The sequence below is a fragment of the Pseudoalteromonas piscicida genome (assembly GCF_002744175.1).
GTDB lineage: Bacteria > Pseudomonadota > Gammaproteobacteria > Enterobacterales > Alteromonadaceae > Pseudoalteromonas > Pseudoalteromonas piscicida_B.
The window spans coordinates 1-57,671 of record NZ_NKHF01000037.1 but is presented as its reverse complement, the minus strand read 5'-3'; the positions used below and the strand labels follow the sequence as shown (position 1 = coordinate 57,671).

At 42.9% G+C, this 57,671-nt stretch carries 46 protein-coding genes and 1 pseudogene (1 of these 47 running past the window's edge); 36 read left to right on the top strand and 11 right to left on the bottom strand.

The window, feature by feature from the left end; translation table 11 throughout:
* Positions 1–608 carry the final stretch of a glycoside hydrolase family 15 protein gene (locus CEX98_RS08440; protein ID WP_099641644.1) on the top strand. The gene continues 1,789 nt to the left of window position 1, outside the view, so the window shows 608 of its 2,397 coding nt (coding positions 1,790–2,397); its start codon lies beyond the left edge, outside the window; it ends in the stop codon at positions 606–608.
* Positions 609–663: 55 nt separating this feature from the next.
* Here the strand turns inward: CEX98_RS08440 and CEX98_RS08435 are convergent, their stop codons facing one another.
* Positions 664–1,683: a LacI family DNA-binding transcriptional regulator gene (locus tag CEX98_RS08435; RefSeq protein WP_099641643.1), complete on the bottom strand. Its 1,020-nt coding sequence runs from the start codon at positions 1,681–1,683 to the stop codon at positions 664–666.
* 318 nt (positions 1,684–2,001) lie between these two features.
* Here CEX98_RS08435 and glk point away from each other — a divergent pair, with 318 nt between their 5' ends.
* From glk to adk, 6 genes are all read left to right on the top strand, one after another.
* A complete protein-coding gene (gene glk, locus CEX98_RS08430; RefSeq protein WP_099641642.1) occupies positions 2,002–3,003 on the top strand; it encodes a glucokinase in 1,002 nt (333 codons plus the stop codon).
* A gap of 10 nt (positions 3,004–3,013) precedes the next feature.
* Positions 3,014–4,033 (top strand): LacI family DNA-binding transcriptional regulator, encoded by a 1,020-nt coding sequence (locus CEX98_RS08425; protein WP_099641641.1) that lies wholly within the window; start codon positions 3,014–3,016, stop codon positions 4,031–4,033.
* Positions 4,034–4,431: 398 nt separating this feature from the next.
* The gene (edd, locus tag CEX98_RS08420) at positions 4,432–6,285 is read left to right on the top strand and encodes a phosphogluconate dehydratase (protein ID WP_099641640.1); all 1,854 of its coding nucleotides are present in this window, start codon (positions 4,432–4,434) and stop codon (positions 6,283–6,285) included.
* Between the two features lie 23 nt (positions 6,286–6,308).
* The gene (locus CEX98_RS08415; RefSeq protein ID WP_099641639.1) at positions 6,309–6,929 is read left to right on the top strand and encodes a bifunctional 4-hydroxy-2-oxoglutarate aldolase/2-dehydro-3-deoxy-phosphogluconate aldolase; all 621 of its coding nucleotides are present in this window, start codon (positions 6,309–6,311) and stop codon (positions 6,927–6,929) included.
* A gap of 17 nt (positions 6,930–6,946) precedes the next feature.
* The gene (gap, locus tag CEX98_RS08410) at positions 6,947–7,951 is read left to right on the top strand and encodes a type I glyceraldehyde-3-phosphate dehydrogenase (protein WP_099641638.1); all 1,005 of its coding nucleotides are present in this window, start codon (positions 6,947–6,949) and stop codon (positions 7,949–7,951) included.
* 168 nt (positions 7,952–8,119) lie between these two features.
* Entirely contained in the window at positions 8,120–8,764 is a 645-nt protein-coding gene (gene adk / locus CEX98_RS08405) for an adenylate kinase (RefSeq protein ID WP_099641637.1), read from the top strand.
* Between the two features lie 1,029 nt (positions 8,765–9,793).
* Here adk and CEX98_RS08395 read toward each other — a convergent pair.
* Positions 9,794–12,148 carry a hypothetical protein gene (locus tag CEX98_RS08395; protein ID WP_242441665.1) on the bottom strand — a complete coding sequence of 785 codons (2,355 nt, stop codon included), beginning with the start codon at positions 12,146–12,148 and terminating at the stop codon, positions 9,794–9,796.
* Positions 12,149–12,288: 140 nt separating this feature from the next.
* Between CEX98_RS08395 and CEX98_RS08390 the strand changes: the two genes are divergently transcribed.
* Together CEX98_RS08390 and CEX98_RS08385 are read left to right on the top strand one after the other, a co-directional pair.
* On the top strand, positions 12,289–14,034 hold the full coding sequence (locus tag CEX98_RS08390; protein ID WP_099641635.1) for an MFS transporter: 1,746 nt from the start codon (positions 12,289–12,291) through the stop codon (positions 14,032–14,034).
* A 90-nt stretch (positions 14,035–14,124) separates the two neighbouring features.
* Positions 14,125–15,390, top strand: a complete 1,266-nt coding sequence (locus CEX98_RS08385; protein WP_099641634.1) for a metal-dependent hydrolase family protein — start codon at positions 14,125–14,127, stop codon at positions 15,388–15,390.
* An 89-nt stretch (positions 15,391–15,479) separates the two neighbouring features.
* On the opposite strand, the gene CEX98_RS08380 is transcribed toward CEX98_RS08385, so the two are convergent.
* Positions 15,480–15,743: a RebB family R body protein gene (locus CEX98_RS08380; RefSeq protein ID WP_099641633.1), complete on the bottom strand. Its 264-nt coding sequence runs from the start codon at positions 15,741–15,743 to the stop codon at positions 15,480–15,482.
* 353 nt (positions 15,744–16,096) lie between these two features.
* Between CEX98_RS08380 and CEX98_RS08375 the strand changes: the two genes are divergently transcribed.
* The 7 genes and pseudogenes from CEX98_RS08375 (at position 16,097) to CEX98_RS08345 (ending at position 22,270) form a co-directional block, all read left to right on the top strand.
* A complete protein-coding gene (locus CEX98_RS08375) occupies positions 16,097–17,401 on the top strand; it encodes an NAD(P)/FAD-dependent oxidoreductase (RefSeq protein ID WP_099641632.1) in 1,305 nt (434 codons plus the stop codon).
* Positions 17,402–17,637: 236 nt separating this feature from the next.
* Positions 17,638–18,285, top strand: a complete 648-nt coding sequence (locus CEX98_RS08370; protein ID WP_099641631.1) for a TetR/AcrR family transcriptional regulator — start codon at positions 17,638–17,640, stop codon at positions 18,283–18,285.
* Positions 18,282–19,229, top strand: coding sequence for an HlyD family secretion protein (locus tag CEX98_RS08365; protein WP_099641630.1), 948 nt, complete (start codon positions 18,282–18,284; stop codon positions 19,227–19,229). Before CEX98_RS08370 ends, CEX98_RS08365 begins: the two co-directional genes overlap by 4 nt.
* Positions 19,226–20,157: pseudogene (locus CEX98_RS08360) on the top strand (ABC transporter ATP-binding protein). Before CEX98_RS08365 ends, CEX98_RS08360 begins: the two are co-directional and overlap by 4 nt.
* Entirely contained in the window at positions 20,141–21,283 is a 1,143-nt protein-coding gene (locus tag CEX98_RS08355) for an ABC transporter permease (RefSeq protein WP_099641629.1), read from the top strand. Before CEX98_RS08360 ends, CEX98_RS08355 begins: the two are co-directional and overlap by 17 nt.
* Positions 21,284–21,345: 62 nt before the next feature.
* Entirely contained in the window at positions 21,346–21,972 is a 627-nt protein-coding gene (locus CEX98_RS08350; RefSeq protein ID WP_099641628.1) for a LysE family translocator, read from the top strand.
* Between the two features lie 49 nt (positions 21,973–22,021).
* A complete protein-coding gene (locus tag CEX98_RS08345) occupies positions 22,022–22,270 on the top strand; it encodes an AraC family ligand binding domain-containing protein (protein ID WP_242441664.1) in 249 nt (82 codons plus the stop codon).
* A gap of 231 nt (positions 22,271–22,501) precedes the next feature.
* Here CEX98_RS08345 and metG read toward each other — a convergent pair whose 3' ends face one another.
* Entirely contained in the window at positions 22,502–24,538 is a 2,037-nt protein-coding gene (metG, locus tag CEX98_RS08335) for a methionine--tRNA ligase (RefSeq protein WP_099641627.1), read from the bottom strand.
* Positions 24,539–24,740: 202 nt separating this feature from the next.
* On the opposite strand from metG, the gene CEX98_RS08330 reads away from it, so the two are divergent.
* From CEX98_RS08330 to CEX98_RS08320, 3 genes are all read left to right on the top strand, one after another.
* On the top strand, positions 24,741–25,844 hold the full coding sequence (locus CEX98_RS08330) for an Mrp/NBP35 family ATP-binding protein (protein ID WP_099641626.1): 1,104 nt from the start codon (positions 24,741–24,743) through the stop codon (positions 25,842–25,844).
* Between the two features lie 2 nt (positions 25,845–25,846).
* A complete protein-coding gene (dcd, locus tag CEX98_RS08325) occupies positions 25,847–26,431 on the top strand; it encodes a dCTP deaminase (protein ID WP_099641625.1) in 585 nt (194 codons plus the stop codon).
* A gap of 583 nt (positions 26,432–27,014) precedes the next feature.
* The gene (locus CEX98_RS08320) at positions 27,015–29,477 is read left to right on the top strand and encodes an EAL domain-containing protein (RefSeq protein WP_099641624.1); all 2,463 of its coding nucleotides are present in this window, start codon (positions 27,015–27,017) and stop codon (positions 29,475–29,477) included.
* Here the strand turns inward: CEX98_RS08320 and CEX98_RS08315 are convergent.
* Together CEX98_RS08315 and CEX98_RS08310 are read right to left on the bottom strand one after the other, a co-directional pair.
* Entirely contained in the window at positions 29,437–30,225 is a 789-nt protein-coding gene (locus CEX98_RS08315) for a CLCA_X family protein (protein WP_099641623.1), read from the bottom strand. The genes CEX98_RS08320 and CEX98_RS08315 overlap by 41 nt on opposite strands.
* Before the next feature lie 30 nt (positions 30,226–30,255).
* Positions 30,256–30,846 carry a tRNA-uridine aminocarboxypropyltransferase gene (locus CEX98_RS08310; protein ID WP_099641622.1) on the bottom strand — a complete coding sequence of 197 codons (591 nt, stop codon included), beginning with the start codon at positions 30,844–30,846 and terminating at the stop codon, positions 30,256–30,258.
* Positions 30,847–30,965: 119 nt separating this feature from the next.
* Between CEX98_RS08310 and CEX98_RS08305 the strand changes: the two genes are divergently transcribed.
* Positions 30,966–31,310, top strand: a complete 345-nt coding sequence (locus tag CEX98_RS08305; RefSeq protein WP_099641621.1) for an Hpt domain-containing protein — start codon at positions 30,966–30,968, stop codon at positions 31,308–31,310.
* Between the two features lie 522 nt (positions 31,311–31,832).
* Positions 31,833–33,047, top strand: coding sequence for a pyridoxal phosphate-dependent aminotransferase (locus CEX98_RS08300; protein ID WP_099641620.1), 1,215 nt, complete (start codon positions 31,833–31,835; stop codon positions 33,045–33,047).
* A gap of 117 nt (positions 33,048–33,164) precedes the next feature.
* On the opposite strand, the gene CEX98_RS08295 is transcribed toward CEX98_RS08300, so the two are convergent.
* Both CEX98_RS08295 and CEX98_RS08290 read right to left on the bottom strand, forming a co-directional pair.
* The gene (locus tag CEX98_RS08295) at positions 33,165–36,326 is read right to left on the bottom strand and encodes an efflux RND transporter permease subunit (protein ID WP_172439738.1); all 3,162 of its coding nucleotides are present in this window, start codon (positions 36,324–36,326) and stop codon (positions 33,165–33,167) included.
* 5 nt (positions 36,327–36,331) lie between these two features.
* On the bottom strand, positions 36,332–37,507 hold the full coding sequence (locus CEX98_RS08290) for an efflux RND transporter periplasmic adaptor subunit (protein ID WP_099641618.1): 1,176 nt from the start codon (positions 37,505–37,507) through the stop codon (positions 36,332–36,334).
* Between the two features lie 236 nt (positions 37,508–37,743).
* Here CEX98_RS08290 and CEX98_RS08285 point away from each other — a divergent pair, with 236 nt between their 5' ends.
* Complete coding sequence (locus tag CEX98_RS08285; protein WP_099641617.1) at positions 37,744–37,992, top strand: YkgJ family cysteine cluster protein; 249 nt, start codon at positions 37,744–37,746, stop codon at positions 37,990–37,992.
* A 255-nt stretch (positions 37,993–38,247) separates the two neighbouring features.
* On the opposite strand, the gene rsmF is transcribed toward CEX98_RS08285, so the two are convergent.
* Positions 38,248–39,687 carry a 16S rRNA (cytosine(1407)-C(5))-methyltransferase RsmF gene (gene rsmF / locus CEX98_RS08280; protein ID WP_099641672.1) on the bottom strand — a complete coding sequence of 480 codons (1,440 nt, stop codon included), beginning with the start codon at positions 39,685–39,687 and terminating at the stop codon, positions 38,248–38,250.
* Positions 39,688–39,829: 142 nt separating this feature from the next.
* On the opposite strand from rsmF, the gene CEX98_RS08275 reads away from it, so the two are divergent.
* From CEX98_RS08275 to CEX98_RS08260, 4 genes are all read left to right on the top strand, one after another.
* A complete protein-coding gene (locus CEX98_RS08275) occupies positions 39,830–41,257 on the top strand; it encodes a sigma-54 interaction domain-containing protein (protein ID WP_099641616.1) in 1,428 nt (475 codons plus the stop codon).
* Between the two features lie 141 nt (positions 41,258–41,398).
* Positions 41,399–42,781: a cytochrome c oxidase accessory protein CcoG gene (ccoG, locus tag CEX98_RS08270; protein ID WP_099641615.1), complete on the top strand. Its 1,383-nt coding sequence runs from the start codon at positions 41,399–41,401 to the stop codon at positions 42,779–42,781.
* Positions 42,782–42,933: 152 nt separating this feature from the next.
* Positions 42,934–43,509, top strand: a complete 576-nt coding sequence (locus CEX98_RS08265; RefSeq protein WP_099641614.1) for a cytochrome b — start codon at positions 42,934–42,936, stop codon at positions 43,507–43,509.
* Between the two features lie 3 nt (positions 43,510–43,512).
* The gene (locus CEX98_RS08260) at positions 43,513–44,085 is read left to right on the top strand and encodes a YceI family protein (RefSeq protein WP_099641613.1); all 573 of its coding nucleotides are present in this window, start codon (positions 43,513–43,515) and stop codon (positions 44,083–44,085) included.
* Positions 44,086–44,124: 39 nt separating this feature from the next.
* On the opposite strand, the gene CEX98_RS08255 is transcribed toward CEX98_RS08260, so the two are convergent.
* On the bottom strand, positions 44,125–44,955 hold the full coding sequence (locus CEX98_RS08255) for a TIGR02285 family protein (RefSeq protein ID WP_099641671.1): 831 nt from the start codon (positions 44,953–44,955) through the stop codon (positions 44,125–44,127).
* Positions 44,956–45,260: 305 nt separating this feature from the next.
* Here CEX98_RS08255 and CEX98_RS08250 point away from each other — a divergent pair, with 305 nt between their 5' ends.
* The 6 genes from CEX98_RS08250 (at position 45,261) to CEX98_RS08230 (ending at position 54,654) form a co-directional block, all read left to right on the top strand.
* A complete protein-coding gene (locus tag CEX98_RS08250; RefSeq protein ID WP_099641612.1) occupies positions 45,261–45,848 on the top strand; it encodes a hypothetical protein in 588 nt (195 codons plus the stop codon).
* 66 nt (positions 45,849–45,914) lie between these two features.
* The gene (locus CEX98_RS08245; RefSeq protein ID WP_340071006.1) at positions 45,915–46,895 is read left to right on the top strand and encodes an acetoacetate decarboxylase; all 981 of its coding nucleotides are present in this window, start codon (positions 45,915–45,917) and stop codon (positions 46,893–46,895) included.
* Between the two features lie 123 nt (positions 46,896–47,018).
* Positions 47,019–48,869, top strand: a complete 1,851-nt coding sequence (locus tag CEX98_RS08240) for an NAD(P)-binding protein (RefSeq protein ID WP_347337900.1) — start codon at positions 47,019–47,021, stop codon at positions 48,867–48,869.
* 8 nt (positions 48,870–48,877) lie between these two features.
* Complete coding sequence (locus tag CEX98_RS23555) at positions 48,878–49,261, top strand: hypothetical protein (RefSeq protein ID WP_347337899.1); 384 nt, start codon at positions 48,878–48,880, stop codon at positions 49,259–49,261.
* 367 nt (positions 49,262–49,628) lie between these two features.
* Positions 49,629–51,866 carry a TonB-dependent receptor gene (locus CEX98_RS08235; RefSeq protein ID WP_099641610.1) on the top strand — a complete coding sequence of 746 codons (2,238 nt, stop codon included), beginning with the start codon at positions 49,629–49,631 and terminating at the stop codon, positions 51,864–51,866.
* Positions 51,867–51,972: 106 nt separating this feature from the next.
* Positions 51,973–54,654, top strand: a complete 2,682-nt coding sequence (locus CEX98_RS08230; protein WP_099641609.1) for an ATP-binding protein — start codon at positions 51,973–51,975, stop codon at positions 54,652–54,654.
* Between the two features lie 18 nt (positions 54,655–54,672).
* On the opposite strand, the gene CEX98_RS08225 is transcribed toward CEX98_RS08230, so the two are convergent.
* Positions 54,673–55,509, bottom strand: a complete 837-nt coding sequence (locus CEX98_RS08225; protein ID WP_099641608.1) for a hypothetical protein — start codon at positions 55,507–55,509, stop codon at positions 54,673–54,675.
* 222 nt (positions 55,510–55,731) lie between these two features.
* Here CEX98_RS08225 and CEX98_RS08220 point away from each other — a divergent pair, with 222 nt between their 5' ends.
* From CEX98_RS08220 to CEX98_RS23550, 4 genes are read left to right on the top strand one after another with little or no spacing between them, the layout of a single operon-like run.
* Positions 55,732–56,121, top strand: coding sequence for a hypothetical protein (locus CEX98_RS08220; protein ID WP_172439737.1), 390 nt, complete (start codon positions 55,732–55,734; stop codon positions 56,119–56,121).
* Entirely contained in the window at positions 56,103–57,095 is a 993-nt protein-coding gene (locus tag CEX98_RS08215) for an NAD(P)H-quinone oxidoreductase (RefSeq protein WP_099641607.1), read from the top strand. The genes CEX98_RS08220 and CEX98_RS08215 overlap by 19 nt, the downstream gene beginning before the upstream one ends.
* A gap of 55 nt (positions 57,096–57,150) precedes the next feature.
* Positions 57,151–57,420: a GNAT family N-acetyltransferase gene (locus CEX98_RS08210; RefSeq protein ID WP_347337898.1), complete on the top strand. Its 270-nt coding sequence runs from the start codon at positions 57,151–57,153 to the stop codon at positions 57,418–57,420.
* Positions 57,407–57,562, top strand: coding sequence for a hypothetical protein (locus CEX98_RS23550; RefSeq protein WP_347337897.1), 156 nt, complete (start codon positions 57,407–57,409; stop codon positions 57,560–57,562). The genes CEX98_RS08210 and CEX98_RS23550 overlap by 14 nt, the downstream gene beginning before the upstream one ends.
* The last annotated feature ends 109 nt before the right edge of the window (positions 57,563–57,671 follow it).

Here is a 57,671-nt window from a genome sequence, read left to right as displayed (position 1 = left end):
GACAGGGTATGGATAAGAAGCAGATTATTGATGGTGGCTTCTTAGAGCTTGTACGCTATGGCGTAAGAGCAGCAGATGCCCCGAGTATTGTAGCCACAATGCCTGAATATGATGATGAGACACTTGCTGAAAACCTAAGAGTAAAATATAGCTTTAAGTTTGATGGTGATGTTAATAGCTATCCGGGTTATCGCCGTTATGGTAATGATGGTTATGGTGAAGACGAAAAGCGCGGCACTAATTACGCTGAAGGTGGACAGAATACCGATGGTCAACGTGGACGTGTTTGGCCATTCTTTACCGGTGAGCGTGGCCATTATGATATTGCGCTGGCATTGTTAGACGGTGAGTTAAGTGCTAATGAACAGAGCAAAATAAAAAATACGTATGTCAAAGCAATGGAGCACTTTGCGAACGAGGGCATGATGCTACCAGAGCAAGTATGGGATGGCGTGGGTAAAAATACCTTTGACTATACGCTCGGTGAAGGCACTAACTCAGCGACACCGCTGGCTTGGACGCACGCAGAATACGTTAAGCTGGTTCGTTCATTAAATGAAAAACAAGTATGGGATCACTATCCAATTGTAGATAATAAGTTGCAATAACGATTTCAAGCTTGAAAAAATGCCGAAGTATACTTCGGCATTTTTATCGCTATTGCTACCGTGAAGACTGCCTAACAATCAATTTCGGTGGTAAGAGCGTAGAAGCCACTTCTTCTCCTCGGATCAGCCGAAGTAAGTTATCGACCAGCATTTGACCGGCCAGTGTGGTGTTTTGTTGTACCGTCGTCAAAGAGGGGGAGACATAGCCTGCCGCAGCAATGTTGTCGAAGCCAACCACATGTACGTCATGGGGCACGCGGATCCCAGCTTCTTGTAAGGCCTTAATCGCACCTATTGCAATAAGGTCACTGGCGGCAAACAAGGCATTGAATTTAACGTTATTGGCGATAAGTGAGCGGGTGGCATGGTATCCTGAGTCTTCGGTGGAAATAGCATTGGCTATTTTACGGTCGCTGACTTCGATCCCTTTTTGGCTGAGCGTATCTCTAAATCCTTTAAAACGGGCAAAAAATTCAGGGCTATGATCAGAAGCGTCGCCTATAAAAGCGCAATCTGTCCTCACCATTTCAATTAAATGTTTGGCGGCCAATACTCCACCACCGTAGTTGTCGCAACTCACTGTTAGATCGGGACGGTCATCCACTGTTGCACCCCAACACACAAACTTAGTGTGGTTGTCGAGGAGGGTTTGTAGTTTCGATTGGTAATCGATGTAATCACCATACCCTAGCAAAATAAGACCATCTGCACGGTGACTATCCTCATAGTCGGCATGCCAATCACTACTGGTAGATTGAAACGAGACTAAGAGGTCATAACCTTCTTTTGCACATGCTCGAGTGATGCTACCTAACATGCTTAAAAAGAAAGGGTTTATTTGTGACTCATCTTCAGTTGGGTCTTCAAATAACAAAAGTGCCAGCGTACTACTTTGCTGAGTGCGCAAATTGCTCGCGTTCTTATCGACTTTATAATTCAGCTTTTTAGCAATCTCGTGAACACGACGACGCGTTTCTTCGTTAACCAACGGGCTATTTCTTAGGGCGCGCGATACTGTAGATTGCGATACACCAGCATAGTGGGCGATATCAAATGAAGTTGCTTTACCTTTCATGTTCTTCTCAACGCTTTAGACTTTGACATTGTCAGTCATTCAATTTTTTTTTCAACCAATTTCAGAGAATTTGCAAATTTTTTATTGATACAGTCTGACACCGGTGTCATAATGTCGATGTTTTATCATTTTGTTGTCAAAACGTATTTGGCTGCCCTATGCCAAGGGCAGCACTTTTTTACCAATAAATTCAATAAAGGTAAGAGCAAAAGCCAAGGCGTGCAAAATTTTGGCGAGCTGAGACAATAAATTGCAGGACATGTGCTGGCAGCCCAGATGTTAGCCCAAGCATAATCGCAGTGATAAAGAGATAATAATATGAGCCAGACAACAAGCCATTCATCCGTGCCGTTTGAACCGATTGTCGTTGCCGACATCGGGGGGACAAACGCCAGATTTGCGATCGTGTCAGATTTTGACTCGCGAACCAATCACTTTTTAATTACCCATCAAGCCACTTTTCCTAGTGCTGAATTCCAATCTTTTGAAGCCGCTATCCAAAAATATTTAACTGAGCTACCTGTTGCGCAACCTACTCGAGCATGCCTCGCAGTTGCCGGGCCAATTAAGTCTCAGCAAGTTCATTTAACTAATTTAGGGTGGCATTTTAATTCTGAAGATATTAAGTCTCAGTTTGATTTTCAACAACTGGCAGTCATCAACGACTTTGCTGCGTTCGCATACGCCGCTCCATACTTGGCGCTAGAGAAAAACCTTGTGATTAAGCAAGGTCAACCAGAGCTCGGGGCAAATATTGGTGTTATGGGCCCAGGTACGGGATTTGGCGCCGCATGTCTTGCCAGAGATATTAACGGCAGTGCCGTCATGAGCTGTGAGGCTGGGCATATCACCCTAGCACCGGTGACAGCTCTTGATAAAGAACTTCTAAAAGTACTTAGGGCTAATATTCAACATGTATCGGTAGAAACGGTGTTTTCTGGCCCTGGTATCGCACGGCTTTACAAGGCAATGGCAGAAGTGCGCGGTGAACAAGCCAAAGACTTGAATGCAGCACAGATCAGTGCGCTTGCCAAAGAGTGTAAGGTATGTGATGCCACCTTGAGTCACTTTTGTGATTGGATGGGGAGCGTTGCAGGTGACTTAGCACTTACATTTGGTGCATTAGGTGGCGTTTATATTGGTGGTGGCATACTGCCACGCATGCAGACTCGCTTGCAAGCGAGTAGCTTTGTTGAGCGCTTTACCGAAAAAGGCATGATGTCGCAATATACTAGCCAAATTCCAGTTACTTTAGTTGTACAAGATAATATCCCGCTTATCGGCGCGGCTGCATGTATTCATGAGCGACGGGGAGCTTGAGGGTAACGTAATGAAAAAAGTAACCATTAATAGTGTCGCTGAGTATGCTGGGGTGTCTAAAAAGACCGTCTCTAGGGTGTTGAATAACGAGCCCAATGTTAGTCCTGCAACGCGAGAAAAAGTGCTTAAGGTTTTTGAAGAGCTCAACTATAAGCCAAACCCAATTGCGCGAGGCCTCGCACAAAATCGTAGCTTTATTATTGGTTGTCTGTACGATAATCCATCGAAAAGTTATATTACACGGGTGCAAAGTGGTGCGCTAGAGGCGTGTCAAAAGCATAGTTACAATTTATTGATCCATCCGTGTGAGCTACGTGGTCAAGATCTAATCGATAATGTAGAACAGTTACTTACCACCTCTAGGCTTGATGGCATCGTGCTTACTCCACCATTTTCGGATTCTAAAGAGCTGATAGCCTTTTTAAAACAGCGCAAAATACCTTATGCCCGTGTTGCCTCGGCAATTGAAGGGGATGACTCTATCTCGATCCGAAGCAATGATGAGCAAGGTGCGTTTGAACTAACGGAGCATTTGATTAAGTTAGGCCATACCGAGATAGCCTTTATCAAAGGTCACCCAGATCACAGTGCAACAGAAAATCGCTTTTCAGGTTACCAACAGGCATTAGCAAAACACGGAATAGCATATCGAGAGCGCTTGGTAGCAGAAGGTAACTTCAGTTATCACTCTGGTGCAGACAGTGCAAAAGCGATTTTAGATTTGGACCCGAGACCGACAGCAGTTTTTGCCTCCAATGATTACATGGCAGCGGCGGTATTGAAGCTGGCTACCCAACGAGAGATAAAAGTACCAGAACAACTGTCTATTGCTGGGTTTGATAACGCACCAATCGCAAGGCATATTTGGCCTGGATTGACGACCATCGCACAACCGGTGGAAGAAATGACGCGTATTGCCGTCGAAGAGCTAATTAAGCATATTTCACAACCACAAGAGATACCATTTCAACAGGTACTCGAAGCCAAACTAATCACTAGAGAGTCAACTCAGGCGCGCTCGAGTTCGTAACAATTTCAATTTTTATACTTGCCCCAAAGCCCAATGCTCTGTCATTGGGCTTTTTATTTTCCGAATTCCCCCTTTTCTCGGTAAGTCAGAATTAACCCATTAACGGCATAATTTTTAATAAAATCATGTTAGTAATGAGTTTTGGTAAGTAAGTGGCCAAGAAATTTTAGATGGTTATAATTTGGTCATTTTAAAAAGTTAGACTAAATTTATAAGAAAGGTTGACACCGGTGTCAGCTTTATGCGTAAATATAGTGACACCGGTGTCAGGTTGGGGTGAGAGACAACCTGATAGCGTACCTTTGAACGGGTAAATCAAAGCAGCTCTGTACAAGGATTGCCACGAATGCTGGCAATCGTGCAGAGCCTTTTTCCTCTAACACTAGAGAGTCAGTAATATGTTGCATCCACGAATTCAGGAAGTCACCGAACGCGTCATTGAGCGAAGCAAAGCAACACGTCAAGCCTATTTAGCTCGAATCCAACAAGCAAAAAAACAAACGCGCGTACGAGCGGGACTGGGCTGTGGAAACCTAGCACACGTCATGGCTGCATGTTCAAGCAGTGACAAGGCTCGTCTAAAAGAAGACGAGCAACCAAATCTAGCAATTATCAATTCATACAACGACATGTTGTCGGCGCATGAACCATATAAAGAATATCCAGATTTAATCAAAGCAGTGGCAAATAAATTTGATGCGACTGCGCAAGTAGCAGGTGGTGTACCTGCGATGTGTGATGGTGTCACACAAGGTCGTGACGGGATGGAACTGTCTTTGTTCTCTCGTGATGTGATTGCTATGTCAACTGCCGTTGCACTTTCACACGACGTATTTGACGGGGTTTTCTGTCTTGGCGTATGTGACAAAATTGTCCCGGGATTATTAATTGGTGCGCTGTCGTTTGGCCACCTACCAATTTACTTCTTGCCAGCCGGTCCAATGCAGTCGGGCATTCCGAACAAAGAGAAGGCGCGCGTACGTCAAAAGTTTGCGCAAGGCCTAGTGAGTCGTGAAGAGCTACTTGAAGCAGAAAGCGCCTCTTACCACAGTGCTGGCACCTGTACTTTCTATGGAACAGCAAACTCGAATCAAATGTTAATGGAGATCATGGGTCTACATTTACCGGGTAGCTCGTTCATTAATCCTTATACAGAATTGCGTGATGGCTTAACAGCGAGTGCGGTTGAAACGATGCTAACACAGCTACTTGACGGTAAAAGTGGTAATGCCCTAGCGGATATCGTGAGTGAAAAAACCGTGATCAACGGATTAGTTGGTTTATTGTCTACTGGTGGTTCTACCAACCATGCTATTCACTTAGTGGCGATGGCAAAAGCAGCTGGTGTTCAAATTACGTGGAAAGACATGGCTGACTTGTCTGAAGTAGTACCATTACTAACGCGTATCTATCCAAATGGCCACGCCGATGTCAATCACTTCCAAGCCGCGGGTGGTATGGGCTTCTTGATGCGTGAGTTACGAGACGGTGGTTTCTTGCATAACGACGTAAAGACTATCGTAGGTGAGGGGCTTGATGCTTACACCATGGAGCCATTACTGGATATCAACAGTAATGTGATTGTTAGCGATAACCAAGGCCCTGCCAAAGTAAAGTGGGTGCCTGTACCTGAAAACTCACTTGATGAAGAAGTATTGCGTCCCGTTGCGAACCCATTCAATAAGCAAGGTGGTCTGCAGCTATTGAACGGCAACTTAGGTAAAGCGGTGATCAAAGTATCCGCAGTACAAGAACAACATCAAACGGTGACAGCACCTGCGAAAGTGTTTAGTTCTCAAGGGGAGCTACAAGAGGCTTTTGCAGCTGGCAAATTGAACCAAGACTTTATTGCTGTGATCAAAGAGCAAGGGCCGAAGGCCAAAGGGATGCCTGAGCTGCACAAATTGACGCCGGTGATGGCAACGCTACAGGATCAAGGTTTTAAAGTAGCCATCGTCACCGATGGTCGTATGTCTGGTGCTTCAGGTAAAGTTCCTGCGGCAATCCACCTAGCACCGGAAGCAGTTGAAGGTGGCGCAATTGCAAAAGTACATGAAGGCGATTTAATTACCTTAAATGCACCTAAAGGTGAACTAGTGCTACACGTATCAGATGAAGAGATGGCACAGCGAGAATTGCAGCTGTCGCCACAGTCACAAACATTTGGCACCGGTAGGGAACTATTTTCAGGATTTAGACACGTAGTGAGCAGTGCAGATCAAGGCGCATGCTCATTTGGCATCGAAGAATAAAAACAATGGGAATGAGGGTGAGCATGAGTATTAAAGAAATATTGTCAGCAGCACCAGTGGTTCCGGTTATCGTCATTGATAACCTAGAAGATGCAGTGCCACTTGCTACGGCGCTGTTTAATGGTGGCTTAAGAGCACTTGAAGTTACACTTCGTACACCGGTGGCAGCACAAGCGGTAAAAGACATTAAAGCGGCTTTACCAGACGCCTATGTGGGTACTGGTACGGTAGTGGATAAGGCAACTTTTAATGCCTCTGTAGAAGCCGGTGCTGACTTCATGGTAAGTCCAGGTGTTAATGACGAATTATTGGAACTGGCAAAATCGTCAAGCATTCCATTTCTTCCAGGTGCTGCAACGCCAAGCGAAGTGATGAAGCTTGCAAGTCATGGTTTTGAATTCTTAAAGTTTTTCCCAGCAGAAGCTGCTGGTGGTGCGCCAATGCTTAAATCCATTGGTGGACCAATTCCACAGGTAAAATTCTGTCCAACGGGCGGTATTTCGTTGGCAACTGCACCTAAGTATTTAGCACTCGACAATGTGGTATGTGTGGGCGGTACTTGGATGCTTGATAAAGCACTTATCGCAAGCAAAGACTGGCAAGCCATTGAAGCGCTTGCAAAACAAGCAAGTGAAGTAAAATAGATTAGGGGACAGTTATCATGATTAATATCGCAATTAATGGCTATGGACGTATCGGTCGTAACGTACTTCGCGCATTGTACGAGTCAGGCCAAAACAAAGAAATCAAAGTTGTTGCAATCAATGACCTTGCACCAGCGAATGTAAACGCCCACCTGACTCAGTTTGACTCTGTACATGGTCGCTTTCAAGAGCAGGTAGTGTTGAACGATAATACACTCGTTGTTGGCGGTGATGAAATTACGTTAACGCAAGAGCGTGATCCTGCGAATTTACCTTGGAAAGCACTAAACGTTGATATAGTACTTGAATGTACTGGTCTATTCACATCTCGTGAAGCTGCGGCTAAGCACATTGAAGCGGGTGCTAAGAAAGTGATTGTATCAGCGCCTGGTACAGATATGGATGCAACAGTTGTACATGGTGTAAACAGTGATGTACTTAATGCGGAATCGACGATTATTTCTAACGCATCATGTACTACAAACTGCTTAGCTCCTATCGCAAAAGTGTTAAACGACACGATTGGGATTGAGCAAGGTAGTATGACAACTATCCATGCATACACTAACGACCAGAATCTATCTGACGTATATCACAAAGACCTGTATCGTGCTCGCAGTGCAACTCAGTCAATGATCCCGACAAAAACAGGTGCGGCAAAAGCGGTTGGTTTAGTACTACCTGAACTTGCAGGTAAGCTAGATGGCATGGCTGTGCGTGTACCAACGATTAACGTGTCGCTTGTTGACCTAACGTTTGTTGCTAAGCGTGAGACTTCAAAAGAAGAAGTTAATGCTGCAATTAAAGCAGCTGCTGAGGGCGCGATGAGCGAAATCCTTGAGTATAATGAATTGCCATTGGTCTCTATCGATTTCAATCACAACCCAGCGTCGTCTGTTTTTGATTCTACTCAAACCAAGGTAGACGGAAAGCTTGTAAAAGTGATGGCTTGGTATGATAACGAATGGGGCTTCTCTTGCCGTATGTTAGACCAAGTTAAAGCACTTGGTGCATTCTTATAATCAGGATTAAATTCTGACCAAAAGCTCTGCTATGCGCAGAGCTTTTTTGTTTTTGACGGAAAAATTGCCATTCTTCCTTATCAATTAGTATAAGTTCCTTGAGGATCGGCACCGTATATGGAAAAATTCACCACACACATACCAATAACTCCAAACGAGGATTTAATTATGCGCATCATCTTGCTAGGCGCGCCGGGTGCAGGTAAAGGCACTCAAGCTCAGTTTCTAATGGACAAATATGGGATCCCACAGATCTCTACAGGCGACATGTTACGTGCTGCTATTAAAGAAGGTACACCGCTAGGTCTTGAAGCTAAGAAAGTCATGGACGCAGGTCAACTGGTATCTGATGAAATTATTATTGGCTTAGTAAAAGAGCGTATCGCAAAAGAAGATTGTGCCAATGGTTTCTTGCTTGACGGCTTCCCGCGCACTATCCCTCAAGCAGATGCAATGAAAGAAAATGGCATCAAGGTTGATCATGTGATTGAATTTGATGTAGCAGACGAAATCATCGTTGAGCGTATGAGTGGTCGTCGTGTACACCCAGGTTCTGGCCGTGTTTATCACATCGTTTACAACCCACCTAAGGTTGAAGGCAAAGATGACGTAACGGGTGAAGACCTTATCATTCGTGATGACGACACAGAAGAAACGGTACGTAAGCGTCTGGCTATCTACCACGAGCAAACTAAGCCACTTGTAGATTATTACAGTGCTGAAGCTGATGCAGGTAACACCCAGTATCACAAACTTGATGGTACTCAAGCTGTAGATGCAGTTAGCAAACAGTTAGGTGATCTACTGGGTTAAATTCTAGGAAGTTAGGAGCCATATATGAGTCATATGGCTCCTTGATTTTCCTACAATTGACCTCTTTTCTGTGTATTAACCCTTTTTAAAATACACCTCCACCCTCGAATTCTTTTTGCCTTTATCCAATCAAATCATAAAACTATTGTTTGAAGAACAACCCTTATCGAACACTACGTATATTAGACTAAACTTAGCTAAAGTTGCTTTGTTTGAAACTGATACTTTAACCTGAAGCCGTATTACACTCTATAAAAGCGCTCTGACAGGTAAACTGAGCTGTTTCTCTACATCATTGTGTTTGGTCGCTGAAAAGACTTGATGAAGATAAAAAAATCAGAACCGGACTATACGCATGTAAAACAATTACTTCGTAAGATGGACCCCGAAATAGTCGCTAGCTTTAGCTATAAACACTCGAGGATGGAACAATCATAAGATCGATTTTAGGCCGACATTAGCACTACCGTTTTTACCTTGGAGCTTTTATTTTGTTTTTCTTGGAGGATTAAACAAGCGCAGGCTGAGCCCCACTGAAAGAGTTACCGCCACTGTGATGTTTATACTTGCTTTGTTATTCTGCGGGTTAGTTTAACTTGGGATTATCTTTGTGCTGCTTTACTTGCTTAAATCTTGGCTTGGTATAGATATTTTTCCCAATGACTCTTTGGGGTTATGGGACCAATTTAATGCGTTATTTTGATAGCTTCAAATACGGTACAGCAAACATGCAGTAGTATGTTTTTTACATATTAAACACACAGCTATCAATTTAAGTCTCAGCCGTTTTCCTATTACTTAAAAAAGGAGCAACACTGTGCTCCTTTTTCTGTATAAACAGACACTAGGCTCCTAGTTAGCAGTCATTATCTATTCTTCCCCTTAATTTGTGCTCATTTATTTTTTGTCAATAGATTTCAAATACACATATAGCTGAAATAGTCAAAGCCAAGTATACAAGCGTTTTTAGCTCGGGGAAGCTAGCAACCCATTTTTCAATTAAGTGTGACAGGTTGCTATTGTACTTGCTTATAAATCGACTAGTTGAACCAGCTTTAGTGGTTCACCGTCTACATCAAATTCACCGATAACTTCTAGTAATCCATTACTGAGGTGGGGGACGTTATCCAACTCATATCTTTTGTGTTCATACGGAGCAAAGGAGATTGCTTTGTTCCAGATAGTATTGATACTTTCAAAGCGGTTGCTTGGGGTAAATTTGACCGTTATTGTTCCATGTGACTTTCCTGAATACGGGCCGGTTATCGTAACCACTAACTTGTTGTCTGTTTTTACAGTCATTTTAACGCCATCGAATACTTGTGTTGGGGTTAACAAAGTCTTCCTTTGGGTTAATCCACTCCAAGTAAAGGTCAAGAGCTGCTTTGCTTGGCTAGGCAGGGGAATATGGTATTCACCTGGAGAAAATTCCTTCGTGTGATTATTTGGGCCAAATGAAATTTTAACATTATGTTCGCTAGGATTATTGACGTAAAGGTAGTGTTTCTCTTCAAAATAGTAATTTTGTACATTGATACCACTCAGTGTGAAAAGGGCTTCATTTCCTAGCGTTGCTTGCCAGCTATGCATTAATCGGTTTAGGTTATCTTGATCAGCTTTGGTGACTGTCCTTGTAGTTTGTTTTTTGAAAATTTTGTCAAGTGACATCATGCAGTCAGGCAACTGTTCTTGATATTCGACACAGGTGTTAAAGGCATGAGCAAGCTGCTGAGCACCTTCAAAATGCCAAGGGTTAGGAGTTTCTTGTTTGGTGATTAAATACTGATGTTGGGGAAAGTAAGGCGTTATTTTGTGATTGTTGTTTCGTCCGAGCAAACTCACTTTATGAATATCTACGCTTGCGATATCTATCTCATTTGACCTGAAGTCGGCTAACTGAACATGATTTTTCGTGCTCAACTTGAGCGCTAGGACTCCAGCATGTTTGGTGAATGAAATAGCTAGTTGATGATGGGCTTGAATGTCTTCACGTAATGCCGGTAAGAGTGCAATAGACTGAGATGTGAACTGATCTCGATTACTCGAAATAGTGAGTTTAACTCCGTCTTGAAGAATAACTTGTAGCAGGTGATCTGCATCAAAGTCGACATCAGATCTGGGTATGAGTCCAAGCTTTGTATTTTTGCTCGACTCTTCTAATTCAGCTAACAGCGCAAAGCCTATCTCTCCACGTTGATATTGCTCCGACTCAAAATCGATCAGTAGCGCCATGCTGTTTTCCTCCTGGGGGCCAATTAAGGGAGTATTATCTGGCCTAGGAAAGTCCATAACCGGGTGGTTTGAAGCAAAATTTGGATGAATATCAAGGCGATTAAGCGCCTTACTCTCGCTATTTCTTAGCCAATATGCCGCACCACTTTGTTCCCATGGGCCGTTGACGATATAAAAGCTTGGAGTCGCAGAGTGTACAAATGCAGCAAACTGTTTTTCAAGCTGCGGCCAGTTAGAGAAGGTTTGCTTTAAAAGCGCATTAGCGGTTGGCAATGTTTGTTCTGAGTGTGGGTTTGCTTCCATCAGTGTGGCGATAAAGCGCTTAAAGTATTGGTAGCGTAAAGGGTCGCTCAACAGAAAGTGTACGATAAAAAAGTTGAGTCCACGCTTGAGCGTTGGGTCATCGTTAATTGTCTCAAAGGATGGCTGTCCACCTAGATGATACTGCTGTAAACCCAAGTGTAGATAGTTCATTGGAGCGCGGTCGAACACCATCACAGTTAATTGCTTTTTATCTGGATCGTACACGTGGCTTGCAATCGCATCAGCCATCCCTTCGGTGATCCAATTTGGTGCCCAAGTTGAGTGGCCATTAAGTGCCATATGAAACGCATGCATGGTCTCATGGATCACTATATAGCGCTGATGATGTTGGCGGTGACTCGGAAAATTGTATCCAGCACGGTTATAAAACATGGTTTCGCCGCCGGCATTTTTATGTACGCCGCGCAAAAAACCGTCGTCCAACATTGCCTCTTTGGTGCGCTGGCGGGAACTTCCGTAGACTACTGCAATTCTTTTTTTATCAATTGCAGCTGGTGCCATACCAAACAACTCAACGTAATGTGGGTAAGACATTTCCAGTAGTTCTAAATAAAGTCTTACTTTGTCTTCAGGCAAGTCACTTTTAAGCGCAAAGTGTTTACTGACCCACCAGTCATATCCCCGAGAGTTACCTATTTTTCCATCGCTATAGGTTATCGGAACTCGTTTTCCAACATACTGGATATCGATGTGCTTCAACGTGCTTACTCGGCCATTGACGCTCACTTCTGAGCGCATATCAGAAGGACTAGGAATGGCGACATCATTGTGTTGTGTGGCTTTACATCCACCGAGTAAAAAGAGTATCGCAATTAAGAGGGGATGCATCAGCACGCTACTTCGCACCGAAGTTATTCGATGATAAGGGGTATAAAACAGATAAAATAAAGACATGGCACTTTTCTCTCGTTATTATTTGTGTATATTGTATGCAATATAAAATAACAAAGATAACAGGTATTGTCATTATGCAAAATCAGCAGCGGTGGTGTGAGCCAGATATTAATGAGGTCAATCGGCCTGAGTCGCCTTCTGGGTTTGGTCAAACTTTTTACATCGCGAATATCATGGAGATATTTGAGAGGCTCGCTTGGTATGGTTTTTTTGCAGTGTCATCTATTTATATGACAACTCCAAAGTCACAAGGTGGTATTGGGTTTAATGATATTGAGCGAGGTGCCGTACAGGGGATTATTCCTTTTTTCTTATATCTTTTGCCTGTTGTAACTGGTGCGCTGGGCGACCGCGTTGGCTATAAAAAGATGTTCTTTTTCGCATTTTTGGTGATGACGCCAAGCTATTATTTAATGGGACAGGCACAAAGCTTTTGGCCATTTTTTATTGCACTGAGCTTTGTTGCACTGGGAGCCGCTTGTTTTAAACCTGTAGTTGTTGGCACAGTAAGCCATAGCACAACCGATGCGAATCGTGGTCTTGGCTTTGGGATTTTTTACACTATGGTGAATATTGGAGGCTTTTTAGGCCCGTTGGTTGCGGGGTATATGCGAGCTATCAGTTGGGATGCTGTGTTTATAATGTCTGCGGTTTGGATAGCAATCAATTTCATTCCTCTGATGCTATTTTATAAAGACCCTAAAACATTACCTAAAACCAAGCAGTCCCTCGCTCAAGTATTAACAACGGCACAGTCGGTGCTGGGTAATACGCGTTTAGCACTTACACTGTTTGTGGCATTGGCATTATTGATGTCAGCGGGAGTTGGGTTTTCTAACTACAGTCAAGCGTTTACTTGGATCGTAATTTGGTTCTTAGCCAACTGGGTGTGGGACCGAATGCTAATAAACCGAGCCGCAAATAAAACATGGTGGCTTCAGCCAATGAAGGTCAGCAACTTGCCATTTGCGTTATATTTGTTGATCCTCGCAGGCTTTTGGACCGTTTATAATCAGCTTTTTTATACCTTACCTTTGTATATTCGTGATTATGCAGACACACGAGATATATTGGCTTGGTTTGGCGACTCTGGCGTTTCGTTTTTAGCGCATGTTGATATTGATAAGTTAACGGCTGCCATTTTGACGCTGTTCAACGAGCTTAAGGAAAGCGGTGCAGTATCTGTTGAAACCATAAGGCTTGAATGGGTTCACCTTAAAGTGAATGTCCCCCATGAGCAAATACAGTTGATATTGCAAACGCTAAGTGCACTCCAAGATAATGGACAGGCACTTTCTCAGCAGCATGCGCGCACGCTTGCAGAGCAATTAGTGCAATATCGTCAAATCAATCCTGAATATCTCATTAATTTAGATTTTGCAGCCATTGTAATCGCACAAATTTTGGTGAGCTTCCTCTGTCAGCGGTTTAGACCATTTTATGTACTAATCTCAGGCCTACTGGTGATAGCAGTTGCATTTATCGCATTGCTTGGTGATAGCGGGTGGCTAAGTGGTCAGCTCATTGTTACGGTAATATTGCTGATCGCGCTTGGCGAAATGCTTGCCTCTCCTAAAAGCCAAGAGTATGTGGCGAGCATAGCACCGCAATCTCAAGCTGCGCTTTATATGGGGTACTACTTTGTTTCGATGGCACTGGGTTTCTTATTTGCAGGATTCTTATCAGGTTGGAGTTATAAAGTGTTAGTGCAAGAAATGGCGGCACCAGAGTTAATGTGGGGGCTATTTGCTGCTATTGCATTGATAACTGCCGCTGCCTTATTTTGGTTTAATAAAGTGATGATCAACAGAAAAACATAGCTTTATGAAATGGGAACAGTTATTGGTCGCGATCAGTTTGTTTGCAAGCCATAATCTTTCTACACTCAAGCAAAAAGAAGAGGAAGTAATATGAATAGTAAACTATGGATCAGCACCGCGCTCTTTGTTTCAAGCAATGTTTACGCGCAAACCTATGTTCTAAATGCAGACTCTGCGATTGATGTGGTGTCCGGTAAACTTATTTCACCAGTCACAGTGGTTGTTGAAGACAATAAAATCACCTCGATGGGAAAATCAAACCGTAAAGCCTACCCAAAAGGCGCAGAAGTGATAGATCTAAGTGGTCATACATTGTTACCGGGTTTGTACGATATGCATGTCCATCTTACTTCTGATGCACATGTTCATGGCTACAAAAGGTTACAACGCACTGCCCCTCGTGCGGCAATTACTGGCGTTAGAAACGCCAAGCGCACACTAGATGCGGGTTTTACGTCTGTTCGTAACCTCGGTGCTGCCGGTTATGCAGACATCGCGTTGAGAGATGCTATTTATGACGGTGACGTACCAGGCCCGCGTGTCAATGCTGCTGGGCCTTCGCTTGGGATCACAGGCGGCCATTGTGACAATAATTTGTTAACCCATGAACATAAAGTTTTTTCGGAAGGGGTTGCGGATGGTCCGTGGGCAGTCAGAAAAAAAGTACGTGAAAATATTAAATATGGTGCAAACTTAATTAAGTTCTGTGCGACGGGTGGTGTGCTTTCTAAAGGCACTAAGGTGGGAGCCCAGCAATACTCCCAAGAGGAAATGACGGCGATTGTAACTGAAGCACACTTACGCGGTTTAACGGTTGCTGCCCACGCCCATGGCACGGATGGTATCAAGTCTGCAATTAAAGCAGGTGTGAATTCAGTAGAGCATGTAAGTTTTGTGGATGACGAAGCCATTCAGCTGGCCAAGGACAAAGGCACATACTTTTCCATGGATATCTACAACACCGAATATATTCTTGGCGAGGGTGAGAAGGCAGGCATTTTACCTGAAAGCCTAGATAAAGAGCGTAAAGTTGGAGCTACCCAGCGTGCCAGCTTTACAAAAGCGGTAAAAGCGGGCGTGAATATGGTGTTTGGCTCTGACGCTGGGGTTTATCCTCATGGTGACAATGGTAAACAATTTAGCCGCATGGTGAAGTTTGGCATGACAGAGTTACAGGCCTTGCAGGCCGCTACTATTAACTCTGCGACGTTACTTAAGCAGCACACCCAGCTAGGCTCATTAGAGGCGGGCAAGCTCGCTGATATTATTGCTGTCAAAGGCAACCCACTGAAAGACATCAGCGTTATGGAAAATGTCACTTTTGTAATGAAGGACGGCAAAATAGAGAAGCAATAACTATTTCTAACTACGCGCAGTTTTAGATTCAAAAAACTGCGCGGACGCCTATACAGCCTCTAATTAGTCTCAAACTTATGGTACTGCTATTAGCTGTAGGCTTTTATAACTGCAACGGATGATGCGGTATTTACACTTTGCAGCGTATTTACCCCCTGCACTAAAGCTGCCTGAGCTGTAATGTTGTTACTTTCTTGCCCTGAGGCTGCGTTATGTGCAGCGTTTGACAAAGCTTGACTCACAGCAACCATGAGTTTACTGGTTGCCAGTGCGGGTGAGTCATTAAGGGTTCCAGTATTTGCTTGGGATATGGAATCTGTAATTTGATTATTTACAGCTGTTGGAAATGCCATAATTATCTCCTTTAATTTTCAGGCTCCGAGTGTGAACCGTCTTGCTCGATGTTCACCGTATTTGCTCTTTCAGTTTAGCCTGTAATTTTAAAACTGCACCTAATCCTTGAGATAAATCACCTAGATCTATGATAGGTAATTTTGGCTCACCTCCATTGTTTTGAATTTGCTATAACCTTTAAGCTTGTTAAATACTGCTGATTAATTTTAGTGCTATCCGCTGACAAACAACTCAAAAAAGCGCACAATAGTAGGTGTTGCCAGACAAGGTATTTCATGATGGATTTGAAATACCTAAGTGCTTTTTTAAGACCTTGAGAGTGCTTAAGTATTATACTTTTAAGGGCAACATGATGAATATGCAACTTCCTAAAATAGTAATAGTCGGTGGTGGTGCTGGTGGTTTAGAATTGGCAACGCAACTGGGACATAAACTCGGAAAAAAACACCAAGCAGAAATCTTATTAATTGATAAAAATCGCAGCCACATTTGGAAGCCGCTGCTTCATGAAGTCGCGACTGGGTCTATTGACGCCGACTTAGATGGTGTGGTTTATTCTGCTCATGCGGCAAAGCATTATTATCAGTTTCAACTCGGCAGTTTTAGCCATCTAGACTCAACCAATAAAACCATTACGCTGAGCGAGCTAAAAGACGAGCTCGGTCATTGCATTCTCCCAACGCGTCAAGTTAGTTATGACTATTTAGTGCTTGCTATTGGTAGCATTAGCAATGACTTTAACACACCAGGGGTAAAGGAACATTGCTTCTTTCTCGACTCTAACCAGCAAGCCGAGCGGTTCCAGCATGCACTCCTAGACAACTTTACGCGGTTACATCAAGACGATGATCCTAAGCACTCGTTAACCATTGGCATCGTTGGTGGTGGTGCCACGGGCGTTGAGCTTTCTGCAGAGCTATATCATGTGTCTGACATGCTGAAAATGTATGGGCTGAACAAAATGACAGCTAAGCGCCTACGTATTGACCTAATAGAAGCGGGCCCAAGAATATTACCAGCACTGCCTGAGCGAATAGCCAATTCAGCCAAAAGAGAACTTGTAAAACTAGGGGTCACAGTGAGAGAAAGCACCCAAGTAAAACAAGCGACCGAAAGCAGTTTTATCACCAGCGACGGAAACCAGTTAACAGCAGACATCAAAGTCTGGGCTGCTGGGGTAAAAGCACCTGACTTCATTAGAGATATAGAGGTGTTTGAGCTTACTCGCAATAACCAGATTAAGGTAAATCAATACCTTCAAAGTAGCGTTGATGAGCACATTTACGTTATTGGTGATCGCTGTGCCTTCACCCAAGAGGATGGTACGCAAGTGCCACCACGTGCGCAGTCGGCGCATCAAATGGCGCAATGTGTAGAGCAAAACTTAATTGCAACACTAAAAAACCAACCTCTAAGCGGGTTTACCTATAACGATCACGGTTCCTTAGTGAATTTATCTCGCTATAGCACCGTCGGCAGTTTAATGGGAAATCTAACCAGTAACAGCTTTTTTATTGAAGGCAAGATCGCGCGTTTTATGTATATCTCATTGTATAGAATGCATCAGCGTGCCATTCATGGCTTGGCAAAAACCTTTGCACTTTGGATAAGCGAAAAGGTGCTGCGAGTTGTGCGGCCAAAAATGAAACTACACTAAACTAACCTGAACTATTTTTGCATTTCTACAGCCGATGAAAGTCGGCTTTTTGCCTTGTTTGGTCCAAGGTTTATATCCCAACTTTGAAGTGCCTGTCCTTGAAAAAGTCAGATAACTAATGAAAGCTTGATTTAGATTGGTGATTAATCATTTCCTGTTTTTTGATTAACAAAAGCAGTCGTGAATACTGCGCTTTTGACCTAGTATATTAATCAAGTGATTAATGGAGTTGGAACATGGTCAAGAAGCAGGTGAAAGTGATGATTACAGCGAGGGAAAAGCTAATTACCGCTGGTAAAAATTTGTTTATTAAAAGAGGTTATAACCGAGTTACAACCCGGGCGATTGCGGACCATGCTGAGGTAAACATTGCCTTGATTAACTATTACTTTGGCGATAAAGCTGGGCTGTTTGAAGCGGTGTTTCGCGAAGTTGCAGCTCCTTTACTGAGTTTGCTTGAAGGAGCTCAAAGGTCACAACAGCGGGAATTATCACCGCTCATTTTAACTCAGTTTATAGAGCGCTACTTTCAAGTCATGAGCCAGCATCCAACATTACCTAAGATCATTTTTATGGCACTACATGATACGCACTCTATAGAGCATGAAATTATAAAAAAGATTTTCTTTGAGCACGTAGAAATAGGGAGCAGTGCATTACACTCGACCTTTCAAAAGCTTTCTCCAGCAGCGCCCATTCGTGTTGAGTGGTTGTTGTTAACCTGTCTTAGTTTGTCGGCATTTCCTTTTCTAGTACCACCTTTGATGCAGCCGTTACTTGGTTTAGAAAACTCAGATATTGAGCAATGGCAGGCCCTTGGCAAACATCAGCAAGCTATTTTTAACGTTTTTCTATCTCAGATCATCGAACGGGACGCATCATGAAAACACTATTTTATATCCTTAGTTTTATCTTACTGACGCTGTTGGCTGGCTGCTCTGAGCCTAATAGCAAAATCTTCGGTATTATTGAGCGCCCTCAAGTACAGATCAGCAGCCCATCAGGAGAGATGTTAATTGAGTTGATGGTAAAGCGCGGTGATAAAGTGGTTAAGGGACAGGCACTGGCAAAAATAGACGACATAGTTCAGCAACAACAGGTTCATGCCATTGAGCAGCAAATTATACGCCTACAAGCTCAATATCAATTGCTGCTCTCAGGTGCTCGAATAGAGCAAGTCAAACAAGCAAAAGCAAGGGTGCATGCAGCGCAGGCCGTATGGCGCGAAGCTCAGCGGCAACTTGCTCGCCAGCGACAGTTAATTAAAGACGAGTTGACCTCTCAAGATAAAGTTGATGCAGCCTCAGCTTATGTTGAGTCGACGCTCGGAGCGTTGCAAGAGGCTCAAGAGCGTTTGAAAGAGCTTGAAAATGGCACGAGAGAGGAGACAATTGAGCAAGCAAAAATTGCAATATCAGAAGCGCAAACACAGCTTGTTATCGCCAAAAAGCAGCTTGCCGATCTCACCCTAAAAGCGCCCAGATCCGGGGTCGTCGAAGATTTACCTTGGCTTGTTGGTGAGCGTCCCGTTAAAGGCGCTCCGATTATTCTGCTAGCGGCCGATGATCAAACACTCGCACGGCTTTACCTACCGCAAACACAGCTAGCTAAAGTCTCTTTGGGAAGTGTTCTAAATGTGCATGTAGATGGTAGTGATAAAAGTCTAAAGGGCACCGTCAGCTACATTAGCCAAAGCGCAAGTTTCACGCCTTACTTTGCCTTGTCACAAGAGGAGAGAGCACGTTTGATGTATGTGGTGGAAGTTGAACTCACTGATAAAGTGACTGCCCCTTCAGGCACGCCTGTATGGATGGAGCTGCCACTATGACCAAGGAGGTAGTGATCCAAAGTTCAGGTTTGGGTAAACGGTTTAACGATTACTGGGCTGTGTCTGATTTAGAACTCACCGTAAAACAAGGTGAAATTTACGGCTTTCTTGGGCCGAATGGCTGCGGAAAATCAACCACAATCCGTATGCTGACTGGGCTGTTAACCCCAACCACAGGCCAGGTCAGTATCATGGGCAAAAATGTGCAGGAACATGGTGAAAGCTTGCGAAATCGACTTGGCTATATGACGCAAAAATTTTCCTTATACGAGTCGTTAAGTGTGCTTGAGAATCTTGAATTTGTAGCAAAAATTTATGGTCTGTCACGCAGAGATGTTAAACGTAGAGTGGCGGAACTGCTACAAGAATATCAATTAGAGGATAAAAAGTCTGTGCTGTCTGGGGCCTTAAGTGGTGGACAAAAGCAACGTCTTGCCCTTGCAGCTGCGGTTATTCATAAACCAGAATTACTATTTTTAGATGAGCCAACGTCAGCGGTTGACCCTGAAAACCGTCGTGCATTTTGGGAGCAGCTATTTAGTTTAAGCGCGCAAGGCAGACGATTTTGGTGTCCACCCATTATATGGACGAGGCAGAGCGTTGTCACCGCCTTGCTATCTTAGAGCAAGGTATAAAGCGGGCTGATGATAGCCCCATCGCATTGATGGAGCAGCTTAAGGTCTCTGTCTGTGAAGTGATGGGTGACGACGTGGCGGAATTAAAAGCTCGTCTAGCTTCATTGCCAAGTGTGATTTCCGTCTCCCAGATAGGAGCTCGTCTTAGGGTGTTGATAAACAAAAAAGAATCACAGCCTCTGGCGTTATTACACCGTTATGCTGGAAGCGGTTACGAAGTGGCTTTTGTTCGCCCTAATCTAGAGGATGTGTTTGTGACGAGCACGGGGAGGGGTTATGCTGAGCTTGCGTAGATTAAACGCCATTGTCAGTAAAGAGTTTATGCAGCTGGCACGCGACCGCATTACCTTCGCGATGATCGTGATGTTGCCATTGGCGCAGCTATTGCTATTCGGCTATGCAATTAATACCGATGTGAGGCATGTTTCTGCGGGTATTGTCGATTTTAGCCAGACTTACCAATCTAGACAATTGATCCAAACTGCAGCCAACACTCAAGTTGTTGACTTTAAGGGCCATTATGATTCAGTTTTAGCGGCTGAACAGGCAATTACATCAGGCAAAGTAAATACTATATTAGTTATTCCTGCTGACTTTGTCCGTCGACAACTCAATCGTGATTATCACCTAAAGGGCCATAAGGTGGGCAATAGTACGGCTCAAAATAGTGTGGCGCAGTGGTTAATTGATGGCTCCGACCCGTTATTAAGTGGTGCAGTAGCTGGACTCAGTAATCTACCAATAAGTATCAAAAGGTTACCTATACCTGCATTACCAGACCCTGCTTTTTCTCTGCAAAATTACTTCAATCCAGAGAAGCGTTCGTCAGTTAATATTATTCCAGGCTTAATTGCGATCATACTAACTATGACGATGATCTTATTCACCTCCTCAGCACTGGTTAGAGAGCGTGAACAAGGTAATATGGAGTTTCTAATTACTACACCAGTTCGGCCAACAGAGCTGATGTTAGGTAAAATCTTACCTTATATCTTTGTTGGTTTTATTCAAATGGCGATAATACTATTTTTAGGACATTGGTTATTTGATGTACCGCTAAACTTTGATATGCCAAGTTTACTTATCGTGACCCTGTTGTTTATCACCGCAAGCCTTACATTAGGACTGTTGATCTCAACCAAAGCCAAAAACCAGTTACAAGCGATGCAAATGACGGTTTTTGTGTTACTACCGGCAATATTGCTATCTGGATTTATGTTCCCATTTGCAGCGATGCCTAGGGCGGCGCAATACCTTGCAGAGATTTTACCTGCCACTCATTACGTTCGTGCAATTCGAGCAGTGGTACTTCGAGGCGCCCACTTTAGCGATTTGTATTTTGATTTACTCTGTTTGGTCGTCTTTAGTGTGATTGGCTTTATGATTGCGACGATGCGCTTTAAAAAGCGGTTAGATTAGTTGTACAAGATAGCAGGTACTTATAATTTACAACTAAGTTTTATTTTAAAAGGAAAATTTTGATGGACTTGCAATCTCTCGCCGTGTTTGCGGTGGCGTGTCTCGCGATTAACCTCATTCCCGGTCCAGATGTGATCTATATTGTGTCCAACACAATGAAAGGCAAAATGTCAGCAGGGCTAAAGGCTGCGCTGGGTTTAGGCACAGGCTATTTCGTTCATACTATTGCCGCTTGTTTAGGATTGTCAGCGATTATTTTGAGCTCAGCTTTCGCGTTTAGTGTGGTGAAATGGCTCGGCGCTGTTTACCTAGTTTATTTGGGTGTTCAGTCGTTATTATCAATGTGGCGTGGCGATAGCCAACTGCAGTTAAAGCAAACCGAGGTTGCAGCAGGCAACGTCTTTATGCAGGGGGTATTAGTGAGTGTTTTAAACCCTAAAGTGGCGCTGTTTTTCCTATCTTTTTTACCACAATTTGTTGACCTTTCAGCACAGTCCACCTCGCTGCAAATTTTAATGCTCGGCATGTTGTTTAGTGCCTTGGCGACACTTTGTAACTTGATCTACGCGGTAGCCGGAAGCTGGCTATTCAATCGTCCTAATGCTAAGCGGTACTCTCGTGCACTTGAAGGTGTCTCGGGCATATTGCTGCTGGGGTTGGCTGGAAAAGTTATCGCGAGCGAGAAGTAGAGTAGTCAAGGGTGACCAAACAAGGTAAACCAATGTAGTAGAGTTACACGTGGAAAAGTCTAAAATCTGGAAAGACAAGTCTGTTGAGGGTGTCGAGCTTTTATCAGCACAATATACTAAGTTTGAGTTTGCCAAACATTGGCATGATGAATTGGCCATCGGTGTGATAGAAGAAGGTGCTGAAGGTATTCTCTATGGCGGGCAAAAGTTAATTGTGCCTAAACATCACGTTGTTGCTATCAACCCTGCCGAGATGCATACCGGATTCCCTGGTGTACCAAGTGGATGGCGCTATTGAATCTTTTATTTTTATATCGCATCTTTTATGGATTAAAGCAGGCGATTTGTTGGCGCGAGTGTCGAATGACCCAAATTATAATAAATGGTTGAATCGGTTTTACGGCGGCTGTTTGTATCTGGTCGCGGCTTGGTTAATTTTCGATAATGAAATTTGGCTCGAAGGTTTGATCTGAGCAAAAATAAAGGCTTCTAAATAGAAGCCTTTATTTGTATACAAGTAATAGGGTGATTACATCACTCGCATGCCAGGCTGTGAGCCCTCGTCTGGATTCAAAATGTAAATTTCTTTACCACCTGGACCTGCTGCTAAAACCATACCTTCTGACATACCAAAGCGCATCTTACGAGGCTTTAGGTTTGCAACCATTACAGTCAGCTTGCCGATAAGATCTTCAGGTGCGTAAGCAGACTTAATACCAGCAAACACTTGGCGTGTTTCGCCACCTAAATCAAGGGTCAATTTAAGTAGCTTGTCAGCTCCTTCAACATGCTCTGCGTTAGCAATTTTTGCAACACGAAGGTCAACTTTGGCGAAGTCATCAAACTCAATTTCTGCTGCAATTGGCTCTTTGGCAAGCGGACTATTTGGGTCTGCTTCCACTGACTGGCCACCCACTTTCTTTTCAAGGCTTTCTTTAGAAGACTCGATCATCGCATTGACTTTGTCTAGTTCAACACGTTGCATTAGGGCCTTGAACTTATTGATTTCATGGCTTACAAGTGGCGCATCAATCGCTTCCCAAGTAAGTTCAGTGTTTAAGAAAGCTTCTACATTTTTTGCCATACCTGGAAGGATAGGCTTCAAGTAAGTGAGTAATACGCGGAAAAGGTTAAGACCCATAGAGCAAACATGATGCGCACGCTCAAGCGTTTCTTCATTTTTCGCAAGCACCCAAGGTGCTTCGGCATCAATAAATTGGTTTGCTTTATCTGCAAGGGTCATGATCTCGCGTACCGCACGGCTGTATTCGCGGTTTTCAAAATGTGTCGCGATTGAACCCTTTGCAGCAACGAAGCTGTTTAGTAACGCTTCATCCATAACTGAGCTGCTTAGCTTGCCATCAAACTTTTTAGTAATAAATCCAGCACAGCGGCTAGCGATGTTTACCACCTTACCTACTAAATCTGAGTTTACGCGTGCTGCGAAATCTTCTAGATTGAGATCTAAATCTGTAACGCCGCTATTTAGCTTTGCAGCGTAGTAATATCTTAAATACTCAGGATCTAAATGCTCAAGATAGGTGCGAGCTTTTACAAAGGTGCCTTTTGATTTAGACATTTTTGCGCCATTCACGGTCACAAAGCCGTGAGCAAATACGTTATTTGGCTTACGGAAATTAGCGCCATCTAGCATTGCAGGCCAAAATAAGCTGTGGAAATAGATGATATCTTTACCGATAAAGTGATAAAGCTCTGCGTCAGAGCCTTCGCCCCAAAACTCATCAAAGTTTAAGCCCTGCTTATCACAAAGGTTTTTAAAGCTTGCCATGTAACCGATTGGTGCATCCAACCAAACATAGAAATACTTGCCAGGTGCGCCTGGGATTTCAAAACCAAAGTAAGGGGCATCACGGCTGATATCCCATTGCTGTAAGCCATCGGCAAACCATTCGTCAAGCTTGTTTGCCATTTCAGATTGCAAACTACCTGAGCGTAGCCAGGTTTTCAGCATGTCTTCAAACGCAGGTAAGTCAAAGAAATAATGTTCCGAGTCTTTTAAGATTGGCGTTGCACCAGACATCACAGACTTTGGCTCAATCAATTCTGTTGGGCTGTAGGTTGCACCACAAGCATCACAGCTGTCGCCATTTTGATCTTCAGACTTACAAGTTGGGCAAGTACCAGTTACAAAACGGTCTGGTAGGAAAATGCTTTTCTCAGGGTCAAATAGCTGTGAAATTGTACGCTTTTTAATATAACCTTTTTCGTCTAAACGAGTGTAAATAAGCTCGCTTAGCTCACGGTTTTCGTCACTGTGTGTACTGTGATAATTATCGAACTCAATATTAAAGTCAGCAAAGTCACGTTGACGCTCAATGCTCACCTGCTTAACCATTTCTTCAGGTGTAATACCTTGTTTCTGGGCATTTAGCATGATTGGCGTGCCATGAGCATCATCTGCACAGACATAGTAGGCCTCATGACCTTGTAACTTCTGGAAGCGAGCCCAAATATCGGTTTGAATATATTCTAGCAAGTGACCTAAATGCGTTGGGCCATTTGCATACGGTAATGCACTGGTAATGAGAATTTTTCTCTTCGTCATAACGATTCCATGAATTTAGCGCGATCTTTCTAAATGATGGTGTTGAATTGGTTGATTATTCACCGAATTGGCACTCGAAAGCACAAGTGCGAGAGGTGACTTACCCTTGTTCAGACCATGAACCGCGAATTGACTGGTTTTAATGAGTTGAATGTTACATAATTCCGTGGCTATTTTCATCACCCAGAGGAGTTTAATTTGTATGTTTGGACTGGAAAAATGGTTTGCCAAAGGAAAAAACACCAAACAGGCGATAATTGAGCTTTTAAGTGGCTATCGCAGTGCGGCATTACCAGTAGGTATTGATGCCAATTGGGTCATCAAAACGCAAGAGTCAAAAACACAAATCCAAGTACATATTAATTTCCCGTTTGCTATTCAATGTGATCAAGAAATTGCCAGTTATCTGCAGCAACACTTAGGTAAGCCAATTGAGGTTATATCAAAAATAGTCGTTGTCGGCAGGCCAAAGTTTAAAGCCATTAAACATATTATACTCGTCGCATCAGGTAAGGGTGGTGTGGGTAAATCAACCACAGCGGTTAACTTAGCTTATGGATTACGGAGCCAAGGAGCAAAAGTTGGTATACTCGATGCTGATATATATGGGCCTTCGTTGCCAAGCTTACTTGCCCTTGAAGACAAAAAGCCTCAGGCGAAAGACGACAAAACGCTACTACCGATTGAAAAATCCGGATTAAAAGCCATGTCCATCGGCTTTTTGGTTCCAGCTGAGGATGCCACAGTGTGGCGCGGGCCAATGGCTTCCCAAGCGCTTACTCAACTGTTAAACGAAACTGATTGGGGCGAGTTGGATTATCTTATTGTCGATATGCCGCCTGGAACGGGAGACATCCAACTTACCATGACGCAAAAAGTGCCGGCTAGTGGTGCGGTGATCGTCACCACACCACAAACATTGGCTTTGGCGGATGCTCAAAAAGGTATTGCGATGTTTGAGAAAGTGCAGCTTCCGATTTTAGGTTTGGTTGAGAACATGAGTTACTTTAATTGTGAGCAATGCGGCAGTCGCAACCACATTTTTGGCCACTCTGGAGGTACCACATTGGCCAGTCGTTATGGTGTGCCTTTACTTGCAGAAGTGCCACTCAATGACAAAATCAGAACAGCGACAGAGCATGGGGCTGACATCATTACTGCGAGTCGAGAGGCAAATTCAGAAAATAGGACTGACAATCATCACGTAGCAGATCACTATGTTGACTGTGCCCAACTGGTTGCCAGTATGTTATATTATCAATCAGACTCAACATCGGGTGTTGAGATTGTGATGACGGAAGATTAAGAATGAGATTATCGGATACCCATATTCGAGAAGCGATTGAACAACAACGCATAATCATTGAACCTACCCCTAAACCGGATATGATTTCTGGGGTTACTGTGGATTTAAGACTGGGTAACAAATTTCGGGTGTTTCAGGACCATGCCGCTCCATATGTTGATCTTAGTGGTCCAAAAGATCAGATCAATGCCGCGATGGAATCCATCATGAGTGATGAGATAGTGTTAGAAGATGGCCAAGCTTTTTTCTTACACCCAGGTGAGCTTGCCCTTGCAATGACCTATGAAAAGGTTACGCTACCTGCTGATCTTGTTGGTTGGTTAGATGGCCGCTCGTCGTTAGCACGACTTGGATTAATGGTTCACGTTACCGCCCACCGGATAGATCCTGGCTGGTCTGGTAACATCGTATTAGAGTTTTACAACTCAGGTAAATTGCCCTTAGCACTGAGACCGAATATGAAAATAGGTGCAATGAGTTTTGAAACCATGACCAGCGCCGCTGAATTCCCCTACAATGAAAGAAAAGACGCGAAATATAAAGATCAAAACAGCGCCATTGCTTCGCGTATAAGTGATGATAGCTAATACCCAAGTCTGTATTAGTGGTTGTTGATATAAAGTTTAGGCGAGTAGGCTGCTAAGTGTTGGCTTGGGCCTAAATTTTATACTCATGTAATATCTGTTTTTACAATTTACTTCACAATCCTCTTATTACACTCAGTGTTCACCACGCTTTTGCTAGAAGCATAACGATTTAAATTCAATATTATTTTTGCATTTACTTTGATCCAAACCATACTTACGGATAGTGACGTTCGAATAGAAACTCTGTGTTTAGCAGCTTTTGTTTACTCATTGAATGTAGGTAAGGATCTCATTCGGGGCTGTGAAAGCTGGGCAGTAACTGCATCAGCATTTTGCAGCCTAATCATGCTAGGCTGATGGCTTTGAGCGTATTTAAAAATGTGCACGAGTAATACGGTTTGTTTTATTACTTGATCCATTTGAGGGAGTGATTCTGATATTAACTGGGTTCAAAGTTTTTCATTTAGAACAAATAAATAGAAAATTTTTGCCTAGCTATCGACAAGGTTTTCTCGTTTAAAATAGATCACTTAATTAAGCCAGTTGGTATAACTCACCATAAAGTGAAGCAAGGAGAATAGGTATGTGGCTTAGCATTGTTAGGTACGCCACACTGATGCTCGCTACTATTTATGGCGTACTTGCAATTGCAGCTACTACTGCGGTTGAGCATGCGCCAGAAGCAACAGTTGTAAAGCCGACTCTATCTGTAGGCTACGGCGATGCTTCCCGTGCTAATTTCTCGCCGATTGAAGGGGCGGTATTGATCCCCAAAGGGGTAGATGTTTGGCTTCGGGTATCGGGTTTCAGTGATGGACAGGGAACTGATCTGGTCCTAAGCGTAGAGCGTCCTTCGCTTGGAACTGTGGAATTTTTCATGCAAAGCGATGATGGTAGTTTGCTGGTACTTGATGAGCAAAGTATCAGTGCATCACTGTCTCATTTCTCACCTCACTTATTGCTGCATGGCGACTATGGTGACAACCCCATATTTGTTCGGATCCAGTCACCGTATGCCTCGGTATCAAAGACCGATATTTTACCTTACGAAACATATATTGAAGAGACAAACGTACATCTGTTTTTAACAGGGATTTTTTTGGGCACAATCTGCTTGCTGAGTGTTTTTATGCTCAGTACTGGCATGATCTCTAGGCGAGCAAGCCTACTTTCCGTTGGTGGTTACTTGCTGTCTTTAGCTTTGCTGTATATTACTCATAAAGGGTTAGCAGATGTTTTTTTAGATCATGAGAATGGAAGTCGATTTGTGCATTACAGCGGTAGTTTTGTTTGCTTTGCACTTGGCTTTTGTTTGCTGTTTTTCCATCACTTTTTAACTAAGAATAGACTGTCACGAAATTTGCGTGTTGGAATTAAAGTAACTGCTAACATTTACCTACTCAGTGGTGTGATAGTTGCCTTTGCGAGAGCTGATTTACCCTTTGCTTTGCAGTCAATCATGGTGATTGGTGCAATTGCGTTGAGTGCCGCCATTTTGGCTGGCCAAGATAAGGATAGCCGTAAAGAGGTATATTTTTGCTGTGCCATTTGGTCTCCAATGGTGGCTATTTTAATCGGGTTTGCTGCGAGCCAACTGATTCGACCAAGTGAGTACATTTCGATAGTAAATCATGCTTTGGTTAGCCTTCACCTTTTGTTTTTGCTCCTGTTTGTGGTGTGGCACGATGCTGAAAAGCGACGCATGTACATTCATTATTCAGAGTTTGATAAAGAAACAGCATTGCCCAATAAATTTGCTCTGTTTGGTGCCCTTGCGAGACTGGAAGAACAACACAAAGCGCACACATTGCTACTTTTTAAGCCTTTGATATTACCCTCTATTAGACTAAGTTTTGGTTTAACATTTGCCAATCAACACATCAGTAAACTGTTCAAAGAAGTGTCAGAGCAAATTAATACGTATGGTAGCGCTGCGGTTGCAAATAAAGGAGAAACGCCAATTTATCGGCTCGAAGACCAAGTATTTGCAATTGTATTAGATGGTAAAATTGAAGTGAGCCAAGTTGAGCAATATGTGTGTATTTTATCCTCGGTATTTGAAGAGGGAATTGGCTATAAAGATACAAAAATTGTCGATAGTCTTGAGGTGGGGGTCGCTAATTACCCCATGCATGCCAAAACGATGGAAAAACTCGTACAACGAGCGTTGCAAGCACTGAATACCAAATCTCAGAACGGACAGCGATGGCATTTATTTGACGCCGAAAGCTCTATATCGACCGAGCGCCAACTAAAGCTGACTTCGTTTCTTAAAAGTGCCGTAGAACATGAGCAATTTAGCTTGTTCTTTCAGCCCCAAGTGGACTTGAGAACGGGGAGAGTCTTTGGTTCGGAAGTATTACTTCGCTGGCTACACCCTGAACTTGGTTACATACCCCCCGATGAATTTATCCCTATTGCAGAGTCGTCAGGACAAATCTATGAAATAACTGAGTGGGTAATGGAACATGCTCTGCACTATCAGGCCGAGATCACTAAGTTGCTACCGGAACATGTGATTTCAATTAATGTCTCTGGGCGTGATTTAAACCGTAGAGAGCTATCTGTGCAACTTATCACGTTAATAAATGAGCTCTCATTGGCACCGTCTCAGATTATGATTGAGATCACAGAGTCGGTGACAATAGGTAAGGAAGCTGAATTAAAAGGGGTCCTTGATGATTTTCGATCAATAGGAGTCAAAGTTGCAATAGACGACTTTGGCACAGGTTATTCATCTTTGGCGTATTTGAGTAAGTTAGGTTTTGATGAACTCAAAATAGATAAAAGCTTTGTTATGGATATTGAAACGTCAAAGAGCAATCAGACTATTTGTAAAGCAACATGCGATATGGCCCACAGTCTTGGCTCAAAGGTGGTTGCCGAAGGCGTTGAAGATATAAACAGCTATATTCGTCTACAAGCTTATGGGTGTGACTTTGCCCAAGGTTATTTTATTTCTCGTCCTTTGCCTTTTGTTGAATTTAAGAGTTGGCTCGATAAGGTTAACTCGACATCCGATATAAAATCTTTCCTAGTTCGCTAAAGTATTGCAGTATCGAGTCTGCACAACGCGACCGGTGTGAACCATGAGGGTAGATCCCTAACTGCTCTTGTTCTGAGCCTTTTATACCATCAACTAAAAATGAATTTGAAATGTTCGTGTGGTAGGCGATCACCGCTTCAAACATGCGGGCGCTGAGCTCTTCGGGAAGCGCGTAATATACTTGCTTGTTAGCCTTGTCTGCCACAGTGGCGATGTGAAAATACTGGTTGGGCTTATCTCTATTCTCTGTGAGAAATGCGGTAGCATAAAAGTCAGCTAATATCTGATTCAAAGGGTGTGCAATCGTGTCTGGCGACAGTAGCCAGGCTGAAGAGGCAAAAGGCTTTTGAGGCTTTGGGATCAAATGTTGGCAAATATAATGGTCGAATGCATGCCACCATTCGTGTGCTAGTGCGCCGCCACCGGCATTTTTTGCCAGTGCAAGCGTTCTTGTGTTCGATGCATAATGTGCCTGTACACCTTGCTGGCCACCGGTCCCAAACGCAAAATTAAGTGTGCCCCGAAGGCCAATAACACTAGGAGGGACTTGAAGGATTTGCGCCAGATCAGCCAGTGCATCATAGATTAAGTTTGCCGATAAGCGGATCTCCTCAGGTGTTACCCAACTGCCAATTGTCATGGTCTTGAAGCCGAATGTTTGCTTGATTTCACTAAAATCCACTTGATCACCAAAGCGATAATCTGGGCCTTGGCGAGTATATCCTCGCTGTAATCTTGAAAACTTCATACTGCGTTCCTGTTATACCAGTTGGTACTACTAGTATCTTGCCTTTACATCGGCTGGCATTAACTTCATTTGCTCTTTAACCATACCGGCTTGTAACTGATAAAGTGCTGAAGTATCACAACTATCGGCAATGTCGAGGAACTGTGCAGCAGCCTCTAACGTCGACAAGCTGTATTTATGTTTTGATTTGCGTATGGTGTATTCGCTTGCATGACAGGTATCAAATTTAAAACTAGGTAGTGCATGTAACCATTGGTTTAACTGGTATAGTTTCGTTGCCTTTTTCCACGTTCCATCCAAGACGATGATGGCATCTAGCTTAACAGTGCCATTATTGTTGCTGATTAGCGTATGGGCCTGGTCATTCGGGTAGAGAAGGGCTACGCGCTGATCAGCACAGCGTGTTCTCAGGGCGTTGAAGTCGCTTTCATTTTCCCCGATGTAAATAGTCACATTACTCAGTTGTAAGGAAAGTAGTTTGGCAGTATTTTTTGCTACTTTTACTTCGCTTGGGTGCTGCATAACGATAATATCAATGGCGTTTTCGATCATCGGGCCGATATAGGAACAAACGCAGGTATTAAGAGGAAATTGACAAGCTGAACAGGTATTACGCTTCATTATTAATAAGCTGTTTTTAAATTTAGTGTATATTTTATCATATCTCGCCCGCATTTACTTTGCACAAGAAACCAGATTTAGCTAGCATAAGTAATAGAATATTAAATTTAAGGAAAATTATGAGCATCGTAATAGATGAAGGTGCCCTAGAGAACATGCAAATGCTACTGGGGGAGCAATTCGAAGATACGGTCCATTTTTGCTGTTCCGAATTTGAACGATTAGAGTCGGAGTTGATGTTAAGCTTAAATCAAGATCAAGAAGCGGCGATCCGCCATGCCCATAGCTTGAAATCAAATGCTGCTCAATTTGGTGCATCAAGCTTAAGTGAATTGGCGAAGACTATTGAACATGCGCTAATTGAAGGAAAACAGGAAATAGTCGATGACTGCGTTGAAAAGTTAGCGGCTCAGGTAGCGGGCTCTAAAGCAAAGCTACAGCAGTGGCTCAGCGTTCAGTCGTAAAGTCGGTGACTCATCAGTTAGCAGTGAAAGGTCGTGTAAACGGCCTTTTTGGTTTTTGGGCTTTCAAAAAACTTAGTTGTTGCGTACTTGAAAGATAAACAGGCTCTAGGGCCTGTTGCTCTTTCAAGTTTGTTTTTGCAGCAGTTTGATTGCCATTTATACAAGGCAAAGCCTGTGTAGCATAGTTATTCTATGTGAGTCAGGCGATAAAGACTTTATGCTCCTGCAAAGTCACCTTACCCCACATCCTTGTGGGGCAACACAGAAGAAATGCCAATCAAGCGCTGCCCTTTGGGTTCCCCTGAGTGCGCTTTGTTCATTGTTGCTCAACTTTTGCTTAGATTACTAGGCGGCAAGTCGAGCGCCGCGACCAAAACCCACTCAGGGGAACAAAAATCAAAAAGCAAAGGTCAACAGGCCCTAGTATCTTAGCGTTATTTTCCAAGCAAACAAAAAGTTATCACAAGCATAGAATTTATCTGTCATTGTGATATATGCTTGAGGAAAATGAGGGGGTTATAGATGCTACAAATAACAAAAAGTAATAAGCTCAACGGGGTGAGCTACGATATTCGTGGTCCGGTGTTGGACCAAGCTAGAAAAATGGAAGATGAGGGCATGAAAGTCCTCAAACTAAACATTGGCAATCCAGCCGCTTTTGGTTTTGATATGCCAGAAGATATGCATCGGGACATAATCAAAAATTTATACTCGGCGCAAGGATACTGTGATTCAAAAGGCCTTTACTCCGCACGCGTTGCGGTTTATCAGTATTACCAGCAAAAGAATTTTCCTAATATCAGTGTTGATAATATCTTTATCGGCAATGGTGTCAGCGAGCTGATTCAAATGACAGCCCAAGCTTTATTAAATGATGGCGACGAAGTGCTTATTCCTGCTCCTGATTACCCTCTTTGGACCGCCGCCGTAAAATTGTCTGGCGGTAATCCCGTGCATTATCTTTGTGATGAGCAGCAAGATTGGTTTCCAGATATTGAGGATATCAAAAGTAAAATTACGAGTCGTACAAAAGCATTGGTGTTGATCAATCCCAATAATCCCACAGGGGCGGTGTATGACAAGGCATTACTTGAGGCGTTGATAGATATTGCCAGAGAGCACAAACTATTGTTGTTAAGTGATGAAATTTACGAGAAAATTCTTTACGACGACGCAGAGCACTTTTCTATTGCAAGCTTATGCGATGATATTCCTGTTATCACTTTTAACGGGCTTGCCAAAACCTATCGAGCGGCGGGGGTTCGCATGGGTTGGATGGTAATTAGTGGTAAACACTCGGTGATGCAAGACCTAATTACAGGTCTAGAAATGCTGGCTTCTATGCGCTTGTGTGCCAATGTGCCTGCACAGTTTGCGATTCAACAAGCCTTGGGGGGTATTCAGTCTATCGACCAACTTATAGAACCTGGCGGGCGGCTTTATGAGCAGCGTGATATTGCCTTTAAAGGCCTCAATGATATTGAGGGGATCAGTTGCGTGAAGCCAAAAGGTGCGCTGTATGCCTTCCCAAAAGTTGACATTAAGCGTTTCAATATTAAAAACGATGAGCGGATGGTGCTTGACCTACTCAAAGAGGAGAAGATCTTGTTGGTACATGGACGAGCATTCAACTGGCCAACTGCAGATCACTTTAGATTGGTGTTTTTGCCACACAAAGATGATTTACAACCAGCGATGGAACGAGTAAAAAGGTTTTTTGGTCACTACAATCAGTGAAGGCCGCAATATAATACCAACTAGTTTTACAGGTTGGGTATAAAATAAAAAAGCTCGGAAGATAAAAATCCCGAGCTTTTTTGTGGGCTAGTAAATTGTTATCGCAATTGGTATTGCTTACTGAGTATTAGACTTCAGCGCTGCGACGGCATGTTGTTTATCATCCGCGTCTTTTTTAAACCATTTACGGCCAAGTCGTTTGATATCTTCCAATGCCACATATTGGCATGGAATTAATACTAGGGTGATCACGGTTGCAAACAGCACCCCGAACGCTAGTGAGACAGCCATTGGGATAACGATTTTAGCCTGCAAGCTAGTCTCCATGATGATAGGTACAAGGCCAATAAAAGTCGTCAGTGATGTCAGCAGGATTGCTCTAAAACGCTTACATCCTGCCTCTACAGCGGCTTCTTTCAGATTCATGCCCGCTTCACGCGCCTTGTTGACAAAATCAACCATGACGAGCGAGTCATTAACCACAACACCGGCAACAGCGATGATACCGAAGAAAGACAAACTACTCATGGTCATTCCCAATACCATGTGACCGAACACCGCGCCAACTACGCCAAATGGGATCACAGACATGATAATCAGCGGCTGTGAATAAGAGCGTAGTGGTATGGCTAACAAGGCAAAGATAATCATTAACGATAGTGCGAAGTCGCGGATCTGCTCTGCGACACTCTCCATTTCTTCTTGTACACGGCCTGCCACTGCACTTTGCACTCCAGGGTAATTCTTAAGTAAGCTTGGTAGATATTCATCTCGAATTTGCTTTGCAATCTCAAATGGCTGTGCCACTTCAGTATCAACAGAGGCCCAAACATTGATGGTTCGTTTTGCGTTTTCACGACGAATACGATTGACGCCATCAACTAGTTTCACATCGGCTACTTCAACGAGCGGTACCTCTGCTCCTTGCGGTGTTAAAATACGCACATCTTGAATATCACTGATGGCATCACGATGCTCTTTTGGGTAGCGGATCATGACTTTAATTTCTTCGCCATCACGTAAGATACGTTGTGCCTCAAGACCGTAGTAGCTAAAGTTTACCTGAGAAGCGACATCAGCCAAGGTTAACCCCAAACTATAGGCTAACGGTTTTAGTTCTAACTGGACTTCGTCTGTTGCTGATTGCATAGAATCATTGATATCACCCACACCTTCTATAGTCGCTAGCTTTTCTTTGAGTTGGGCGGCCACTTCACGTAGTTCGTGTTTATTTTTTCCTTCTAGTCTAAAGCTGATATCTCCATCATCACGTCCACCATTCATAATGCTGTCTTGAATGTTTAATGATTTTACACCCGGTAGCGCAGGCATCGCATCGCGCCAGCGAGCGCTGAGTGCAAAAGTATCGATTGGGCGAGCATCAGGCTCAACTAATATCACCATGATATCGGCGTTTGTACGACCGTTCATGTTTACCATGTAGTCACGGATCATCTTTTGGCCATACTCAGCTTCAATTTCTTTATCTACATTCAGCACCATTTGTTCAATTTTCTGAATAGAATCGAGCGTGGCGTTTTCTGATGATGACAGGTTCATATCAATCGAGATGCGTGGGAAATCATGAGGAATTTTAGGATTAGCCACGAACTTCACCAAACCACCGGCGAACATCCCTGCACTGACGATAAGAATAGTTAAAAAGCCAACAATAACGGTATAGCGATAATGAATACAACGGCCAATAAAAGGTCGATAGATATTTTCTACAAATGACTGTAAACCACCATCCATTTTCTCTCTTAGGCGATGGAACGGGTTTTTAGGATTACTCGGTTTGTCTTTCATTGCGGCTAAGTGCGCAGGTAGTACCAACTTAGACTCAACTAACGAGAACAATAAGCAAAGGATTATTACACCGCCAATGGCTTTTGAGAACGCTGCAGTAGGGCCTGTTGCTAAGGTTTGTGGTAGGAACGCAGCTACCGTCGTAAGTACCCCAAAGGTAGCGGGAATAGCAACGCGCTTTACGCCTCGCACTACATTATCAAGGCTATGTCCGTGCTTTTCAATTTCGGCGTGGGCGGACTCACCAACGACTATCGCATCGTCCACCACAATCCCTAGTACCAAGATAAAGGCAAAAAGAGAAGCTAAGTTGATGGTGACGTCTAAAAAGCCCATTGGCATCATTAAAAATGCACCCAAAAAGCTCACAGGCAAGCCCATCATAACCCAAAACGCCAAACGTACACGTAAGAATAGGGCAAGCATCAACATAACCAGTACACCACCTAATGCCATATTTTCCAGCATCATATTGAGACGGCCATTTAAATAATAGGTTAGGTCAATAAATGGCTCTAACTCAACGCCTTGAGGTAGAGATGCTTGTTTTGAATCAAGGTAATTCTTGATGACACTGGCAACCTTTGTGATATCTTGATCTTTCGATGCACTGACTTCAAAGACTAGCGAATTTTTACCATTATATTTGGAGTATTGTAGGCCCTCTTCAAACCCGTCATTGATCGTTGCGACGTCACCTAAACGAACCTGAGCACCATCTGGTAAAGTGAGTAACGGTAATTTTCTAAACTCATCGCCTCTATAAGCCTGATTTTCAACTCGCATTGAGATATAGCCATTTTCAGAGCGAATTTGCCCCGCGGACATATTTGCAGAAAAGTTTCTTACGGCATCTGAAACAGCTCTAAAGCTCAGACCATATTCGCGCATCTTATCTGGGCTTATCTCGATTGAAATCTCGTAATCTAGTCCACCATCGAAGCGCACCAAGTTTACCCCTGGTAACGATAACATCTCCTCGTGAATACGATTGCCAAGCTCTTTTAAGTCGTGAGGACTTAATTCACCATTGAGTGACAGCCACATGACCTCTTGAGTGGCTTTGTCGTGACGAACAATCGGGCGTTCCATTCCAGAAGGAAAAGTAGAAACAGCATCTACTTGCATTTTAACTTCGTCGAGGACTTCTTTGGTATTGTACTGCTCGTCTACTTCAATCCAAGTTTGTGAATAGCCTCGGTTAGAATAGGTGATCAGTCGTTTAATCCCTTCGAGTCCCTCCATGGATTCCTCGATTTTAATGGTGATCCCTTCTTCTACTTCTTGTGGAGCGGCGCCTGGATACACAGCTTGGACACTGATCCAATTGCTGTTGTATTGAGGGAACATTTGCTTACGAATAGAAAACGCGGTAAGCAAGCCACCGACAATAATGAAAATCATTAGTAAGTTTGCGGCCACTGGGTTTCGTGCAAACCAAGCGATTAAGCCTTTTTCTGTACTTTGCATCAGAATTACTCCTCTTTAAGCGCTAACTGTGTGTTAGCACCTTGACTTGGAGTATCGTCGGTACGCAATTGCATTCCTTCAGAAGGGTAGTCAAGGGCTGAGGTAATGAGCTGTTGTCCGGCTTCAATGCCATTGTCAACAACAACCATCCCGTTATATTCACGGATAATATTAAGCTTCTTATAGCTTAACTGATGATTCTCATCCAATGTGGCGACCTGGCCATCTTTAACCAGGTGGTGTGGGATCATAGTTGCGTTTTGAACCTGTAAGCCTTGAACGTCGGCATTAATGTATGCACCAAACCGGAGCGGCTTGGCTTGGTTACTATATGGTTGTTCAACTTGTGCAACCAGATAGGTCATGCGGCTTTTGTTATCGATCACGCCTTCACTACGCACAATTTTGCCTTTCCAACTCATTGGTTGGCCCGCCACTTCGGCCGTCAATACCACATCAGTACCTACACCTTGTTGCGGTAAAAACTTAAGCTCGTTATCAGCAACTGGTAAACGCACTTCAGCAACCGAAATTGCATTCAGTTTTCCAAAGCCGTTGCCTGGGTTGACGACACTGCCTAGGCTGACTGAGCGTGACTCTATGATGGCATCATAGGGGGCTTTAATATATGTACGTTCAAGATTGCGGTTTGCACGCTTCACGGCAGCTTGGGCGGCTTTATAGCGTGCTAGTTTTTCTGCCAATTGTGGTTTTCTTAAATACAACTCAGAAGGAATTTTTTCGTTTGCGTTGGCCGTTATTCTTTGCCACTCGGCTTTTGCTACTTGTACTTGCGCTTGCTCGATTTCCAATGCAGAGCTGGCTTGTGCCAAAGCGGCTTCGGCTTCAATTAAGGCTGCTTCGTAATCATTAGGGTCGATACGTGCCAATACGTCACCTTCTTTGACAAATCCACCTTTGACAAATTTATCTGACAACGAGATCACTTGACCGCTAACTTGGGCGACCAGCTCAGTGCTGTACTTGGGTGTTACGATGCCATACGACGAGACATTGAGTCGTATTGGGGAAACTTCAATGGATTGAACCTGAACAAGAGGGTGTACCACTTCTTCTGGTTTTTCCTCTGGTGGTTTTTTCATTGCAGACATAGCAACAGCTGCTGCTATTCCTACCGATAAAACGGCAATGGGGAGAATAATTTGTTTTTTACTAGCCACGTTAAAATCCTTCCTGTTGAATGATTTCTAATGTTTGAGTTAGACGGCGCTCAAACACTGATATGGTAAAGAATACGCGAATAGTTATGTCGAGGTGTTTAAATCTAGCCTGAATATGTAACAAAGCTTTGCGTACCTAAATTTACCGTTACATTCTTAAACTTGACGGAGGCTTGTACGTGTTGGTGATTTTTCGATAAAATGCACAATTGAGACTAAAAGCGGTGAGAGACAAGATGGATTGTAGACTGGGTTGTGGGGCTTGTTGTATAGCACCAAGTATTTCAACGCCCATTCCGGGTATGCCAAACGGTAAGCCTGCGGGGGTACGTTGTATTCAACTTGATGAAAATAATCTGTGTAAACTATTCAATCAACCGGAGCGTCCGCTTGTCTGTTTACAGTTTAAAGCCATGCGAGATGTGTGCGGTGAGTCAAATGAGGCCGCGATGAAAATTATCACTGAGCTTGAATTATTAACTTAATCTACTTCGCTTAGATAAAAAAACGCCCAGAGCTTACCTGCTAAGTTCTGGGCCTAGGGAAAGGCTCAATATTGAGCCGTGCGCTAACTAAAACACCTTCTAAGACTGTAGGGAGAAGTAGAAAGTACTGTTAAGTTTAGTTAACCTTTCATTCTTTTTACAAATAAATGAACAATTTATTAAGTTAATATAAAACAAAAGCTTAGTGCTCATATTCTGAATTGGTCTTAAAAATATCAAAAGGGTATATTCAGGTTATACCCAAGTTATCAACAGGTCATCTTTAATCAAATCACGAGGCAGGCTATTCTTAACTTTGTTTTTCTGCCACTTCCCAAGGCCAATCGCGCTGCCGCAGAGCGTTAAAATCACCTCACCGGTGTGTGCCGTTAATTCATCTAGACGTATGTCCTTACCGTTAAAGTAGTCTTTGGCCTGTGCTCTTGTGAGCGGTAGGGTGTTCTTCTGTGCTAAGTGACCAAAAGCTGTAGCGAATTCGTGCTCTAGTCGCACTCCATTTTTATGTGTAGTGCCTAATAGGATCCCGATCCGAGCGTATTTTATACGGTCTTGAATGGCGTCAAACCCGTTTGGAAACAACCAAACCTCTTTATCCCGCTGCATTAGTTTGCCTGGAAGTGTGGTGATGCCAAACTGTTTTTCCAGCGCTAATTGCAAGGTTTTTGTTACTTTTTTGTCTATCGGATCAAACGGAAATACACCCTTTTTTTGTTTAGGGTTTTTTACCTCAACGGAATGCACTTTTTTAAATCGCGCAATGAAAAACCCTTCGCTATCGTATAATTGTGGCCAGACGTGTAAATAACCTTCCGACGTTGTCGCTTTGTCTGCTCCGGAAAATAAGGTCGCAAGGTTGTCTACTTCCACCGCATCTGAGTAGGTATCAAGCAGATATTGGCAAACTTGTTGATTTTCTAAAGGCGTTAGGGTGCAGGTTGAGTAGACTAACGTGCCACCGGACTTCAATGCTTGAAATGCACTGTCAATTAGTTGTTTTTGTATTGCTGCAATTTCAATGTTGGATTCAATCGACCAGTTTTTTAATGCGTTTGGATCCTTTCTTACGGTCCCCTCTCCTGAGCAGGGCGCATCCAGTAAGATATTGTCGAAACACTCAAACATGTAATCACCAAAGATACTGCCATCAAAATGCGATAGCGCAACATTGTGGATCCCCATTCGTTTCATATTCGCTGCTAGCGCCTTTAATCTTGAAGAAGACAGCTCATTTGCAACCAAGACGCCGTTGCCTGACATATATGCAGCAATTTGGGATGTTTTAGACCCCGGCGCCGAGGCCATATCTAAATTAATATCATCTGGAGTTAGGGTTGGCTTGAGCGCGGTAGGTGGTAGCATTGAGCTTGCTTCTTGTACATAAATACAACCACTGAGGTGAATATCTGTGTTGCCGATGGCCAGGGCCGCCTCTTCCTCTGCACTTCTGGTGATCCAAAAGCCTTCTTTACACCAAGGGATCGATTCTGCTTGCCAATTATGCTCTTGACAATAGGCTAAAAACGCAGTGATCGACATTTTTAAGGTATTCACTCTTACCGAGCGGCGCAGAGGTGATTGGCATGTTGATATAAAATCCTCAATGCTGAGGTGTGACGGCAGATACGTTTTTATGTCATCAATAAAGTCAGTTGGAATATAAGTTGATTTGTCCACGCGTAAGCTCAAGTTGGCTGTTTTTAGTCATTTTACACTGTCGTTACGCAAAAATGCAGTGCAGATAGCATAAGGAGGAATGATTGACTGACATGAGAGCGATTTGTCGATATAATGCTCGCGAAATATCGCGAGGATGGCTATGTCTATTATTAAACATTTTTTGGCTGACCCTAGATTGCTACTTAATGCAGTTGGAGAGGGCATTTATGGCTTTGATCTTTCAGGTAATGCAGTTTTTGTAAACCCTGCTGCTGAGCGCATGACGGGTTGGCAGAGTGATGAATTATTGGGCAAAAAAATACACCAATATCACCATCATAGCCATGCCGATGGCAGTGAATATCCAGCCGACGAATGTAACATTTACAAAACCATGTTTGACGGTAAAACGAGGCAAGTAACCAATGAGGTATTTTGGCGTAAGGATGGTAGCTGTTTTCCCGTTGAATATACCTCAACGCCAATTTATAAAGAGCAGCAAATTATTGGAGCAGTCGCGATATTTCGCGATGTTTCTCAGCAGCATAAGACTGAGAGTGCGTTACGAGAGGCGCTAAATAAAGTGCAAGTGCTGACAGAGCAGTTGAAAGATGAAAACGCTTATTTGCTCGAAACATTAAATGAGAGCTGGCAAGACTCAGGATTGGTGGGCAATAGCGATATATTCCAAGCCATGTTAGCGCAATTAGAATTGGTTAGCCAAACCGACAGTACAGTTCTGATTTTAGGTGAAAATGGTACGGGGAAAGAACTGGTTGCCCGCAACCTACACCGTCTCAGTGAGCGCTCGGGCCAGCCCTTTGTCAAAGTGAATTGTGCAGCATTTTCTCCGACGTTAATTGAATCTGAGTTATTCGGTCATGAGAAAGGGGCGTTTACTGGGGCAAATGAAAGACGTAAGGGGCGGTTTGAGCTTGCTCATAAAGGAACTATTTTTTTAGATGAGATTGGTGAATTACCATTAGAAGCACAAAGTAAGCTTTTACGGGTGCTGCAAGAGCGTGAGTTTGAAAGAGTAGGGGGAAGCAAGTCTATTCAAGTAGATATTCGCATTGTAGCAGCGACCAACCGAGATCTTTGGAAAATGGTCGAAAGTGGCCATTTTAGAATGGATTTATACTACCGCTTGAATGTCTTCCCCATTCGGGTTCCTGCACTGCGTGAGAGAATAGAAGATATTCCTGTGCTGGCTAATAACCTTATTGTTCAGCTTAACAAAAAATTAGGCAAACAATTAAGGGGGATTTCTAAAAAGGCCGTTAATGCCTTGCAGCGCTACGATTGGCCTGGAAATATTAGAGAGTTGCAAAACGTATTGGAGCGTGAGGCAATACTGTCAAAAGGGAGATTACTCGATTTATCCCAAGCGTTGGAGGCATCAGAACAAGTAAAAACCGAACATGGTGAATTAACACTGGCTCAAGCTGAGGCTGAACATATTTTAAGAGTGTTAGAGATGAGTAATTGGAAAATATCGGGTACTGATGGCGCTGCTGAGAAGTTAGGGCTACCAGAGAGCACTCTACGTTCAAAAATGAAGAAATTAAAAATCACCAAACTTTCGTGATATATCGCGGGTATTCGTGATATATCACGATTTTGGTTTTTGCTATTTTTAAAAGTATATATATTTCAGTGATTTATAAAGTTTCAGATTGGTCTGAAAGTTGCAATATCTCCTTTGTGTATTACCAATGTAGCAAATAACATGAAGTTTGATATCAAAGAAGAAGACATGATCATTAAGCCCTACAAACAAGAAGGGCCTATTTATGTAAGAGAGCAAAAAGGGTATTTCCAAAAAATTAGGAGAAACCTTGGTTGGTTTTTAATGTTAACGTTCGTACTTATTCCTTGGATACAGTACAACGGACAGCAAGCCATTCTACTTGATTTTGGTAAGCAGCAATTCAAAATATTTGGTGCCACCTTTCTGCCACAGGATTTTATGATCTTAGCTTGGATCTTTATGGTCGGTGCTTTTGCCTTGTTCTTCGTCACAACTTGGCTGGGTCGCGTATGGTGTGGGTATACCTGTCCGCAAACTATTTGGATGTTGATGTTTACTTGGGTCGAGCATCGAGTTGAGGGGACGCGCAACCAAAGGATTAAGCTAGATAAGTCGAGCTGGGATAGTAAAAAGGTGGCTAAAAAGACCGCAAAGCATGCTATCTGGCTACTCATCTCTGTGTTCACAGCCACTTCATTTATGGCTTATTTCATCCCTGCCAAAGAGCTATATTTAGAGATGTTTACGCTCGAATGGTCTGGGCTCACCAGTTTTTGGGTATTTTTGTTCGCGCTGTGCACATACGGGAATGCAGGATTTCTACGTGAGAAAATGTGTACTGTTGCCTGCCCATATTCACGTTTCCAATCCGTGATGTTTGATAAAGACACTTTAGTTGTCACCTATGATAGTGAGCGTGGTGAAAATAGGGGCCGCCGTAAGCGTAAAGAAGATCCTAAACAGCTCGGGTTAGGTGATTGTGTTGACTGTAATTTGTGTGTAGAAGTGTGCCCCGCAGGTATCGACATCAGAAACGGCTTGCAATATGAATGTATCAACTGCGGATTATGTATTGATGCATGTAATGAAACGATGAATAAGTTTGGCTATCAGCCTGATTTAATAAAATACCAAAGTGAACATCAGCAAGCTGGTAAAAAATCCAACCCATTCAGACTAAAAATTGTTGGCTACGGTGCAATCACCGCACTTATTATGGTGACTATGGTGATTTGGGCATTCAATCGTACACCAATTGAAGCGTCGGTGATCCGCGATAGAAATGCTTTGTATCGAGTGAACTACGAAGGCTTAGTGGAAAACCCGTATACCCTAAGTGTTATTAACAAAACACAACATGACTTAACCTACACTGTGAGTCTTAAAGGTTTGCCCGATGCTAAGCTTACGGCACCTGCAACAACACATATCGCAGGTGGCGATATGGCGTTAATTCCAATCACAGTGATAGCTGATGGTTATGATCTGAAAGGCAAACGCACGCCGATCCAGTTCACCATTGAATCGCAGCAAGATGCGAGTATTAGCATAACCAAAGACAGCTATTTCTATAAAAACTAGTTTAAACTCCCCCCGACTCAAGGCGCTTTCATTTGGAGCGCCTTTTTTGTGTGCGTATATGCACAATGAGCCGCTAAATATTTGCCTTTCTCTCTGAACTTTTAGCGTATAAGCTTACTCTTATTGAGAATGAGTTTTATTAGCTGAGTTTTATGTTTAAAAATACACCACACAGATACGGGTTAGTTGCCATCGTATTTCACTGGCTAAGCGCATTAGTTGTTTTCGGTATGTTTGGCCTTGGGTTATACATGGTAGAGCTGAGCTACTACGACCCATTTTACCGAGATGGGCTGAATATCCACAAAAGTACCGGTATTTTGTTGGCTGCGCTCATTTTAATACGCATGGTTTGGAAAGTGCTGAATCCAAGCGTTAAACCCGTCAGTGAGGCTACCAAGCTGGAACAGATCCAGAATCTGGTTGCCCGTGTAGTCCATGTCATTCTGTATTTGGGGTTACTAACACTATTTGCTACGGGTTACTTAATTTCGACTTCGGATGGCAGAGCGATCGAAGTATTTAATTGGTTTTCAGTGGCTAGTATGGGGGAGCTATTTGACAACCAAAGTGACCTTGCTGGAACCGTACATTTATATGTAGCTTGGGGATTAATTGGCGTCGTTACATTACACATATTAGGGGCGCTTAAACACCACTTTATTAATAAAGATCAAACCTTGGTTCGTATGCTCAAGGTTTTAAATTCGAAAAAAGTTGAGGATTAAATGATGAAAAAAACACTATTGGCATTAAGCATGGCAGCAATGACAATGGCAGCGAATGCTAATGCTGCTGACTATATCATTGATACTAAAGGCGCTCATGCATTCGTCAATTTTAAAATTAAGCATTTAGGTTATAGCTGGTTACATGGGCGCTTTAATGACTTTGAAGGGGAGTTTAGCTACGATGCTAAGAACCCAAATGCCTCTACAATCAACGTTGTTATTGATACAGCTTCCATTGACTCTAACCACGCAGAGCGCGATAAACATCTGCGCGGTGATGACTTCTTGAATGTTAAAGCGCATCCTAAGGCGACTTTCAAGAGTACTTCAATTGCTTTTAGCGATGATACCAATGCTAAGGTAAAAGGTAGCTTTACACTAAACGGTGTAACTAAAAATATCGAATTTGACGTACAAAAAGTAGGAGAAGGTAAAGATCCTTGGGGTGGATATCGTGTCGGTTTTGAAGGCGAGACTCAACTTAAGCTAGCAGACTATGATATTGACTATAACCTAGGTCCTGCCTCTACGCATGTCACTATTGGCTTACATTTAGAAGGGATCCGTAAGTAAATGCTATTTTGCCATCATGCATCGCTTTGTATGATGGCACTATTTGAGAAAGATACTGGCTAATTGTGGCCTAAGTTGTTCGGGTAGCCAGCGCGACATAGCCAACCGAAATTGCTCGTCTTGATGGACTTTCTTCAAAGCTTCACTAATTGCAGCAATTTGTGTTTTACCAACCGTATTGTTATTACATCCAGCAAAACCTGAGGTGATTTGGGAGTAGGCATTTATCCTCACTTGCGTTAACTCGTCATGTTTGTCCACATTAAGCTTGTGATAATGGTGTTCACTAGGATACCCCAGTATAATATCGACTCTTTTTTTGAGTAGCATTACGGTTAAGCTTGCCAGTGCGTCTCTCCCCGGCCTGACAGTTACTTGGTCGTTTGGCAAACTTGCTAAGAGCGAGTCTAACTGTTCTCCGAACGAGCGATTGGCTGCTATGCCGACGTTTAGTCCGTGTGTAGTGACTAATTTTTCCAAATCAACAGCGCTGTTGTTCAGTCCTAAAGACTGAGCTATGTCTTTTCTTAACGCGATAGAAGTGGATAAGCCGATTGTTGAGTACTCATCACTAAACGCAATGTGTTTTTGTCGCTCTGTCGTTTTATATAGCGAAATCATGCAGTATTGGTTGTTTACATTTGATAGCTCATATATCGCCCTTGAAGCCGGGAAAAGTTTATAGTTGAAGGCATAATCTGGCATGTATGGCTGAATTAGACGGATGAGTAATTCATCGCGGCCTTGGCCCTCTAGTTCATCCGATAAAATGTAATAAGGCGCAAAGTCGAGCACAATCCAAGTGATTTGCTTGGCAAATAACGCGCTGGAATGAAAAGTGGCGAGAAAGAATAATATGACTTTGATCAAATTCTGCAACTCTTGATGTACATACAATAAGCTTAGCACCGCTGACGTGGTTTATGATTAATTAAATGTATATTTAGTTTGTAATTAATGTTTACAGTTTGTGTTGGTGTGCTAGCTTTAAATTAGGCTAAGTATTAAGACACAATGCCCCTTAGTCCTAAAATAAGTGCTCATTCTGGATCTGTTATTATGCATTGTGACGTAGTAGCTTGGTCTACCCTAGGCCAGGGTTATCTATTTGGCGATATGGTAAGGAAAATCTATAAAGCCAAGCTAATAACTATAAATAATGAAAAGGAAAACCTATGTCTATTCTAATTGTAACCGATATTTTTGGGCACACTGAAGATGTGAAGTGTTTTGCCAATTCGCTAGGGACTAAAGTCAACGTGCTTTCTCCCTTCATTGATGAACCAACCAGCGCCATAGAGTCAGACTGTTATGAATTGTTTTTGGCGCAATGTGGTCACCAACAATACGCTCAAAAGGTTTCTGAAGCCATCAAGGCGTTTGCTCCAAGGTTAGTTATTGGATTTAGCGCTGGTGGAGCCGCAGCATGGGTTGCATTAGCTGAACATAATCAGCAAAACAGTGTTGAACAGTTAATCGCCTTCTATCCTGGGCAGATCCGCCATCATCTAGCACTTAAGCCGAGTTGTGATGTCTCGATTTTCTTCGCTCAAGTTGAGTCTCACTTTGATGTAGAACCTGTTATTACAGCGTTGAACAACAAAAAGGGACTACAGTGCGTGAGAACGCGATATGCTCATGGTTTTATGAATAAGTTGTCAGTCAACTTTGATCAATACGCCTATGCTCACTACCAATATTATTGCCAAAAAGAAGCGCGAAACTTTACCTCAATAGCGCAACAAGCGCTGGAAATGTCTTAATTGGAGTGCGCAAAACAGCCAAGGCAAACTACACTAAACTCTTAATTATTATATTTTAAGGAGTGAATGATGTATCCAGAGTTACCCGACTATCAGCACTTTTACAGTAACCCTATCGCCAAGCCTCCCTGTAGAATGCTTAACGCACAAATGTATGGTTTTTTTGTTCAAGGTGAAAAGGGCAAAATACAAACTTATGTCGATGATACGTTAAACTCAGTGCCCAGTAGTGAGTTTGTATTTAAAGCGCTATCGGATTGGTGCCTACTTACTTTTACTGACATTGAAAATATTGCGTCAAAGGTGCCGCCCTTCAGTGAATATGGATACATGCAAGAAACGGATATCATCGTGTGGTTGCCAATACTGCAAATTAATCTAGAAACGCTAAAAGCGGAGCACTTATATTGGTATCCTGCATTCATTACTGTGAATAATATCAATGCCTTGATCAATGGTAGAGAAATATGGGGGTACAACAAATATTTGTGCCGATATGAAATGCCTGAACATTATGGTGCACCATTAAATTTCTCTCTCTCACTTGATACGTTTAAAGAGTTTAACCCAAATGTAAAAATGGATTGGCATGAGCTACTTCGGATCTATCCAGAGGATGACGGCGAGTCTTGGCTAAAAGAAGTGCTCGAAGTAGGCGGTGAGATAGCCGAACTATTTAAAGAGTCCGTGTCTGATCTGGATGTGGATAGCCAGTTTTTAAAGCAGTTTTTATCAGGCTTTACTCATCCGCAAATGGATCAGGTTCTATTTAAACAGTTTCCAGATGGTTTGGCTGAAAAGTCAGTATATTCCGCAGTGGTGCATTCACCTTCGGAGGTGAAAAAGATCCACAAAATAGGCTTTATAAAAGACGACCTATGTATAGAGCTACAACGTCTTGACGCCTTTCCACTCGATAAGATGTTTGGCATCCCGTTGGGTAAAAGTGAGGTGAAGCTACCTTACTTTGTAAAAATGGATTTTGACCAAGCTGGTGTCGAAGAGTTAGTGTCCAGCGCTCAAAGCATGGCCAATTTGCATCGATAAAAACAAAAGCAGACAGAAATTAACATCAGTAAAGCGATATATGCCTGTTCTGAAGTCTTCCTATATCGCTTTGATCCGTTCGTTTACGACATTACCGATCCGGTAATTATATAAGGAAGAAATATGAACAAGCAGAAAGTGGCTATCCTAGGTGGTGGGGTGTCTGCGATGACTGCTGCTGTCTATATGACAGAGCGTGAAGATTGGCAAGAGCGCTACGACATTACTGTATACCAACAAGGTTGGCGGTTAGGCGGAAAAGGCGCGAGCGGGCGAAACGCAGCCCATGGGCAACGAATAGAAGAACACGGACTCCACGTATGGTTTGGTGCTTATGTAAACTCTTTTAGAGCGATTGAAACTGTCTACAATAAATTGGAACGCTCAAGCAGTATTCCTATTCATAATTGGCAACAGGCCTTAAAGCCCCATAGCTTGGTGGTACTGCAAGAATATATAGATCAACAGTGGCAAACTTGGTCTGTGGATTTCCCTGAAATTCCTGGCAACCCTGCAAATGGCACATTAGATCTTCACTTTTGGCAAATCTTAAAGCTACTTGCCGCATGGTTACATAAGTGGGTTAATGATTTAGAAGACGAAGTTGAGCAAACGCATAAGTCTACACAACTCAAAACAAGAAAATCTCGCGATAAAGGCTTACTCGCTCATTTAGGGCAAGAAGTAACGCGCTTTTTTGATAGTGTTGAAGATAAAGCAAAATCGCTGTTTGACGATGCTGAAAATCAAGTACAAGAGGTGATTTCAACACCTAAGTTACTCATCACTCAGTTGAGTAACTTTTTAACGATCCGTGAATCTGACCACCGTTTAGAAAACAAGAAGGATCATTTGGTTGTATGGTATATGGTACGCAAGATACGTCGTTGGCTGCGAGCTGAAGTGAATGACCTAATTGACGATAACCCAGTGATCAGACGCTTGTATATTTGTTTGGATTTGGGGATATCGATGACCATAGGTATGCTGCGAGATAAAGTCTATTCGCGGGGGTTTGGTTATATAGATCAATATGACTTTAAGCAGTGGCTAAGGCGTAATGGAGCCAATGAAACCCTCTCTGTTGAATCAGCGCCAGTGCGAGGGTTTTATGATCTTGTGTTTGGATATGAAGACGGTGATTTTAACAAGCCGAATGTAGAAGCGGGCGTTGCCGCACTTGCTATGCTGCGCATTATGCTGTGTTATCGCGGTGGAGTGATGTGGAAGATGCAAGCTGGGATGGGAGATATCATATTCTCACCTATTTATGAGTTGCTAAAATCTCGAGGGGTTAAGTTTGAATTTTTCCATCAAGTAGAGTCATTGGGATATGTTGAGCACGCGACAGGTTGCAGTATTGATAAAATTGAACTTATTCAGCAAGTTAAATTGAAAGACACACAGTATTATGAACCACTTGAGTTGGTAAAAGGTTTACCTTGCTGGCCGAGCCAACCTCTTTGGCAGCAGCTGGACTCGCAACAAGCAGCACTGCTCCAACAACATGAGGTGAATCTGGAGTCTTATTGGTCGGATTGGGAGTCGGTGTATGAGCAGGCATTTGGTCATGCTTTGCCACGTAAAACACTTACCCACTCAGTAGACTTTGATCTCGTCGTTTTTGGTATCTCAGTCGCAGGGCTCGCGCCGTTGTGTGAGAATTTGCTAGCAAAAGACGACAATCTCAAGTTACAAGCTGAAAAAGTAAAAACAGTCGCCACACAGGCTTTACAGTTATGGTTAACTAAAACAGATAGCGAGCTGGGCTTTCACGACCCTTCACAGAGCGACGAGCGACCTATTCTTAGTGCATTTTCACAGCCTTTTGATACTTGGGCTGCAATGTCTAACCTACTTGAGGTAGAAGATTGGCAAGCACTGATGAACCGAGAAATATCGCCTACTTTTGTAGTGCTTTTACTTGCGCTGATTACCCACCAGCAAGCGACCATGAATTTCCCCACCGTATGAAGGCGGTAGTGAAAGAGAATTCGCTGAATAAACTAAAGGAGCAGATGCAACCGCTTTGGCCAGAGGCTTATCATGGAGATGAATTCGATTGGAATGTATTATTTGATACCTGTAATGAACTTGGAGAGGCCAGATTTGATTCGCAATATTGGCGAGTCAATGTAGACCCAAGTGAGCGTTATGTCTTGAGCGTGGTTGGCAGTAGTCAATATCGTCTTGCCACCGATGGAACCGCATTTGATAACTTATACATTACTGGCGACTGGATCAAAACTGGTGTGAATGCAGGGTGTGTTGAAGCTGCCGTCATGGCGGGTATGCAAACGAGCCGAGCAATCACTGGGCATCCACAACATATCAGTGGTGAATTCGGATTTGAGCCAGATGACTGACAGCACGTTCAATTGATGCTTGCAACGCGCTACCACCTAGGTTGTGAAAAAGGGGAGTGCGTTGCGCCGTAGTACGAACTATATCTATCTCCTGAGCAAAATTAAGTAAATTTGATAAAGGTATTCATCCAGCCGATTTTGTGAATTTTTTATCAACTTATTTTGCTTTGACTTTAGGGCCTGTTGATCTTTGCTGTAATAACACACTTGATAGACAAACCGGCCCTAGTAATTAATAACAACACAAGATCGCCACCACGTAGTTTAATAGGACCTTTAGTGGGGAATAGTGTGGATTTGTTTGGGGGTCTTATTTAATCAGCTATAATAGTAGTGCAATTGCATGATATAGCTAGGGATTCAAACTATGCCACATCCAAATGTGCTGTTAAATACGATCACATTCACATTATTGTTTGCAGTACCGATGGAAGCATCAGCACAAACCAACGATATTGAAGTCATTGAGGTTTATGCGCAAAAGAGAAAGCAGTCTATCAATGATGTCGCCATCGCGGTAAAGCCCATCTTAGGCAAGACTCTTTCTGAGTCTGCTATAAAAGACACAACTGAATTGGGTAGTCTCGTATCCAATGTGAAAATAAGCCAAAATGCCGCTGAGGGGACGCCTCCTGCTGTTAATATTCGCGGTATAGGACTGGTTGATTATAATACGGCCAATACCTCCCCAGTAGGGATGTATTTAGACGGAATTGCTGTTGGCTCTGCTAATAATCAAATTATTAATCTGTTCGATATTGAACAAGTAGAAGTGTTAAAAGGGCCTCAAGGCACATTATTTGGCAGAAACACCACAGGTGGGGCCATACTCGTTAGAACGGCACGGCCAACTGACGGTGATTTTGCATCCATTAGCGCTGGTGTTGGTTCTGATGCATTTACTCGCGCAGGTGCCGTTGTTAACTACAGCATGGACACGGCCAGTGCCATCCGTTTCGCCGCAAGCCATAAAAACTATGATTATACCACCTACAACCTTGAGCCAAACGTGCCTGAGGCAGGCATGGAGCAGAATGATATTCGCCTTAGTTATTTTGGTGAATTTGACGATTACAGTGTTTTTGTCAAGCTGGACTATGGTCATTGGAATGGCTTAGTACAACCAGTTGGAAATATCGGTATCTATTCTAATCCTGCGGAGGGTATTAAATGTAGCCCGGCACAAGCTGGTAGCAGTAATTGCGTTGATAGCTTTGGTTTCAATGTAGGCAGCGATGATTTTTGGGCTGTAAGAGTAAATAACTATCAAAAGCATCATAGTATTAGCAAAGGTGTGACGACTGAAGTGGTTTACCGCTTTGATGAGCAGTCGCAGTTAGTTTATCTTGGTGCATTTAATCGTTTGGACCGTATTCATGGATTTAATTGTGATGGTAGCCCGCAAGCTCTCTGCGAGGGTGAATTAGGACTTAAAAACGAAAAGCTTGTTAATGAATTACGTTATGAGCAAAGCACCACTCATGGCTTCATCACACTGGGGGTATTTCAGCTTGAAGAACGGATCTATCAGGACAACTATAACGATCTATTAAGGGGACTTCGAGGCACACCGTTTGGTGCAAGTGCGGCAACATTTTTTTACGATAATGATATAGAGGTCAATTCATTAGCATTATTCGGTCAATATGAGCACACGCTGAGTGAGAAAACCGATTTGCTATTTGGTCTTAGGTACAGTGATGAAGAGGTTGATTATGACTCATTTTCTTACCTCAATGTACCTGTAGGTGAAAATCTCACAGGGATCTTAGTACCATCTTATGATGTTGCCGGAACAGAGTCTGATAGTAGCCTTTCTGGAAAGTTTTCTGTCATTCATAAGCTCACGCCCACTAAAAGTATCTACTACAGCCTATCTAATGGTGTAAAAAGCGGTGGGTACAACGGCGGCTTCCTAACATCCGAAACAGCTGCATTGCAGGCCAGTTATGGTCCCGAAGAGTTAGTCGCCCATGAAATAGGCGCAAAATTCACATTTAGTGAAGTTGGACTGCGTACAAACTTTGCGGCTTTCTACTATGATTACAAAGATCAGCAAGTGTTTATGAATCGTGCATCTGAAGTGCCAGGCGCACCACCATACCAATTACTTGAAAATGTAGGTAAGTCGACAATATATGGTGCTGAGCTAGAAAACACTTGGTACTTCTCGGAACAAACTCAAATAGACTTGGATATTGGGTATATCCCCGAGGCTAATTTTGAAGAATTTATTGATCCAGTGGGTGTGGTTTTAACAGACAATCGCCTGCCGTTTACCTCAGAGTGGAATATTTCAGGTAAAATAAATTATGCATTTAATTGGGATAAAGTTAACATAAAAAGCAGGCTAGGCTTTGATTATCAGAGTGAATACTACTTTGACCAAAACCAATCGCCTTATGCTCGTCAGCCTAGTTATCTCTTATGGAATGCCAATGTGCAGGTTGAATATGAAAACTGGCAGCTCGGTATTTGGGGGAAAAATATTTTCGATAAAGAGTATAGCCATTTAAAGTTCGATTTAAGTAGCTTCTTAGGAATGTTAGAAGACTTTAAGGGTGAAGGAAGACGGATAGGCATAGATATTACGTATCATTTTTGATTATTGATAGATTTAATCGAAGATAACAAACCTGACTCAGAGGTAGACAATTTGCTAACAAGAGCTCAAGCTTCAGCAGGTATTGACCCAAGGGGCACTGATTAAGATGCGTATAGTATTTATCTTATTCAGCGTTTTACTGTTTTCGTCAGTAACACCTGCACAAGAAGCTGCTTTGGAGCTAACGCAACCTTGGCAATATCAAAATCTGCACCATGTTGGTCGAGCGTATGAAGCTACCTCGAATACGCGTTTTCCAGAAAATTGGAATGATATCCGCGACTGGGAGTCAGTTCACGAGCCCTTTAATAAACGAGCATTATTTTCAGGTCGCTATTTTTTGGTGACCAAAGTAACCAATAAAACGCCGTTAAGTGAGTTTGTGCTGTATCCTTACAATACGGTATTGAGTAAGGTTGAATCTAGGATATATACGCCTGACTCAGTACATCGAGTATTCTCTGGCGGTAAGGTTGAAAATGAATTTGCATTTCATTATGGCAACGAAATTAAACTCGAGCCTAACCAAGAATATTATATAGTCACTTTATTTGAGAGTGATTTTTTCTACACTCCGATAAAACTGACTATTGAACCACTTAAAGAATTTGAACAAGAAGTAGTGTATGAAAACCTGATCATGACACTTTGCTTTGGGGTAGGCGTAGTTCTTGGGTTATATAATTTATTGATCTACATTGGCTCTAAAGATATTACCCATCTTTACTATGCATTGTTTACCTGTGTTTGGGTATTCGCTTGGAGTCATTTCTTCCACATTCCGGATCAGCTTTTTGGGTTTTATTCTGCTAATTTACACTGGCTAGGGTTTGCCCTTGCTCCTCTGACTAATGCACTGTTTTATATCCACCTTTTAAAACTAAAAGATGTTCATCCTAATTATGTATCCATTTCAATTTGGCTTGGGGTAATTGCTGCGCTCGGATCGCCGTTTTGTATTCTGTTTCCTGGGTTTGGATTTATTTGGGCAACTGTAGTGACAGGCTCTGCCATGTGTTTTGGTTTATTTGTTGGGGTAAAACGTTGGAGCGAAGGGTTTAAACCCGCCCGTTACTTTGTTCTTGCTTACGTGGCCATGGCTATTCCAAATATGATTGGTAATTTTACCAATCTTAGTCTACTTCCGGAATCATCAAGTAACTTATATTTGTATGGTCTTATCGGCTCCGCTTTGGATGCTCTTTTATTGGCGTTTGCGGTTGCTGATAAATTTAGAATTACCAGTGAAGAGAACGTAGAGCTGAATAAAAACCTTGAGGCTAAGGTGCTAAAGCGAACATATGAATTGGAACAGGCTGCATCAGAGCTCAGAGATGCCAGTGAAGCGAAAAGCCGATTCTTAGCCAATATGAGTCATGAGATAAGAACACCAATGACTTCGATTATTGGGTATGCTGATGGCATAATGTTAGGTGATATCAAACCGCATGAACGCAATCATGCCATTGCCGTTATCTTGCAAAACTCCAGACACGTACTGGGTTTGATTAATGACATTTTAGACATGTCTAAGATTGAAGCGAATAAGCTGGAAGTCGAGCTGGTGGAGTCAAATCTATTTCAAGCAATAGCGCATGTCGATTCATTATTAGGTAAGCAGATCAGAGACAAGGGGTTAGAGTTTGCGTTAAATTATCACTTTCCACTACCTGACTACGTTGTGATTGACCCTACGCGACTAAGGCAGATATTACTGAATCTAACATCCAATGCAATGAAGTTCACCACGGTTGGCAAAATATCGATAGATGTTGCATGCCAAAACGAAAAACTGATGATCACCGTGCGAGACACAGGGATTGGAATGACCGCAGATGAACAAAAAGAGTTGTTTAGTGCGTTCTATCAAGCTGACTCTTCTACTTCACGCAAGTATGGTGGCACTGGTCTTGGGCTAAACATTTCAAGAAGTCTGGCGAAAAAGCTGGATGGGGATATCTCCGTGGAGAGTGAGGTGGGATCGGGTACAGCATTTACGCTCACTCTTGGCTTGTATACAACGGAAAGAACTAACTGGGTGCAAAATTTAGAACAAATAGGAGAGGTAAGAGAGCCTGTTAAAGCGCCGGAAGAAATGACTCAAACGCTAAAAGGAGAAGTTCTGCTTGCTGAGGACAACATTGATAATAGCAAGTTGATCAAACGTATTTTAGAGCGAATGGGGCTGTCGGTTACTGCGGTTGAAAATGGTCAACTGGCCGTGCAGGCTGTTTTAGACAGAGACTTTGATTTGATTTTAATGGATATTCAAATGCCGGTGATGGACGGCGAGCAAGCCTTTAGCTTTATTCAGGCGACAGGGTGCAGTACACCAGTGATAGCACTCACCGCCAATACAATGCAGCATGAGATTGATCGTTATTTAAAACTAGGGTTTAGTGATCATCTGGCAAAACCGATAGATAGGGTTATTTTTAGTCAAAAAATTGCTCATTACCTAGATATTCAGGTAGATGATGATTTGGATTTACCAGAGGCTGAATTTTTCCAACTGAAACAACAGTATGTATCAGGTTTACACGAGCAAATTATTCAAATTAAAAACCAAGCCAAATATCAGGACTATGAAGCCTTGGCAAGAACAGTACATGCCATAAAGGGCACGGCGGCTATGTTTGACTTCATAGACATACATAAAATCGCAAATGAGTTGGATGAAAAACTCAAAAACAAACAAGTTCAGAGTGTAGATGCACAATTGAGTGACTTATTAGCAGCAATGAACCGAGCTATTGAGTCAGACAGGGAGCAAACGAAGCAAGCCTAAGCAACGTTGTTGGAGCGGTTACCGTAAAGGTTGCAGCGTAGCTATTTCAGCTCGGCTGAGAATGGGAAAGTCGTTGCGTTGCTTGTAGCTGGCATATAAATTGGAAAAAATCGTTGTCTTTGATAACTTATCGAGCTTTGCAATAAATAGTCGACCACTGTTTTCAAGTCCTGAGGGATGAGACGACTTACAGCATTGCTGAAATTTAGCGATCAGTGACCTCACCGTATGTGGGCTTAGTGATGCTTTAAGTGCTAGTTCGGCCTCCATAAAAAATGCCGCACCACTCCAGTATACACGCTGTTGTGCCTTTAATGACCACATGTTTTCGCTGACAGAACTCAGTCCGCCGTTATGTAGCTGTGTGTTCTTAGCTCCTCGGTTGAGACCTGAAGTGAGGCGAGCCCTAAACTCATTAATATCAAAAAGGCTGTTCTCTAGCATAATCACATTTTGTAAATACGTAGCCAGCCCTTCCGCAATCCAAAAGTCTGAATGTGCCAATAAGGGATGATAAAGGTGTGCTATTTCATGATAAATCGTCCAATCTTTGACTAATATTCGACTGGGGGTGAATCGTTTCACATGTAGGTTGAGTGAATCAAGTCGTCCGCGCTGCACACTACCCCAAGGTACTGGCTCAGATGCGAATAAAATAGGTTCAATAGTGGCGGTGAGTGCAGGTTGTTTTAATTCTCCAAGCGTCCGTTCGGCCGCATTCATACCATGATTTAGCCAAGTCTCTACATGTTGTCTATCATTGTCGCTGATCCAGCTTTTATAGTTAATAACCAACTCTGTGGCTGTTGCAGTGCCTGTCAGTAAGACGAAAGTTAATGTGATCCATAACCTCATAGACTACTCGATATTGTATTGGTGAAAATAACCCGAACTCGGCATAACAACTTGTTCTGTAGCAACTGTTATCCCTTACTACTGAGAAACTCCTTGTTACTCAGACTTCAGGTTAAATAGACCGTTCTAAACGGGCTTTTCATTCGGTAAGTTGAGATTATCTCAACTGAACTTAATGAGTGGCTGTGTAACACTGAGCAAAACAATCAGCAAGGAAAACAGATGAAAACACGTATGCTCATTACTTTTATTTTTAGCGCTCCGGTATTTGCAAACCCATTAATTGGCACTTGGGAGTTTGTTGAAGGAAAGTATGCGACGGCCAACGGTGTGGTATCGGCACAAGCCCCCACGGTTACGTCTATCAAGCTTATCACTAAAACACACCATAGTTACATTACTCAAAGTAATGGAGAGTTCAAGTATGCAGGGGGAGGCAGTTATCAAATTGACAATAATAAATTTGTTGAAACCTATGAATATGGAAATATCCCGTCGTTGCTTGGAAGAACCATGTCTTTTACCTACAAAGTCGAAGGGGAACTGTGGCATCATGAACTACATGAAAATGGTAAGTTTGTAGAGAAGGAAATATGGAAAAAAGTTCAGTGATCCCTCAAAAAATGCGCTATATCAATCACACCGCTTCAATACTAAAAATTCAAGATACGGCAGTTCCAAAGATAGATGCGCAACAGGTACTGATAAAAGTACATGCCTTTGGCGTTAACCGTGCTGATATCTTGCAAAAGAAAGGAAAATATCCAGCACCAGAGGGCGACAGCAAAATACTTGGACTAGAAGTTTCTGGAGTGGTGGTACAAGTGGCTGATCCTGCACTTGAGCATCTCCTCGGTCGTCATGTTTTTTGTTTAACGTCAGGCGGAGGATATGCTGAGTATGTCGTCGCTGAGCACGAATTGTTAATGCCAGTACCAGATGATATGCCTCTAAGTTACGCTGCCGGATTGGCTGAGGTATATCTTACCGCATACGATGCAATAGTGAGGACGGGCAATCTTGGAACGGGTGATACGCTGCTTTGTCATGGTGGCGCTTCTGGTGTAGGTAGCGCGGCTATTCGAATCGCAAAAAGTATCGGTGCTACTGTGGTAACAACACAAAGTAGTGACGAAAAAGCACAATATGCATTATCTCTGGGCGCTGACCATACCATAAATTACTTAGAGAATGATTTTGCAGAAGAAATGAAAAAGTTGGGTTTAAAGGCTAATGTGATACTCGACCCTGTCGCTGGCGATTACTTAAGCGCAAATTTACGAGTGGCAGCCATGGATTGTCATTGCATTGTGTTGGCAATGCTCGGAGGGAGGTATGCAGAATTGGATTTCGCTAAGCTATTAAGCAAAAGATTTAACCTACATGGAAGCACGTTACGAAACCGCTCAAAAACGTATAAAAAAGAATTGGTTCAGGCATTCCTTTCTCAGTTTGGGCAGCACTTAATGGAACCAAGTATGGCTATTCCGATATATAGAGAACTGTGCTGGGATGAAATAGAACAAGCTCACGAAGTGTTAGAAAATAATCGTAACTTAGGAAAAGTAATAGTACGAATAGTTTAACTGTTTATCTATACAGTTGTTATACTGTATTTAAATACACTTAGTAGAGTACAACATGACGGCATTAGATATCGAAGAAAGCGTTCCTAGTCCAAAAGAATATTGTGATCTGCGCGTCGCAGCGGGTTTGTCTGCAAAATCCTTGGAAGCTGCTGAGCGGGGTCTCCCCAATTCTCTCTACGGAGTGACTATTCGAGATAATACAAAGTTAGTCGCGATGGGGCGTGTTGTTGGTGATGGTGGTTGTAACTTTGAGATTGTGGATATCGCGGTAGACTCAGCTTATCAGGGACAAGGATTAGGGAAAGGTGATGGAATATATTGAGAATTACCTTAACTCAACGGTATCAGTTGGTTCATATGTTTCCATGATTGCAGACAAACCTGCTTTCTATGAGAAGCTTGGTTATCGTTTAGTTTCTCCCTCCAGCCAAGGTATGACAAAGCATTTTACTCCAGTAGTTTAAAGTGGTGCAAGTCACGAGGGCACTTAGTCGTAAAAGTTACAGTTAAAAGTGAGAAATTAAAAGGTGGTACAACCGAGTGGATGCGAACCACCGACCTCTGGACCGGGCC

Bases quoted from the DNA above. Each gene is read 5' to 3' on its own strand.
- CEX98_RS08435 (WP_099641643.1), bottom strand. From the start codon at position 1,683: ATGAAAGGTAAAGCAACTTCATTTGATATCGCCCACTATGCTGGTGTA.
- glk (WP_099641642.1), top strand. From the start codon at position 2,002: ATGAGCCAGACAACAAGCCATTCATCCGTGCCGTTTGAACCGATTGTC.
- CEX98_RS08425 (WP_099641641.1), top strand. From the start codon at position 3,014: ATGAAAAAAGTAACCATTAATAGTGTCGCTGAGTATGCTGGGGTGTCT.
- edd (WP_099641640.1), top strand. From the start codon at position 4,432: ATGTTGCATCCACGAATTCAGGAAGTCACCGAACGCGTCATTGAGCGA.
- CEX98_RS08415 (WP_099641639.1), top strand. From the start codon at position 6,309: ATGAGTATTAAAGAAATATTGTCAGCAGCACCAGTGGTTCCGGTTATC.
- gap (WP_099641638.1), top strand. From the start codon at position 6,947: ATGATTAATATCGCAATTAATGGCTATGGACGTATCGGTCGTAACGTA.
- adk (WP_099641637.1), top strand. From the start codon at position 8,120: ATGCGCATCATCTTGCTAGGCGCGCCGGGTGCAGGTAAAGGCACTCAA.
- CEX98_RS08395 (WP_242441665.1), bottom strand. From the start codon at position 12,148: ATGCATCCCCTCTTAATTGCGATACTCTTTTTACTCGGTGGATGTAAA.
- CEX98_RS08390 (WP_099641635.1), top strand. From the start codon at position 12,289: ATGCAAAATCAGCAGCGGTGGTGTGAGCCAGATATTAATGAGGTCAAT.
- CEX98_RS08385 (WP_099641634.1), top strand. From the start codon at position 14,125: ATGAATAGTAAACTATGGATCAGCACCGCGCTCTTTGTTTCAAGCAAT.
- CEX98_RS08380 (WP_099641633.1), bottom strand. From the start codon at position 15,743: ATGGCATTTCCAACAGCTGTAAATAATCAAATTACAGATTCCATATCC.
- CEX98_RS08375 (WP_099641632.1), top strand. From the start codon at position 16,097: ATGAATATGCAACTTCCTAAAATAGTAATAGTCGGTGGTGGTGCTGGT.
- CEX98_RS08370 (WP_099641631.1), top strand. From the start codon at position 17,638: ATGGTCAAGAAGCAGGTGAAAGTGATGATTACAGCGAGGGAAAAGCTA.
- CEX98_RS08365 (WP_099641630.1), top strand. From the start codon at position 18,282: ATGAAAACACTATTTTATATCCTTAGTTTTATCTTACTGACGCTGTTG.
- CEX98_RS08355 (WP_099641629.1), top strand. From the start codon at position 20,141: ATGCTGAGCTTGCGTAGATTAAACGCCATTGTCAGTAAAGAGTTTATG.
- CEX98_RS08350 (WP_099641628.1), top strand. From the start codon at position 21,346: ATGGACTTGCAATCTCTCGCCGTGTTTGCGGTGGCGTGTCTCGCGATT.
- metG (WP_099641627.1), bottom strand. From the start codon at position 24,538: ATGACGAAGAGAAAAATTCTCATTACCAGTGCATTACCGTATGCAAAT.
- CEX98_RS08330 (WP_099641626.1), top strand. From the start codon at position 24,741: ATGTTTGGACTGGAAAAATGGTTTGCCAAAGGAAAAAACACCAAACAG.
- dcd (WP_099641625.1), top strand. From the start codon at position 25,847: ATGAGATTATCGGATACCCATATTCGAGAAGCGATTGAACAACAACGC.
- CEX98_RS08320 (WP_099641624.1), top strand. From the start codon at position 27,015: ATGTGGCTTAGCATTGTTAGGTACGCCACACTGATGCTCGCTACTATT.
- CEX98_RS08315 (WP_099641623.1), bottom strand. From the start codon at position 30,225: ATGAAGTTTTCAAGATTACAGCGAGGATATACTCGCCAAGGCCCAGAT.
- CEX98_RS08310 (WP_099641622.1), bottom strand. From the start codon at position 30,846: ATGAAGCGTAATACCTGTTCAGCTTGTCAATTTCCTCTTAATACCTGC.
- CEX98_RS08305 (WP_099641621.1), top strand. From the start codon at position 30,966: ATGAGCATCGTAATAGATGAAGGTGCCCTAGAGAACATGCAAATGCTA.
- CEX98_RS08300 (WP_099641620.1), top strand. From the start codon at position 31,833: ATGCTACAAATAACAAAAAGTAATAAGCTCAACGGGGTGAGCTACGAT.
- CEX98_RS08295 (WP_172439738.1), bottom strand. From the start codon at position 36,326: ATGCAAAGTACAGAAAAAGGCTTAATCGCTTGGTTTGCACGAAACCCA.
- CEX98_RS08285 (WP_099641617.1), top strand. From the start codon at position 37,744: ATGGATTGTAGACTGGGTTGTGGGGCTTGTTGTATAGCACCAAGTATT.
- CEX98_RS08275 (WP_099641616.1), top strand. From the start codon at position 39,830: ATGTCTATTATTAAACATTTTTTGGCTGACCCTAGATTGCTACTTAAT.
- ccoG (WP_099641615.1), top strand. From the start codon at position 41,399: ATGAAGTTTGATATCAAAGAAGAAGACATGATCATTAAGCCCTACAAA.
- CEX98_RS08265 (WP_099641614.1), top strand. From the start codon at position 42,934: ATGTTTAAAAATACACCACACAGATACGGGTTAGTTGCCATCGTATTT.
- CEX98_RS08260 (WP_099641613.1), top strand. From the start codon at position 43,513: ATGAAAAAAACACTATTGGCATTAAGCATGGCAGCAATGACAATGGCA.
- CEX98_RS08250 (WP_099641612.1), top strand. From the start codon at position 45,261: ATGTCTATTCTAATTGTAACCGATATTTTTGGGCACACTGAAGATGTG.
- CEX98_RS08245 (WP_340071006.1), top strand. From the start codon at position 45,915: ATGATGTATCCAGAGTTACCCGACTATCAGCACTTTTACAGTAACCCT.
- CEX98_RS08240 (WP_347337900.1), top strand. From the start codon at position 47,019: ATGAACAAGCAGAAAGTGGCTATCCTAGGTGGTGGGGTGTCTGCGATG.
- CEX98_RS08235 (WP_099641610.1), top strand. From the start codon at position 49,629: ATGCCACATCCAAATGTGCTGTTAAATACGATCACATTCACATTATTG.
- CEX98_RS08230 (WP_099641609.1), top strand. From the start codon at position 51,973: ATGCGTATAGTATTTATCTTATTCAGCGTTTTACTGTTTTCGTCAGTA.
- CEX98_RS08225 (WP_099641608.1), bottom strand. From the start codon at position 55,509: ATGAGGTTATGGATCACATTAACTTTCGTCTTACTGACAGGCACTGCA.
- CEX98_RS08220 (WP_172439737.1), top strand. From the start codon at position 55,732: ATGAAAACACGTATGCTCATTACTTTTATTTTTAGCGCTCCGGTATTT.
- CEX98_RS08215 (WP_099641607.1), top strand. From the start codon at position 56,103: ATGGAAAAAAGTTCAGTGATCCCTCAAAAAATGCGCTATATCAATCAC.
- CEX98_RS08210 (WP_347337898.1), top strand. From the start codon at position 57,151: ATGACGGCATTAGATATCGAAGAAAGCGTTCCTAGTCCAAAAGAATAT.
- CEX98_RS23550 (WP_347337897.1), top strand. From the start codon at position 57,407: ATGGAATATATTGAGAATTACCTTAACTCAACGGTATCAGTTGGTTCA.